Annotated in this window: 49 protein-coding genes (2 of these 49 running past the window's edge); 29 read left to right on the forward strand and 20 right to left on the reverse strand. The window is 72.8% G+C overall.

Annotation, left to right across the window (positions count from 1 at the left end):
* From atpD to DQ237_RS08170, 4 genes are all read left to right on the forward strand, one after another.
* Positions 1-1216 carry the 3' portion of a F0F1 ATP synthase subunit beta gene (gene atpD, locus DQ237_RS08155; protein WP_113798952.1) on the forward strand. The gene continues 230 nt to the left of window position 1, outside the view, so the window shows 1216 of its 1446 coding nt (coding positions 231-1446); the start codon falls outside the window, past its left edge; the stop codon is at positions 1214-1216.
* Between the two features lie 209 nt (positions 1217-1425).
* Positions 1426-1596, forward strand: coding sequence for a hypothetical protein (locus DQ237_RS19695; RefSeq protein WP_166509545.1), 171 nt, complete (start codon positions 1426-1428; stop codon positions 1594-1596).
* A 142-nt stretch (positions 1597-1738) separates the two neighbouring features.
* Entirely contained in the window at positions 1739-2128 is a 390-nt protein-coding gene (locus DQ237_RS08165; protein ID WP_113798956.1) for a F0F1 ATP synthase subunit epsilon, read from the forward strand.
* A 28-nt stretch (positions 2129-2156) separates the two neighbouring features.
* On the forward strand, positions 2157-2558 hold the full coding sequence (locus DQ237_RS08170; RefSeq protein WP_113798958.1) for a DUF2550 domain-containing protein: 402 nt from the start codon (positions 2157-2159) through the stop codon (positions 2556-2558).
* A 7-nt stretch (positions 2559-2565) separates the two neighbouring features.
* On the opposite strand, the gene DQ237_RS08175 is transcribed toward DQ237_RS08170, so the two are convergent.
* Complete coding sequence (locus tag DQ237_RS08175; RefSeq protein ID WP_113799410.1) at positions 2566-3195, reverse strand: cob(I)yrinic acid a,c-diamide adenosyltransferase; 630 nt, start codon at positions 3193-3195, stop codon at positions 2566-2568.
* An 89-nt stretch (positions 3196-3284) separates the two neighbouring features.
* Between DQ237_RS08175 and murA the strand changes: the two genes are divergently transcribed.
* Complete coding sequence (gene murA / locus DQ237_RS08180; protein WP_113798960.1) at positions 3285-4565, forward strand: UDP-N-acetylglucosamine 1-carboxyvinyltransferase; 1281 nt, start codon at positions 3285-3287, stop codon at positions 4563-4565.
* A gap of 1 nt (position 4566) precedes the next feature.
* Here murA and DQ237_RS08185 read toward each other — a convergent pair whose 3' ends face one another.
* On the reverse strand, positions 4567-4869 hold the full coding sequence (locus tag DQ237_RS08185) for a hypothetical protein (RefSeq protein ID WP_113798962.1): 303 nt from the start codon (positions 4867-4869) through the stop codon (positions 4567-4569).
* A gap of 97 nt (positions 4870-4966) precedes the next feature.
* Here DQ237_RS08185 and DQ237_RS08190 point away from each other — a divergent pair, with 97 nt between their 5' ends.
* On the forward strand, positions 4967-6985 hold the full coding sequence (locus DQ237_RS08190) for a protein meaA (RefSeq protein WP_113798964.1): 2019 nt from the start codon (positions 4967-4969) through the stop codon (positions 6983-6985).
* A 48-nt stretch (positions 6986-7033) separates the two neighbouring features.
* Here the strand turns inward: DQ237_RS08190 and DQ237_RS08195 are convergent, their stop codons facing one another.
* Entirely contained in the window at positions 7034-8074 is a 1041-nt protein-coding gene (locus tag DQ237_RS08195) for an SGNH/GDSL hydrolase family protein (protein WP_113798966.1), read from the reverse strand.
* Between the two features lie 271 nt (positions 8075-8345).
* On the opposite strand from DQ237_RS08195, the gene DQ237_RS08200 reads away from it, so the two are divergent.
* A complete protein-coding gene (locus DQ237_RS08200; RefSeq protein ID WP_113798968.1) occupies positions 8346-9704 on the forward strand; it encodes a dicarboxylate/amino acid:cation symporter in 1359 nt (452 codons plus the stop codon).
* A 53-nt stretch (positions 9705-9757) separates the two neighbouring features.
* Here DQ237_RS08200 and DQ237_RS08205 read toward each other — a convergent pair whose 3' ends face one another.
* Together DQ237_RS08205 and DQ237_RS08215 are read right to left on the reverse strand one after the other, a co-directional pair.
* Entirely contained in the window at positions 9758-10615 is an 858-nt protein-coding gene (locus tag DQ237_RS08205; RefSeq protein ID WP_147251764.1) for a hypothetical protein, read from the reverse strand.
* An 8-nt stretch (positions 10616-10623) separates the two neighbouring features.
* Positions 10624-11805 carry an EAL domain-containing protein gene (locus DQ237_RS08215; protein WP_166509546.1) on the reverse strand — a complete coding sequence of 394 codons (1182 nt, stop codon included), beginning with the start codon at positions 11803-11805 and terminating at the stop codon, positions 10624-10626.
* Between the two features lie 109 nt (positions 11806-11914).
* Between DQ237_RS08215 and nucS the strand changes: the two genes are divergently transcribed.
* Positions 11915-12586, forward strand: coding sequence for an endonuclease NucS (gene nucS / locus DQ237_RS08220; protein ID WP_113798976.1), 672 nt, complete (start codon positions 11915-11917; stop codon positions 12584-12586).
* A gap of 7 nt (positions 12587-12593) precedes the next feature.
* Here the strand turns inward: nucS and DQ237_RS08225 are convergent, their stop codons facing one another.
* On the reverse strand, positions 12594-13034 hold the full coding sequence (locus DQ237_RS08225) for a hypothetical protein (protein ID WP_113798978.1): 441 nt from the start codon (positions 13032-13034) through the stop codon (positions 12594-12596).
* 182 nt (positions 13035-13216) lie between these two features.
* Between DQ237_RS08225 and DQ237_RS08230 the strand changes: the two genes are divergently transcribed.
* Both DQ237_RS08230 and DQ237_RS08235 read left to right on the forward strand, forming a co-directional pair.
* Positions 13217-14998: a 3-hydroxyacyl-CoA dehydrogenase family protein gene (locus DQ237_RS08230; protein ID WP_113798980.1), complete on the forward strand. Its 1782-nt coding sequence runs from the start codon at positions 13217-13219 to the stop codon at positions 14996-14998.
* Between the two features lie 116 nt (positions 14999-15114).
* Positions 15115-15321: a hypothetical protein gene (locus tag DQ237_RS08235; protein ID WP_113798982.1), complete on the forward strand. Its 207-nt coding sequence runs from the start codon at positions 15115-15117 to the stop codon at positions 15319-15321.
* An 8-nt stretch (positions 15322-15329) separates the two neighbouring features.
* Here the strand turns inward: DQ237_RS08235 and DQ237_RS08240 are convergent, their stop codons facing one another.
* From DQ237_RS08240 to mce, 4 genes are all read right to left on the reverse strand, one after another.
* On the reverse strand, positions 15330-16562 hold the full coding sequence (locus tag DQ237_RS08240; protein ID WP_113798984.1) for a class F sortase: 1233 nt from the start codon (positions 16560-16562) through the stop codon (positions 15330-15332).
* 77 nt (positions 16563-16639) lie between these two features.
* A complete protein-coding gene (locus DQ237_RS08245; RefSeq protein WP_240619492.1) occupies positions 16640-17854 on the reverse strand; it encodes a hypothetical protein in 1215 nt (404 codons plus the stop codon).
* Positions 17855-17992: 138 nt separating this feature from the next.
* Positions 17993-19324: a crotonyl-CoA carboxylase/reductase gene (gene ccrA / locus DQ237_RS08250; protein WP_113798986.1), complete on the reverse strand. Its 1332-nt coding sequence runs from the start codon at positions 19322-19324 to the stop codon at positions 17993-17995.
* Positions 19325-19429: 105 nt separating this feature from the next.
* Positions 19430-19906, reverse strand: a complete 477-nt coding sequence (gene mce, locus DQ237_RS08255; protein ID WP_113798988.1) for a methylmalonyl-CoA epimerase — start codon at positions 19904-19906, stop codon at positions 19430-19432.
* A 217-nt stretch (positions 19907-20123) separates the two neighbouring features.
* Between mce and DQ237_RS08260 the strand changes: the two genes are divergently transcribed.
* Positions 20124-21314: an acetyl-CoA C-acetyltransferase gene (locus DQ237_RS08260; RefSeq protein ID WP_113798990.1), complete on the forward strand. Its 1191-nt coding sequence runs from the start codon at positions 20124-20126 to the stop codon at positions 21312-21314.
* Positions 21315-21324: 10 nt separating this feature from the next.
* The gene (meaB, locus tag DQ237_RS08265; protein ID WP_240619493.1) at positions 21325-22347 is read left to right on the forward strand and encodes a methylmalonyl Co-A mutase-associated GTPase MeaB; all 1023 of its coding nucleotides are present in this window, start codon (positions 21325-21327) and stop codon (positions 22345-22347) included.
* Here the strand turns inward: meaB and DQ237_RS08270 are convergent.
* Both DQ237_RS08270 and DQ237_RS08275 read right to left on the reverse strand, forming a co-directional pair.
* Positions 22311-23201 carry an MFS transporter permease gene (locus DQ237_RS08270; protein ID WP_240619494.1) on the reverse strand — a complete coding sequence of 297 codons (891 nt, stop codon included), beginning with the start codon at positions 23199-23201 and terminating at the stop codon, positions 22311-22313. The genes meaB and DQ237_RS08270 overlap by 37 nt on opposite strands.
* Positions 23198-23689, reverse strand: a complete 492-nt coding sequence (locus tag DQ237_RS08275) for a hypothetical protein (protein WP_113798992.1) — start codon at positions 23687-23689, stop codon at positions 23198-23200. Before DQ237_RS08275 ends, DQ237_RS08270 begins: the two co-directional genes overlap by 4 nt.
* Positions 23690-23805: 116 nt before the next feature.
* Here DQ237_RS08275 and DQ237_RS08280 point away from each other — a divergent pair, with 116 nt between their 5' ends.
* On the forward strand, positions 23806-25290 hold the full coding sequence (locus DQ237_RS08280; RefSeq protein WP_113799048.1) for an NAD(P)/FAD-dependent oxidoreductase: 1485 nt from the start codon (positions 23806-23808) through the stop codon (positions 25288-25290).
* A gap of 17 nt (positions 25291-25307) precedes the next feature.
* On the opposite strand, the gene DQ237_RS08285 is transcribed toward DQ237_RS08280, so the two are convergent.
* Positions 25308-25799, reverse strand: coding sequence for a C40 family peptidase (locus DQ237_RS08285; protein ID WP_240619495.1), 492 nt, complete (start codon positions 25797-25799; stop codon positions 25308-25310).
* Positions 25800-26298: 499 nt separating this feature from the next.
* Between DQ237_RS08285 and DQ237_RS08290 the strand changes: the two genes are divergently transcribed.
* Genes DQ237_RS08290 through DQ237_RS08305 form a run of 4 tightly spaced genes read left to right on the forward strand, consistent with a single transcriptional unit; the run spans position 26299 to position 31006 of the window.
* On the forward strand, positions 26299-26826 hold the full coding sequence (locus DQ237_RS08290) for a MarR family winged helix-turn-helix transcriptional regulator (RefSeq protein WP_113799059.1): 528 nt from the start codon (positions 26299-26301) through the stop codon (positions 26824-26826).
* A gap of 39 nt (positions 26827-26865) precedes the next feature.
* Complete coding sequence (locus tag DQ237_RS08295; RefSeq protein WP_240619496.1) at positions 26866-27219, forward strand: methylmalonyl-CoA mutase family protein; 354 nt, start codon at positions 26866-26868, stop codon at positions 27217-27219.
* 56 nt (positions 27220-27275) lie between these two features.
* Positions 27276-30014 carry a penicillin acylase family protein gene (locus DQ237_RS08300; protein ID WP_113799061.1) on the forward strand — a complete coding sequence of 913 codons (2739 nt, stop codon included), beginning with the start codon at positions 27276-27278 and terminating at the stop codon, positions 30012-30014.
* Between the two features lie 32 nt (positions 30015-30046).
* Positions 30047-31006 (forward strand): tetratricopeptide repeat protein, encoded by a 960-nt coding sequence (locus DQ237_RS08305; protein WP_205730117.1) that lies wholly within the window; start codon positions 30047-30049, stop codon positions 31004-31006.
* Between the two features lie 10 nt (positions 31007-31016).
* Here the strand turns inward: DQ237_RS08305 and DQ237_RS08310 are convergent, their stop codons facing one another.
* The 6 genes from DQ237_RS08310 to DQ237_RS08335 form a co-directional block, all read right to left on the reverse strand.
* Positions 31017-32390: a neutral zinc metallopeptidase gene (locus tag DQ237_RS08310; RefSeq protein ID WP_113799063.1), complete on the reverse strand. Its 1374-nt coding sequence runs from the start codon at positions 32388-32390 to the stop codon at positions 31017-31019.
* A 38-nt stretch (positions 32391-32428) separates the two neighbouring features.
* A complete protein-coding gene (locus DQ237_RS08315) occupies positions 32429-33814 on the reverse strand; it encodes a neutral zinc metallopeptidase (protein ID WP_240619497.1) in 1386 nt (461 codons plus the stop codon).
* Positions 33815-33885: 71 nt separating this feature from the next.
* Positions 33886-36726 carry a 1,4-alpha-glucan branching protein GlgB gene (gene glgB / locus DQ237_RS08320; protein ID WP_205730118.1) on the reverse strand — a complete coding sequence of 947 codons (2841 nt, stop codon included), beginning with the start codon at positions 36724-36726 and terminating at the stop codon, positions 33886-33888.
* A 55-nt stretch (positions 36727-36781) separates the two neighbouring features.
* Positions 36782-38149, reverse strand: coding sequence for a hypothetical protein (locus tag DQ237_RS08325; protein ID WP_113799065.1), 1368 nt, complete (start codon positions 38147-38149; stop codon positions 36782-36784).
* On the reverse strand, positions 38146-39966 hold the full coding sequence (treS, locus tag DQ237_RS08330) for a maltose alpha-D-glucosyltransferase (RefSeq protein ID WP_113799067.1): 1821 nt from the start codon (positions 39964-39966) through the stop codon (positions 38146-38148). The genes DQ237_RS08325 and treS overlap by 4 nt, the downstream gene beginning before the upstream one ends.
* A gap of 51 nt (positions 39967-40017) precedes the next feature.
* The gene (locus DQ237_RS08335) at positions 40018-42045 is read right to left on the reverse strand and encodes an alpha-1,4-glucan--maltose-1-phosphate maltosyltransferase (protein WP_113799420.1); all 2028 of its coding nucleotides are present in this window, start codon (positions 42043-42045) and stop codon (positions 40018-40020) included.
* Positions 42046-42205: 160 nt separating this feature from the next.
* Between DQ237_RS08335 and glgP the strand changes: the two genes are divergently transcribed.
* Both glgP and DQ237_RS08345 read left to right on the forward strand, forming a co-directional pair.
* A complete protein-coding gene (gene glgP / locus DQ237_RS08340) occupies positions 42206-44755 on the forward strand; it encodes an alpha-glucan family phosphorylase (RefSeq protein ID WP_113799069.1) in 2550 nt (849 codons plus the stop codon).
* A gap of 122 nt (positions 44756-44877) precedes the next feature.
* Positions 44878-45843, forward strand: a complete 966-nt coding sequence (locus tag DQ237_RS08345) for an FHA domain-containing protein (protein ID WP_113799071.1) — start codon at positions 44878-44880, stop codon at positions 45841-45843.
* A 175-nt stretch (positions 45844-46018) separates the two neighbouring features.
* Here DQ237_RS08345 and glgX read toward each other — a convergent pair whose 3' ends face one another.
* Positions 46019-48148 carry a glycogen debranching protein GlgX gene (gene glgX / locus DQ237_RS08350; RefSeq protein ID WP_113799073.1) on the reverse strand — a complete coding sequence of 710 codons (2130 nt, stop codon included), beginning with the start codon at positions 48146-48148 and terminating at the stop codon, positions 46019-46021.
* A 134-nt stretch (positions 48149-48282) separates the two neighbouring features.
* Here glgX and DQ237_RS08355 point away from each other — a divergent pair, with 134 nt between their 5' ends.
* From DQ237_RS08355 to DQ237_RS08400, 10 genes are all read left to right on the forward strand, one after another.
* Positions 48283-49053 (forward strand): ABC transporter ATP-binding protein, encoded by a 771-nt coding sequence (locus DQ237_RS08355; protein ID WP_113799422.1) that lies wholly within the window; start codon positions 48283-48285, stop codon positions 49051-49053.
* 9 nt (positions 49054-49062) lie between these two features.
* Positions 49063-49848, forward strand: coding sequence for an enoyl-CoA hydratase/isomerase family protein (locus DQ237_RS08360; RefSeq protein WP_113799074.1), 786 nt, complete (start codon positions 49063-49065; stop codon positions 49846-49848).
* A gap of 145 nt (positions 49849-49993) precedes the next feature.
* The gene (locus DQ237_RS08365) at positions 49994-51133 is read left to right on the forward strand and encodes an ABC transporter substrate-binding protein (RefSeq protein ID WP_113799076.1); all 1140 of its coding nucleotides are present in this window, start codon (positions 49994-49996) and stop codon (positions 51131-51133) included.
* Between the two features lie 77 nt (positions 51134-51210).
* On the forward strand, positions 51211-52035 hold the full coding sequence (locus tag DQ237_RS08370) for an ABC transporter permease subunit (protein ID WP_240619498.1): 825 nt from the start codon (positions 51211-51213) through the stop codon (positions 52033-52035).
* On the forward strand, positions 52032-52916 hold the full coding sequence (locus DQ237_RS08375) for an ABC transporter permease (RefSeq protein ID WP_240619499.1): 885 nt from the start codon (positions 52032-52034) through the stop codon (positions 52914-52916). The genes DQ237_RS08370 and DQ237_RS08375 overlap by 4 nt, the downstream gene beginning before the upstream one ends.
* Positions 52913-54007 (forward strand): ABC transporter ATP-binding protein, encoded by a 1095-nt coding sequence (locus DQ237_RS08380; protein ID WP_113799080.1) that lies wholly within the window; start codon positions 52913-52915, stop codon positions 54005-54007. The genes DQ237_RS08375 and DQ237_RS08380 overlap by 4 nt, the downstream gene beginning before the upstream one ends.
* A complete protein-coding gene (locus tag DQ237_RS08385) occupies positions 54004-55116 on the forward strand; it encodes a PLP-dependent cysteine synthase family protein (RefSeq protein ID WP_113799083.1) in 1113 nt (370 codons plus the stop codon). Before DQ237_RS08380 ends, DQ237_RS08385 begins: the two co-directional genes overlap by 4 nt.
* A gap of 133 nt (positions 55117-55249) precedes the next feature.
* Positions 55250-56029 carry an electron transfer flavoprotein subunit beta/FixA family protein gene (locus DQ237_RS08390; RefSeq protein ID WP_113799085.1) on the forward strand — a complete coding sequence of 260 codons (780 nt, stop codon included), beginning with the start codon at positions 55250-55252 and terminating at the stop codon, positions 56027-56029.
* Positions 56030-56056: 27 nt separating this feature from the next.
* Positions 56057-57019 carry an electron transfer flavoprotein subunit alpha/FixB family protein gene (locus tag DQ237_RS08395; protein WP_113799087.1) on the forward strand — a complete coding sequence of 321 codons (963 nt, stop codon included), beginning with the start codon at positions 56057-56059 and terminating at the stop codon, positions 57017-57019.
* 168 nt (positions 57020-57187) lie between these two features.
* Positions 57188-57671 carry the 5' end (the start) of an MFS transporter gene (locus DQ237_RS08400; RefSeq protein WP_240619500.1) on the forward strand. Its footprint extends 914 nt past the window's final position, so the window shows 484 of its 1398 coding nt (coding positions 1-484); it begins with the start codon at positions 57188-57190; its stop codon lies off the right edge, out of view.

Here is a 57671-nt window from a genome sequence, read left to right on the forward strand (position 1 = left end):
CGACGGCCTCGTCCGCGGCGCCGAGGTCTCCGACACCGGCGCGCCCATCAGCGTCCCGGTCGGCGACGTCACCAAGGGCCACGTGTTCAACGCCCTCGGGGACTGCCTCGACACCCCCGGGTACGCCGAGGACGCCCCGCACTGGTCGATCCACCGGCAGGCGCCGCGGTTCGACCAGCTCGAGGGCCGCACCGAGATGCTGGAGACCGGCATCAAGGTCATCGACCTGCTGACCCCCTACGTGGCCGGCGGGAAGATCGGCCTCTTCGGCGGTGCCGGCGTCGGCAAGACGGTCCTCATCCAGGAGATGATCCGTCGCGTCGCCCAGGAGTTCGGTGGTGTGTCGGTGTTCGCCGGTGTCGGCGAGCGCACCCGTGAGGGCAACGACCTCATCACGGAGATGACCGAGTCCGGCGTCATCGAGTCCACCGCGCTGGTCTTCGGCCAGATGGACGAGCCCCCGGGCACCCGTCTGCGCGTGGCCCTCTCGGCCCTGACGATGGCGGAGTACTTCCGCGACGAGCAGAACCAGGACGTGCTGCTCTTCATCGACAACATCTTCCGGTTCACCCAGGCCGGTTCCGAGGTGTCGACGCTGCTGGGCCGCATGCCCTCGGCCGTGGGTTACCAGCCGACGCTGGCCGACGAGATGGGTCTGCTGCAGGAGCGCATCACCTCGACCCGGGGTCGCTCGATCACCTCGCTGCAGGCGATCTACGTGCCCGCCGACGACATCACCGACCCGGCGCCGCACACCACCTTCGCCCACCTCGACGCGACGACGGTTCTCTCCCGTCCGATCTCGGAGAAGGGCATCTACCCGGCCGTCGACCCGCTGGACTCCACCAGCCGGATCCTCGACCCGCAGTACGTCGGGCAGGAGCACTACTCCATCGCCCGCGAGGTGCAGCGGATCCTGCAGCGCTACCAGGAGCTCCAGGACATCATCGCCATCCTCGGCATCGACGAGCTCTCCGAGGAGGACAAGGTCACGGTCAACCGTGCCCGGCGCATCGAGCGCTTCCTCTCGCAGAACATGTTCGTCGCCGAGGCCTTCACCGGTCAGCCCGGTTCGTTCGTGCCCCTGTCGGAGACCCTCGAGGCCTTCAAGTCGCTCACCGAGGGCACGTACGACCACGTGCCGGAGCAGGCGTTCTTCATGTGCGGTGGTCTCGAGGACCTCGAGCGCAACGCGGACAAGCTCAAGAAGTCCTGACCTGCCAGCTCGTCACGCCGCCGGCCGGATCCCCGCGAGGGGGTCCGGCCGTCGTCGTTCCGGGTGAGGTGCGGCTCCTCCTCGTCCCCTGATCGGGTGATTCGCGCCTGGCCGCTCTGCGGAGAGCGGTCCCGCGTGCCGACCATCTGCGCGAGCGCGCCCGAGCACCGGGCGCCGGACCGAGGGGCGACGTGGAGCGGGACAGCAGGGTGCTGCGATTCCCCGACGGGGACAGCCGCGACTGGACCTGGCCTCCGTACGCCCCCGTCACCGTCGAGGAGCCCGGCTTCGACACCGAGGGATGGGCGCCCTCGACCGTCGTCCGTCACCCCTGGGTCCGCGTCGGCCGCTGGACCCTGTTGTACCGCCGCGCCTCCTAGCACCGTCGTTCCGCCCACGACCCGGCACCGGCTCGTGCGGCGACACGCCGCTAGACTGCCCACATCCGCCGTCGGCTCCCGGGCCGTCGGACCGAACGCACCGCACCCTCCGCTGACGGAGCGGTGGAACCCGAGGAGTGTCGTGGCGACCCTGCAGGTCGAGTTGGTGGCCGTCGAGCGCAAGATCTGGTCCGGCGAGGCCACGACCGTGATCGCCCGTACCACCGAGGGCGAGCTGGGCATCCTGGCCGGCCACGCTCCCGTGCTGGCCCAGCTGGCCGACGGCGGCGTCGTCACCATCCGCACCGTCGAGGGCGAGGACCTGATCGTCGCCGCCCACGGCGGGTTCCTGTCGATCACCGGCGAGGGCGTCTCGATCCTCGCCGAGAACGCGGAGATCTCGAACGAGATCGACGTCGAGCGGGCCCGTGAGGCGCTCCGTCGCGCCGAGGGCGAGCGCGACGACCCCGAGGCCCAGGCTGCGGTGCGCCGCGCCCAGTCCCGGCTCCGGGCGGCCGGCGAGAACGTCTGACCTTTGGCGAGTTCCCCGGGCAGCGCGGATGACCACGGCCCTGCTGGTCCTGATCGGCGTCCTGCTGCTGCTCGTCGTCGTGGTCTTCCTGCTGCGCCGCCGCTTCCTCCTCTCCGGCCTCGGCGCGGTCACCATGTGGTTCCGCCCCGAGGGGTCACCACGCTGGTCGGTCGGCGTCGCCTGGTACGGCGGGGACGCGCTGCTCTGGTACCGGGCGCTGTCCCTCTCGGTGCGCCCCCAGCAGCGGCTGTGCCGTGCGGAGTTCCGCGTGCAGTCGCAGCGGTCGGCCGGCCGCGACGACCTGGCGCTGCCGGGCGACGTCGTCGTCCTGGAGTGCAGCACGGCGGCCGGGCGCCGCGAGCTGGCGATGGAGCCCTCCACCCTGACCGGCTTCCTGTCGTGGGTGGAGTCGGCGCCCCCGCCGGCGTGACCCGCGGTCAGCCGGCGGGCTGCTCCGGCGTCATCTCCGCCGCCGCCTTCCGCTGCACGTGGGCGCCGCTGTGCGCTCCCGGCTCCCACAGGATGTCGCCGCCGGGGTTGGCGATGCGGGACAGGATGAAGACCAGGTCCGACAGCCGGTTGAGGTAGCGCGCCGTCTCGGCGTTGGTCCGCTCCGGCTCGGCCTCCAGCAGCGCCCACACGCTCCGCTCGGCGCGCCGCACGACCACGCGCGCCTGGTGCAGCAGCGCGGCCGCGGGAGTGCCGCCGGGGAGGATGAAGCTGGAGAGCTTCGGCAGCGTCTCGTTGTAGGTGTCGCAGGCCGCCTCGAGCCGCTCGGTGTACTCGGAGGTGATCCGCAGCGGCGGGTAGGCCGGGTTCTCGACGATCGGCGTGCACAGGTCGGCGCCGATGTCGAACAGGTCGTTCTGGATGCTGCGCAGCAGCTCGACGATGCCCGGCTCCACCGAGCCGAGTGCCAGGGCCACGCCGATGACGCTGTTGGCCTCGTCGACGTCGGCGTAGGCCACCAGGCGCGGATCGGTCTTCGCGACCCGGCTCATGTCGCCGAGGTGCGTCTGACCGGCGTCACCGGTCTTCGTGTAGATGCGCGTCAGCCGGACCGTCATGGCTGGAGCGTAGAGGAAGGGCACCGCCGCCCCCGCCGCTCGCAGGCTCGCGGCGGGACCCTGCGCCGGGGCCACCGTAGGGTGGTCCGGTGGACTGCTTCGAGGTGACCGGTGGCACGAGGCTCGAGGGCCGGGTCCGGGTGACCGGGGCCAAGAACAGCGCCCTCAAGCTCATGGCCGCGGCGCTGCTGGCGACCGGCCGGTCGACCATCGACGAGGTGCCCGACATCCTCGACGTGACGATCATGAGCGAGGTCCTGCGCCGGCTGGGGTGCGAGGTCTCCTACGACCGGGTCCCCGGCAGCGGTGGCGGCGGACGGCTCAGCATCGACGTGCCGGAGAAGCCGTCGACGGAGACCGACTACGACCTGGTCCGCAAGATGCGTGCGTCGATCAACGTGCTCGGGCCGCTGGTCGCCCGGTGCGGGTCGGCCCGCGTGGCGCTCCCCGGCGGCGATGCCATCGGCTCGCGGGGCCTGGACATGCACATCTCCGGCCTGGAGCGGCTCGGCGCCACCATCGTCAGCGAGCACGGCTTCCTCATCGCCACCGCCCCGCGGCTCACCGGCGCCTCCATCTGGCTGGACTTCCCGTCGGTCGGCGCCACGGAGAACCTCGTGATGGCCGCCGTGCTGGCGCAGGGGACGACGGTGGTGGACAACGCGGCCCGCGAACCGGAGATCGTCGACCTCTGCCGGATGCTGACCGCCATGGGCGCGCGCATCGACGGCGCGGGCACCTCGACGATCACCGTGGAGGGCGTCGACACGCTCTCCCCGGTCGAGTACACGACCGTGCCCGACCGGATCGTCGCCGGCACCTGGGCGATCGGCGCGGTCATGACACGGGGCGACGTCGTGATCGAGCGCGCGGTCGGCGACCACCTCAGCGTGGCACTGGACAAGCTCACCGACGCCGGCGCACGCATCGAGGTGCTGCCCGTCGGCGTGCGCGTGGCGATGGACGACCGGCCGCGCTGCGTCGACGTCGTCACCCTGCCCTTCCCCGGGTTCCCCACCGACCTGCAGCCGATGGCGGTGGCGCTGGCCGCCGTGTCGACCGGGACCGCGCTCATCACCGAGAACGTGTTCGAGGGCCGGTTCATGTTCGTCAACGAACTGGTGCGGCTGGGCGCCGACATCCGCATCGACGGCCACCACGCCGTCGTCCGCGGCCGGGAGCGGTTCTCCAGCGCCCCGGTGCTCGCCAGCGACATCCGTGCCGGAGCGGGACTCGTGCTGGCCGGCCTGTGCTCCGACGGAGTCACCGAGGTGCAGGACGCCTACCACGTCGACCGCGGCTACCCGGACTTCGTGGAACAGCTGCGCGGCCTGGGCGCCACCATCGAGCGCACCCAGCGCCCCGACTGACTCAGGTCCCGGGGAACGAGGCGGCCAGCGCTCTGGCCCGGTCGGCGTCCTCGGCGAACACCAGCACGTCGGCGCGGTCCGCGGCGGGGAAGCGGACGGTCGACCGGATGCCCGCGTCCGACAGCAACGCGCGCAGCTGGAGCGCCGACTCGCGCCGGCCGAGGGTCGCCACCCGCGTGAGCAGCCCGTCGTCGGCGGGGTCCGGGGCGGACGGGGCCCGTGTGCTGAAGGCCCACCGGGTGAACAGCACCAGCAGTCCCAGGACGACGACCGCCACGAGCGGCCCCACGGCGTCGACCGGCATCGCACCTCCCTCGTCGCCCCCCCGAACGAGTGTGCCACCGCACACCTGTCGCGGGCGGGGCTGCTACCGACGGGTAACCGCCCTACACTTCCGCGACATGCCGTTCCCTTCATCGCCGAAGGAGCGCGACCGCCCCTGGGTCATGCGCACCTACGCCGGCCACTCCTCGCCGGCCGAGTCCAACGCCCTGTACCGGCGCAACCTGGCGAAGGGGCAGACCGGTCTCTCGGTCGCCTTCGACCTGCCGACGCAGACCGGGTACGACCCCGACGACGAGCTCGCCCGCGGTGAGGTCGGGAAGGTCGGCGTGCCGGTCACGCACATCGGTGACATGCGCGCCCTCTTCGACGGCATCCCGCTCGACGAGATGAACACGTCGATGACCATCAACGCCACGGCCATGTGGCTGCTCGCGCTCTACCAGGCGGTCGCCGAGGAGCACGGGCACGACGTCGCCAAGCTCGCCGGGACGACGCAGAACGACATCATCAAGGAGTACCTGTCGCGGGGGACCTACGTCTTCCCGCCGGCTCCGTCGATGCGGCTGATCACCGACATGGTCGCCTACACGGTGACGGCCATGCCGAAGTGGAACCCGACCAACATCTGCAGCTACCACCTGCAGGAGGCCGGGGCGACGCCGGAGCAGGAGATCGCCTACGCGCTCTCCACCGCCATCGCCGTGCTCGACTCGGTGCGCGACTCCGGCCAGGTGCCGCAGGAGAAGTTCGGCGAGGTCGTCGCGCGCATCTCCTTCTTCGTCAACGCGGGCGTCCGCTTCGTCGAGGAGATGTGCAAGATGCGGGCCTTCACCCAGCTCTGGGACGAGCTGACGAAGGAGCGCTACGGCGTCGAGGACCCCAAGCACCGCCGCTTCCGCTACGGCGTGCAGGTCAACTCCCTGGGTCTGACCGAGGCGCAGCCGGAGAACAACGTGCAGCGCATCGTGCTCGAGATGCTCGCGGTCACCCTGTCCAAGGACGCCCGCGCCCGCGCCGTGCAGCTGCCGGCCTGGAACGAGGCCCTGGGCCTCCCGCGGCCGTGGGACCAGCAGTGGTCGCTGCGGCTGCAGCAGGTGCTGGCCTACGAGACCGACCTGCTCGAGTACGACGACCTGTTCACCGGCTCCGTCGTCGTCGAGAAGAAGGTCGCCGACATCATCGAGGGCGCGCGCGCCGAGATGGCCCGCGTGGAGGAGATGGGTGGCGCGGTCGCCGCGGTCGAGTCCGGCTACATGAAGGGCCAGCTCGTCGCCTCCCTGGCCGAGCGCCGCCGGCGGATGGAGAGCGGTGAGGACGTCGTCGTCGGCGTCAACAAGTTCGACAGCACCGAGCCCAACCCGCTGACCGCGGACCTGGACACCGCGATCATGGTCGTGGACCCGGCCGTGGAGTCCGCCGCGCAGGAGGCCGTGCAGAAGTGGCGTGCCGAGCGGGACCCGGAGCCGGTGGAGCGGGCACTCGAGCGGCTGCGCCAGGTCGCCGGCACCAGCGAGAACCTCATGGCGGCCACCCTCGACTGCGCCCGGGCGGGCGTGACCACCGGGGAGTGGGCCGGGGTGCTGCGCGAGGTGTTCGGCGAGTACCGCGCCCCCACCGGCGTCGCTGCGGCCACCGGCGGTGGCGAGGCCGACGAGACCCTGGTGGAGGTGCGCGAGCGCGTCCGGGCGACCGGAGAGGAGATCGGCGGCCGGCTGCGGTTCCTGGTCGGCAAGCCGGGACTCGACGGTCACTCCAACGGTGCGGAGCAGATCGCCGTCCGCGCGCGTGACGCCGGCTTCGAGGTGATCTACCAGGGCATCCGCCTGACGCCCTCGCAGATCGTCTCCGCCGCGGTGGAGGAGGACGTGCACGTCGTCGGGCTCTCGGTGCTCTCGGGCTCGCACCTGCAGGTCGTGCCGGCGGTGCTCCAGGGCCTGAAGGACGCCGGCCTGGACGACGTCCCCGTGGTGGTCGGCGGCATCATCCCCGACAGCGACGCCCGGCGGCTGCGCGAGCAGGGCGTCGCCCGGGTCTTCACGCCGAAGGACTTCGGGCTCAACGACATCATGGGTCAGGTCGTCGACGTGATCCGCGAGGCCCACGGCCTGGCGGGCAAGGTGCCGGCGGGGGTCTGACGTGGTCGGCGTCCGGGCCGGGGGAGTCCCCGGCCCGGACGCCACCGGTCACCCGGCGTGCGCCTGCTCGGCCGCGTAACGCGCGTCGGCCGCGTCGATGCTCGCCCGGTCGGACAGGTCCACACCGGCGCGCGCCGCCGCGGCCTTCGTGGCCGGGCTCGTCAGGTCCGGTGCCCGGAACTCCGCGGGACGGACCGCCCGGTCGCGGGCGGCGTGCCCACGCTGCTGCGCGGTCAGCTCGGTCGCGCTCGCCTCGGCGGTCGCCAGCACGCTCGCGGTCGCCGTCACCGTCGTCCCGGTGAGCCGGCCACCGACCAGCGGGGTGTAACCGGAGGACTGCCCCGACCGGTTGGGGTGGTAGGACTCGCTGACCGGGCTGGACAGTCCGTTGACCCATTCGACGTCGTCGCACACGGCGTGCCCGGTGAAGGCCGTCGTCGGGTTCACGAACCGGAAGCCGGCCGCCGACGCCGCGGTGGCGATGCGCGCGTTGAGCAGGTCCGCCATCGCGTTGAGCCGGGTCTCCTCGTCGGGCGAGAACCAGGTGAGGGCGTTGCAGTCCTCGCCGTTGAAGATCCGCGGATAGCCGGCGACGACGACGGTCGCCTGGGGCGCCTTGCTCCGGATGGCGGCGTACAGGGTGCTGAGCCGGCCCGGCAGCGGGCCGGTGATGATGCTCTGGGCGCCGGCGATGGCGCCGTTGCAGTCGCTGGCCCAGGCGGGCTGGGCGCAGGTGGTCATCACGTCGGCGAAGCCGGCGTCGTTCCCGCCGACGCTGATGGTGACGTAGGCGGTGCTGCTGGACAGGGCGCTCAGCTGCAGCGACGTCACGTCGGCCACCTTGGCCCCGGAGCAGGCCCGGAAGTTCAGGTCGTACCCCTTGCTGGCCGCGACCAGCGAGGGATAGGCGTACACCGACCGTTGGCACGAGGAGCCGTCGGCGAGGTAGGTGCGCGTCCCGGTGCCGGACGAGTAGGAGTCGCCGAGGGCGACGTAGCCGGGACCGGCGGCCTGGGCGGGGACGGCGGTCCCGAGCGCGCACAGGGTGACCGTGCCGAGTCCGGCAGCGAGGTGACGCCACGAGGGCATGGGCTCTCCTGACTGAGAGTGTCGTAGGTGTGACTGGCGCCACATCCTGGCAGGAGATCCGGCCGAAAGATCACGATCGGGCCACGGCTCGCCGTGAGAGCCCCCACGTCGGGAAGAAGCGCCGCTCGGGTCGGCTTGGTCCTCGCGTGCGCAACATCTGGGGCCTGACGCGGCGACGGACCGTCGACCACTGCCGCGTCACCGCGGGGCGTTGTCGGGCCTGACCGGCCTCCGACCCTCCCGCCCCCTCCCAGAAACGGACATCTCTCCCGTGCTCGCTCGTCTCCGCCGTGTGCCCTTCGCGGCGCAGGTGCTGCTCGCCCTCGTCGTCGGCGTCGCCCTCGGCCTCGTCGCCCGCGAGATCGGCCCCGTCGCCGACGGCTCGCCGAACTGGCTCACCAGCACCCTCCAGACCATCGGCAGCAGCTTCGTCGCGCTGCTCAAGACGCTGGTGCCGCCGCTGATCGTCACCGCCGTCATCGTCTCCATCGCCAACCTCAAGCAGGTGTCCAACGCCGCCCGGCTGGCCGGCCAGACACTGCTGTGGTTCGCCATCACCGCGCTGATCGCCGTCTCCATCGGCATCGGCCTCGGCCTGCTCACCGAGCCCGGCCGGAACAGCTCGGTCGACGCCGCGCTGCAGGCGCCGCCGCCGGCCACCGGTGGCTGGTGGGACTTCCTCAAGGGCCTGGTGCCCGGCAACATCCTGGGCCTGCAGGCCTCCGCGGGGCCCGACGGGTCCGTCGGCCTGTCGTTCAACGTGCTGCAGCTGATCGTTCTCTCGATCGCGATCGGCGTCGCCGTCCTCAAGGTCGGCCAGGCAGCTGAGCCGTTCCTCGGCTTCGTGCGCGCCGCTCTGGCGGTCGTGCAGAAGGTGCTCTGGTGGGTCATCCTGCTGGCCCCGCTGGGCACCGTCGGCCTGATCGGCAACGCCGTCGCCAGCTACGGCTGGGACTCCCTGGGCTCGCTCGGAGTGTTCGCCGGCGCCGTCTACGCCGGGCTCGCGCTGGTGCTGTTCGTCGTCTACCCGGTGCTGCTCAAGGCCCACGGCCTCTCGCCGCTGCGCTGGTTCGCCGGTGCCTGGCCCGCCATCCAGCTGGCCTTCGTCTCCCGCTCCTCCATCGGTACCCTGCCGGTGACCGAGCGGGTGACCGAGCAGAACCTGGGCGTCCCGCGGTCCTACGCCTCGTTCGCCGTGCCGCTGGGCGCGACGACGAAGATGGACGGTTGCGCCGCGATCTACCCGGCGCTCGCCGCGATCTTCGTGGCCCAGTTCTTCGGCGTGGACCTGTCGATCACCGACTACCTGCTCATCGCGCTCGTGTCGGTCATCGGCTCGGCGGCCACGGCCGGGGTCACCGGTGCTGTCGTCATGCTGACCCTGACGCTCTCCACGCTGGGCCTGCCGCTGGCCGGCGTCGGCCTGCTGCTGGCCATCGACCCGATCCTCGACATGGGCCGCACCGCGGTGAACGTCGCCGGCCAGGCGCTGGTGCCGACCATCGTGGCCAAGCGGGAGGGCATCCTCGACCTCGAGCGGTTCCGGACCGGTCGTCCGGCCGAGCCGCTGGCGACGGCCGGGGAGACCGACGGCGTGGACGCCGACCTGCGGCAGCCCGTCACCGCCTGATCGACCAGGCCGTCGGCCCGGTGCCCCTCTCGGGGTGCCGGGCCGTCGGCGTCTCAGCGGGTGGGCAGGTCCTCGCAGCCGTTCTCGTGGGGAAGCAGCACGCGCAGCACGACGGTCCAGCGCTGGCCGTCGGACGTCGTCCACGGGGTGCGGTCGGTGGCGTCGGCGGCCGCGTCGAGGACCGGGCCGAGGGCGTCGCCGGTGACCAGCACGCAGTCGAGCCCGGGCCCGTCGAGCGCCCCGGGGAGTGGCGGCCCGGGCCAGGGCCGAGCGGGCGGGACCGGATCCCAGGAGGGCTGGACGAAGGGCGTGAAGACGGCGGCGACGGCCTCCGGCTCGTACGGCTCGGGCCCGCGGACCCGGTCCGGTCCGAGAGCCGACGCGGGGTCCTCCAGCTGCGCCAGCAGCCCGGACAGCCGGTCGCGTCCGGCGAGCTGGTCCGGGGTCAGCCCGGAGGCCCCCGGGGCGGGGAGCACCGACCCGTAGCCGAGCCCGTACACGTCGCGCGTGGCGGAGACCGTGTCGGTGCGCAGCTCGAAGCGGGTGGTCGACAGGTCGGTGATCGACGGGTCGCCCAGGTCATCGGTGGCCGTCACCCCGGCGTCGACGGCGAGGTCGACGAGCCGCCGCCCCCCCGACTCGTCGACCTGGTGCACCTGCAGGGGGTGCAGGGCCGGGACCGGAGGGCTCGCCGGGAGCGGCTCGGGGGTGAGCACGCGGCCGTCGGAGTACACGGTGACCGACGGCAGACGCGTGGCGGTGTACACCGCCGGGACGAAACCGCCGACATCGGCGATCTGCAGGACGACGGTGGCCGGCGCAGGGCCGTCCGTCGTGCTGGGTGCGGGGCTCCCATCGGCCTGGGTGCAGCCGCTGAGCGCGACCACGAGGGCGAGGGGCCACGCCCGCACGCCGCCTCTCACACCAGCACCTCCTCCGCGGGGCGGGGCCGGCCGAACAGGTAGCCCTGACCGAAGCGGACCCCGCGGCCGAGCAGCGCGTCCCGCTCCGCCTCGTCCTCGACGCCCTCGGCGACCAGCCGGGCGCCGGTCTCCCCGGCGAAGGCCACCATGGCCGAGGTCATCGCCTGCCGGGCCAGGTCGGTGTGGACACCCATGACCAGGCCGATGTCGAGCTTGATGACGTCGGGGCGCAGCCGGAGGATGTGCCGCAGGCTCGCGTAGCCGGCCCCGGCGTCGTCCACGCTGACCCCGATGCCGCGCTCGCGCAGCCGGGTCGTCGCCACCAGCACGGCGTCGTAGTCGTCGATCCGGCTGTGCTCGGTGATCTCGACCGCCAGCGGGTGGTCCCGGGGCTCCAGCAGCAGGTGGAGGACCGGGTCGGCGAGCAGTGCCTCGGGGGAGAGGTTGACGGCCACGGGCAGCGGGGCGGAGAGCCCGTCGGCGACGTCCAGTGCGGCCCGCAGGGCGAGCAGCTCCAGCTCGACGCCGAGCCCCACCGCGGCGGCCTCGCTGAACAGGCCGGCCACCCCGGGGCCGGTCCACCCGGGGAAGCGGCTCAGCGCCTCGTGCCCGACGACGACGCCGCTGGTCATGTCCACCACGGGCTGGAGATGGGTCACGACCGCGCCGGAGGCGAGGAACTCGCGGACCCGCGCTCGTCGGGCGGCGAGGTCCCGTGCTGCGCCGGGGGGACCGTTGCGCAGGTGGTCGCTGATCAGGTCGGCGAGCAGCTCGACGGTGCGCGCCGAGTCCCCGTCGAGGTGGCTGCCGGCCTCCCGGCTGAGGCAGCAGAGCATGCCCACCGGGCGGTGGTCGGCGTCGCGGACGGGGGCGCCGACGTAGGAGCCGATCCCCAGCTCGGCGGTGATCCCGAGGTCGCGGGTGCGCGGGTCGCGCGCGGCTCCGGTGACGACCGGTGGGAGCTGCCCGCTCAGGACCCGGACGCAGTAGGAGCCCTCCAGCGGAGCGCTCATGCCCTCGCGCACGTTCATCCCGGCGAGGTCGCCGACCGCGGAGGTGATGAGCTGGCGCCCCTCGGTGAACACCGAGACCCAGGCGATGTCCATGCCGAGGCGCGCCCGTGCGGCGTCGAGGAGCCAGTGGACCCACTCCCCGTCCAACCCGTCCTCGTCTTCCACGCATGTCATTGTCGGCCGCTGTGGCGCCGGTCACCACGATTCGGTCCCGCGAGTTTCCGCAGAGCACGGGTCGGCGTGGCGATGCCGGGGACCGGTACCGTCGGCGCCCGTGCGCCTGGTCATCGCCCGCTGCTCCGTCGACTACATCGGTCGGCTCACCGCCCATCTGCCGATGGCACCCCGTCTGCTGCTGGTCAAGGCCGACGGCTCGGTGTCCGTGCACGCCGACGACCGCGCCTACAAGCCGCTGAACTGGATGAGCCCCCCGTGCTCCCTCAAGGAGGAGCTGGCCGACGGGTCGGGCACCTGGACGGTGACCAACAAGGCCGGGGAGCAGCTGATCATCACGATCGACGAGGTGCTGCACGACCACGCGCACGAGCTCGGCGTCGACCCGGGGCTGCAGAAGGACGGCGTGGAGGCCGAGCTCCAGCGGCTGCTCGCCCTGCACGTGGAGACCTTCGGGCAGGGCTGGACGCTGGTGCGGCGCGAGTACCCCACGGCGATCGGCCCGGTGGACCTCCTGTGCCGGGACGCCGACGGGAAGGTCGTCGCCGTGGAGATCAAGCGGCGCGGTGAGATCGACGGAGTAGAGCAGCTGTCGAGATATCTGGAGCTGCTCAACCGCGATCCGCTCCTTGCCCCGGTCAAGGGTGTGTTCGCCGCGCAGGAGATCAAGCCGCAGGCGCGGGTGCTGGCCACCGACCGCGGCATCGACTGCGTGACCGTCGACTACGCCGTCCTCAAGGGCACCGACGACCCCACCGCGCGCCTGTTCTGACCGGCGCTCAGTCGCCGGAGGAGCCCCAGAAGGCGATGTGGGTGGGCCGTCCGCCGTCGTAGATCACCTGGTAGCGGCCGCTCCACCGCTCGCCCCACGGGAGCACGTCCAGCTCGGCGAGCTCGAACGTCTCCCGGGTCGGCGTCGTCGTGCCGAAGGCCAGCTCGGCGTCCTCCGGGTCCAGTTGCTGCACGGCCGCCTCCTGGTCCGGGCCCATCGGGACCACCCGGTCGACGTCGAGGACCGAGTGCGTGCCCACCTCCCAGAAGTCGTCGTCCCGCCGGATCTCGTCCAGCTCGGCCAGCGAGGCCGGACGTGGCGCCGGGTAGTCGTTCTCGTCGTCCCAGAGGTAGTCCCCGGAGGCCAGGACCTGTCGGCGCAGCGCCTGGAGCGACGACTCGGGGTCACCCAGGTACTCGGTGACGTGGTTCCACCCGGATGCGCCCACCGCGACCTCCTCCGCACGGCACCCCGGCGGCGCCTGCCGGGGCAGCCTGGCACGGCGGGCGGACGCGGGGGAGGGGGAGGGCGCGCGTCCGCCCGAACGGGGTTACCCGCGGGTAGCCCCCGCGCGGGCGGAAACCCCGGGTGAGAGACTGCCCGCGATCACCGGTGGATGGGAGTGAGCTCGTGGCCAGGGAACTGAACGAGGTCGGCGTCGTGGGGCTGGGCACCATGGGTGCCGGCATCGCGGAGGTGCTCGCGCGGGCGGGGGTCTCCGTCACCGCCGTCGAGATCACCGAGGACGCGCTGGCGCGTGGCCGCGGCCACGTGGAGCAGTCCACCGACCGGGCGGTCGCCCGCGGCAAGCTCGACGCCGCAGAGCGCGACGCGATCTTCGAGCGGATCCGCTTCAGCTCCTCGCTGGAGGACCTGGCGAACGCCGAGCTGGTCATCGAGGCCGTGCCCGAGCGCATGGAGCTCAAGGCCGAGGTCTTCGCCAAGCTCGACAAGATCTGCCCGCCGGACACGATCCTGGCGACCAACACCTCGAGCCTCTCGGTGACCGAGCTCTCCGTCGTCACCGGCCGGCCGAGCAAGGTCATCGGGATGCACTTCTTCAACCCGGCGCCGGTCATGAAGCTGGTCGAGGTCGTGCAGACCGTCGTCACCGAGCCCTCGGTCGTCGAGGACGTCGAGGCGCTGGCCGAGCGGCTGGGCAAGGTCGACGTGACCATCGGCGACCGCGCCGGCTTCATCGCCAACGCGCTGCTGTTCGGCTACCTCAACCACGCGGTCTCCATGTTCGAGAACCGCTACGCCTCGCGCGAGGACATCGACGCCGCCATGCGGCTGGGCTGCGGCCTCCCGATGGGCCCGCTCGCGCTGATGGACCTCATCGGCATCGACACCGCCTACGAGATCCTCGACACGATGTACAAGCAGTCGCGCAACCGGCTGCACGCCCCGAGCCCGATCATCAAGCAGATGATGACCGCGGGCCTGCTCGGCCGTAAGTCCGGCCGTGGCTTCTACACCTACGCCGAGGCCGGCTCCGCCGAGGTCGTCGACGACGCGCAGACCCCCACCCCGGGCGGCGCCGCCGAGGGCGCCCGCCCGGTGCAGACCGTGGGCGTCGTCGGCTCGGGAACGATGGCGACCGGCATCATCGAGGTCGTCGCCAAGGGCGGGTACGACGTCGTCTTCGTCGCCCGGGCGGCCGAGAAGGTCGAGGCCGTGCACAAGGCGCTGGCCAAGTCGCTGGAGAAGCAGGTGCAGCGCGGCCGGCTCGAGGAGTCCGCCCGCGACGAGATCCTGGGCCGGGTCACCGGCACCACCTCGCTGGACGACCTGGCCGACCGCGACCTGGTCATCGAGGCCGTCGTCGAGTCGCTGCCGGTCAAGGAGGCGCTGTTCGCCAACCTCGGCGAGATCGCCAAGCCCGGCGCGGTGCTGGCCACCACCACCTCGAGCCTCCCGGTCATCGAGTGCGCCAAGGCCAGCGGCCGCCCGGCCGACGTCGTCGGGATGCACTTCTTCAACCCGGCGCAGGTCATGAAGCTGGTCGAGGTCGTCTCCACGATCTCCACCGCGCCCGACGTGGCCGCCACGATCCACGCGGTCTCGGCGAAGCTGAAGAAGCACGCGGTGTCCTGCACCGACCGAGCCGGCTTCATCGTCAACGCGCTGCTCTTCCCGTACCTGAACGACGCGGTGAAGATGCTCGAGGCGCACTACGCGACCGCCGACGACATCGACGCCGCCATGAAGGTCGGCTGTGGTTACCCGATGGGCCCGTTCGAGCTGCTCGACGTCGTGGGCCTCGACGTGTCGCTCGCCATCGAGCGGGAGCTCTACACCGAGTTCCGCGAGCCGGGCTTCGCGCCGGCCCCGCTGCTCGAGCACCTGGTCACCGCCGGCTACCTCGGCCGCAAGACCGGCCGCGGGTTCCGGGACTACGCCAGCCGCTGACGGGGGTGCCCCGTCGCCGTCCCCGTCCGGGGGCAGGGCCCGGCTCACGACCAGGCGGTCGTGAGCCGGGCCGTCGCGTCGAGACGGTCGAGGAGGCCACCGACGGCGACTGGGTCGTGCGGGCCCTCACCGGCTCGGCCAGTGGCAAGACCTACCGCTGCCCGGGCTGCGACCAGGAGATCCGCCCGGGGACGCCGCACGTGGTCACCTGGCCGGCCTACGCCCGGGACTCCGACCTGGACCCCTGGGACGTCGACTCGGCGGCGGACTGGCGACGCCACTGGCACGCCACCTGCTGGCGGGCGCGCGACCGTCGCCGCTGACCGACCGCTCAGACCGCGGTGGCGGAGACGACGACGTTGTCGCGGTAGCTGCCCCGGCCCCGGTCGAACGGTCCGCCGCAGGTGATCAGCCGCAGCTCGGCGGCGCTCGCCGGCCCGTAGACCCGGCCGGTCGGGAACGCGTCCTTGGCGTACCGGTCGACGGCGGTGACGCGGAAGCGGAGCTGCGTGCCGTCGGCCCGCGCCACGTCGATCTCCGCGCCGAGCGGGATCGTGTGCAGCCGGTGGAGTGCGCCGGGCCGCCCCGCCCAGTCGACGTGCCCGGTCAGCACGGCCGGTCCGGTGTCGCCCGGCAGCGGACCGCCGGAGAACCAGCCGACGGCCGACGGGTCCGCCGGCGGCAGCAGGGTTCCTCCGGCGTCGAGCCCGACGACGGTGAGCGGTGCGTCGATGCCGACCGACGGCGCGGTCAGCCGCAGCGGGGCGGAACGCTGCGTGGCCGCGGTCGAGGAGGCGGCGCCGGTGAGCGAGGCGAGGAGGAGGCGGAGCGCCGTTCCGGGGAGCCGGGGGATGCCGCCGGCCGCCACCCCGCCGCGCGGGAGCTCGGCCGGGCCGGCGGCGTCCACCACCGCGCGCAGCGTCGTCCCGCCGCCCGGGGCGTCGAGCACCAGGAGGGTCAGCACCGCGCCCGCCCGGAGGTCCAGCGGCTGCGCGGTCGCCGAGCCGGTCACGGTGGCCCGGTGCCGGCCGCCGGGCACGGTGAGGGCGGCGCCCGCGTCGCCGAGGGCGAGGTCGCTCGCCAGCGTCGGACCTCCGTCCAGGGCGACCTCGACGCCCGGTCGGCCGGACGAGGCGTCCAGGACCCGGACGCGCGCCGAGCCGGACGGGGGAGCGGTGAGGTCGTCGTCGAGGACCTCCAGTCCCAGGTCGGCGAACGCGCCGGCGAGGACGACGGTGCGCGCCTGCCCGGGCTCCAGGTCCACGCGGATCGAGAGCACCGGCGCGGTCGCGGCGCCGGCTCCCCGGACGCTGACCGCGTACGCGCCGGACACCACCTGCCGGTACTCCCCGACAGCGCCGTAGGCCAGGTCCGCAGCGACCGTCGTCCCGGGGTCGGTCAGCACCTGCCCCGCCGCTGCGGCCCGGGCCATGGAGACGTCGACCGCCGGGGTGTCGGGGGAGAGGTGAGCGATCCGCAGCAGGGCCGGGCGAGGCTCGTCGGCACGGACCGGGGCGGTCAGAGCGCCGGACACGGCCATCACGAAGGTCAGGAAGCCGAACACGACAGCCGACAGCCCGCGGGCCGGGCGGACCGGGTGGTCCGAGGGCGCGCGGGCTGTCGTCGGGTGGAGCGGGGGGATCAGGAGCGCCCCTGACCCACCGGCTGGTCGATGGCCTGGGTGGTGTCGGCCTGCGTGGCGGCGGTCGAGCCGGTGGTGGCTCCCTGCCGGGACGGCATGGGCAGCTGACGGGTGCTCGGCTCGCCGGTGCGCGAGGGCGTGGCGGCCGGGAACGTGGCCGTCACCGGGTCGGTCCGGGTGGGCTGGCGGGCGGCGGCGGCCTCGCCCTCCCCACGGACGACGGCGGGCTGCTGGCCCGTCTGCGGGCCCGCGACCGGCGCCGGGGACTGTGCGGGCTGGGCCTCGGCCGCGGGCTTCGCCGCCTCGGGCGCGGAGGCCTGCTGCGGTGCCGGGCTCTGCTGCGGGGCAGGGGCCTGCTGCGCAGCCGGCTCGGTGGCACGGCGGGCGGGTGCGGCCTCCTCGCGCGACGGGGCGGGACGGTCGCTGAGGTCCGGCAGACCGTCGAGCAGGCGGCGGGCCTGGACCAGGCGGGAGGTGAGCTCGTCGCGGACGTCGCGGATGGCCTCGGCGCGGGCCTCGGCCTCGGCGACGAGCTGCGCGGCGTGCTGCTCGGCGGCCGAGATCCGCTGACGAGCAGCCTGCGTGGAGACGCGCTCGCGCTCCTCCTCGACCCGGGCGGCCTCGGCGCGGCGGGCGCGCTGCGCGATGTCGAAGTCCTCCTCGACCTTGGCGCGACGGGCCTGCGACTCGGCGTCGAGCCGGGCCACGCGCTCCTGCGCCTTGGCGACCAGCTCGTCGGCCCGGATCTGGGCCTTCTGGGCGATCTGCTCGGCGGTCTGGCGGGCCTCGGCGAGCATCCGCTCCACCTCCGCCTGGCCAGCGGCGTGCCGCTCCAGGAGAGCGCGCTCCTCGGCGGCGGTCTGCTCGCGGACGGCCATGGCCTCGGCCTCGGCGGCGCGGCGGATCTCCGCCGCCTCCTCCTCGGCGAGCTGCAGCATGTGCTGGATGCGCTCGCTGATGTTCTCGAACGTCGGCGCGGACTGGGTCGCGGCCTTGCGACGCAGCGCCTCGACCTCGCCGTGCAGTGCGGAGAGCTGGCCGGCCATGTCGGAGGTGCGGGCGACAGCGGCGTCCCGGTCGGCGAGCGCGATGCGGAAGTCCGCCTCGAGCCGCTCGATCGTCTCGGCCACCTGGCTGCGGTCGTACCCCCGCAGGACGACGTCGAACGAGTGCTGGGCCTCGTGCATCGGGAGATCACGGCGGGGGTCGGTCATGCAGCCATCCTCGCAGAAGGGGGAGGCCTCGTCACCGTCCCCCGGGTAGTGGAATCACAGCCGTCCCGGACGTCCCTGGTGACACGCGGAACGGGGGTGCCCGGTGGGGCCGGCGCGTCGCCGGCCCCACCGGGGAGGTCACACGCCGCGGAAGCGGTTGATGGCGTCGATGTGCTTCTCGCGCTTCTCGGTGTCCTTGACGCCGAGACCCTCCTCGGGGGAGAGCGTGAGCACGCCGACCTTGCCCTGGTGGGCGTTCTTGTGGACGTCGAGGGCGGCCTGGCCGACCTCCTCCATCGGGTACACCTTCGACAGGGTGGGGTGGATCAGGCCCTTGTCGATGAGCCGGTTGGCCTCCCACGCCTCCTTGTAGTTGGCGAAGTGGGAGCTCAGGATGTTCTTCAGGTTCATCCAGAGGTACCGGTTGTCGTACTGGTGCAGGTAGCCGGTGGTCGAGGCGCAGGTGACGATCGTGCCGCCCTTCTTGGCGACGTAGACGCTGGCGCCGAAGGTCTCGCGGCCCGGGTGCTCGAAGACGATGTCGACGTCCTCGCCACCGGTCAGCTCACGGATCTTCTTGCCCAGGCGCTGCCACTCCTTGGGGTCCTGGGTGTTCTCGTCCTTCCAGAACTTGTACTGCTCCGCGGAGCGGTCGATGATCAGCTCCGCGCCCATCTTGCGGACGATCTCGGCCTTCTCCGGGCTGCTGACGACGCAGACGGGGATCGCGCCGCCGTTGAGCGCCATCTGGGTGGCGTAGGAGCCCAGGCCGCCCGAGGCGCCCCAGATGAGCACGGTGTCGCCCTGCTTCATGTGGGCGCCGTTGCGGCTGACCAGCTGCCGGTAGGCGGTGGAGTTCACCAGGCCGGGGGCAGCGGCCTCCTCCCAGGAGAGGTGAGCGGGCTTGGGCATGAGCTGGTTGCTCTTGACCAGGGCCATCTCGGCGAGGCCGCCGAAGTTGGTCTCGAAGCCCCAGATGCGCTGCTGCGGGTCCATCATCGTGTCGTCGTGGCCGGCCGGGTCCTCGAGCTCCACCGAGAGGCAGTGCGCGACGACCTCGTCGCCCGGCTTCCACTTGTTCACGCCCGGGCCCACGCGGAGCACGACGCCGGCCAGGTCGGAGCCCACGATGTGGTACGGGAGGTCGTGGCGCTTGGTGAGCTCGGAGACGCGGCCGTAGCGCTCGAGGAAGCCGAAGGTCGACACCGGCTCGAAGATCGACGTCCACACGGTGTTGTAGTTCACCGAGGAGGCCATGACGGCGACGATCGCCTCACCCGGGCCGAGCTCCGGGGTGGCGACCTCCTGCACGTGCAGGGACTTGCGGGGGTCCTTGTCCTTGGTGGGGATCCCCTCGAACATGTTCTGCTCGTCCTTGCGCACCACGACGGCGCGGTAGGACTCCGGCACAGCCAGGCCGCCCAGCGCGTCCAGCTGGTCGGCGAGGATGGCGTCCCTGATCTCGTTCACGCGTACTCCCGGGTCGTCTGCGGCCGTGGTGGCCGGGCTCGGAGGGCGGTGCTGTCGTGCGGGTGGGCAGATGTTACCGGTGGGTAACCGCCCGGTTCACTGCGGTCAGTGCGCGGGCGACGCGGCCGGCTCGACGAGCTCGACCAGGACGCCGCCGGCGTCCTTGGGGTGGATGAAGTTCACCCGGCTGTCGGAGGTCCCGCGCTTGGGGACGTCGTAGAGCAGGCGCAGGCCGCGCTCGCGCAGCGTCGCGCTCACCGCCTCGACGTCCTCGACCCGGAAGGCGAGCTGCTGAAGGCCCGGGCCCGAGCGGCCGATGAACTTCGCGATCGTCGACTCCGGCGTGAGCGGCGCGAGCAGCTGGATGCGGGTGTCGCCGTTCCCGACCGCGAGCATCGCCTCGCGGACGCCCTGCTCCTCGTTGGTCTCCTCGTGCACGGAGTGCACGCCGAAGGCCTGGGCGTAGAAGGCGATGGCCTCGTCCAGGTCCGGGACGGCGATGCCCACGTGGTCGATGGTGGTGAACAGCCCCGCGGGCAGGCCCGCGGCGGCGCTGGCGTGATCGGCGTCGTTGGTGGTCACGCGGGCATAGTGCCGTGAAGACGTCTGAGACGACAGCCGGAAGTGGTGCGCTTCACCTCGTCCGCGTGAACTCGGCCTGCCGCGGGCCGTCCCACCGTCCTATCCTTCCCCGCAAGGCCCGGCGCCGTGCCTGGTCGTGACCTGCCCGGTCGCGGCCGATCGCGGTGCGTCCCGACAACGTGGTCGCCACCGGCGGCGGCCCGCCACTGGAGGCAGCATGTCCCGCTCCGTCATCGTCAGCGGCGCCCGTACCCCGATGGGCCGGCTGCTCGGCTCGCTCAAGGACTTCTCGGCGGCCGACCTGGGCGGCGTCGCCATCAAGGCCGCCCTCGAGCGCGCCGGCATCTCCGGCGACCAGGTCGAGTACGTGATCATGGGTCAGGTCATCCAGGCCGGTGCCGGCCAGAACCCGGCCCGCCCGGCGGCCGTCAAGGCCGGCATCCCGATGTCGGTGCCCTCGATCACCGTCAACAAGGTCTGCCTGTCGGGCCTGTCCGCGATCGCCATGGCCGACCAGCTCATCCGCGCCGGCGAGTTCGACATCGTCGTCGCCGGTGGCATGGAGTCGATGACCCAGGCCCCGCACCTGCTCGCCAACTCGCGCACCGGCACGAAGTACGGCGACACCAAGCTGATCGACTCGATGGCGCACGACGGCCTCTCCGACACCTTCGACCAGGTCGCCATGGGCGTCCTGACCGAGCAGGCGAACAGCCGCTACGACCTGACCCGCGAGGAGCAGGACGAGTTCGCCGCCGCCAGCCACCAGAAGGCCGCCCGCGCCCACAAGGACGGCGTGTTCGCCGAGTCGATCACCCCGGTGCTCATCCCGCAGCGGAAGGGCGACCCGATCGAGTTCACCGACGACGAGGGCATCCGCGCCGACACGACCGCGGCGAGCCTGTCCAAGCTCAAGCCGGCCTTCGCCAAGGACGGCACGATTACCGCGGGCACCGCCTCGCAGATCTCCGACGGCGCCTGCGCGGTCGTGGTCATGAGCGCGGCCAAGGCCGCCGAGCTGGGCATCGAGCCGATCGCCGAGATCGGTGCGCACGGCGTCGTGGCCGGGCCGGACGCCACGCTGCAGAGCCAGCCGTCGCGGGCGATCCAGAAGGCCTGTGCCCGTGAGGGCATCGACCCCAAGGACCTCGACGTCGTCGAGCTGAACGAGGCCTTCGCCGCGGTCGGCATCGTGTCGACCCGGGAGCTGGGCATCGACCCGGAGAAGGTGAACCCGAACGGTGGGGCCATCGCCCTGGGTCACCCGGTCGGCATGAGCGGCGCGCGCGTCGTCCTCGACGTGGCGCTGGAGCTGCGCCGCCGGGGTGCCAAGGTCGGCGCCGCAGCGCTGTGCGGCGGCGGTGGGCAGGGCGACGCCCTGATCCTGCACGCACCCAGCAAGAACTGATCGACTCGGCGTGACCGACGGCACCGCCGTCCAGACCGACGCCCCCGCTGCCCCGACCGGGCGGCGGGGGCGCCGGTCCGTGGACGTCCCGACGCTGGTCGAGAAGGCCCGCGAGGGCGATGCGCGCTCGGTGGCCCGGCTCATCTCGTTGGTCGAGGACGCCAGCCCGGCGCTGCGCGAGGTGGCGGCCGCGCTCGCCCCGCACACCGGGCACGCCCAGGTCATCGGGCTCACCGGCTCACCCGGTGTGGGCAAGTCGACGTCGACGACCGCGCTGGTCCGGGCGCTGCGCCAGGCCGGCAAGCGGGTCGGCGTGCTGGCGGTCGACCCCTCCTCCCCGTTCTCCGGCGGAGCGCTGCTCGGCGACCGCGTGCGCATGCAGGACCACGCCGGCGACAGCGGCGTCTTCATCCGCTCGATGGCCTCGCGCGGGCACCTGGGCGGCCTGTCCTGGGCCACGCCCCAGGCGCTGCGGGTGCTCGACGCCGCCGGGTGCGACGTCGTGCTGATCGAGACCGTGGGCGTCGGGCAGTCGGAGCTGGAGATCGCCTCGCTGGCCGACACCACGCTCGTGCTCGTCGCGCCGGGAATGGGCGACGGGATCCAGGCGGCCAAGGCCGGCATCCTCGAGGTCGCCGACGTCTTCGTCGTCAACAAGGCCGACCGGGACGGCGCCGACCAGACCGTGCGCGACCTGCGCTACATGCAGTCCCTCGGCGGCCGGCACTCCGAGGCCGGGAACTGGCGCCCGCCGATCTGCCGGACCGTCGCGGCCCGCGACACCGACAACGGCGTCGACGGCGTGCTGGAGAAGATCGAGGAGCACCGCCGGTGGCTGGAGTCCACCGGTGAGGGACGCCGACGGCGCTCGGAGCGGGCCGCCCGGGAGATCGAGGCGATCGCCCTGGCCACCCTGCGCGAACGCATCGGGGACATCCGCGGCTCGGCCGCGCTCGAGGCGCTGGCCGGCCAGGTGGTCGACGGTTCGACCGATCCCTACTGCGCGGCGGACGAACTGCTCGCCCAGCTCTGATCCGCCGGCGCGGGCGCCGGGCGCCACCGGGCGGCCAGTCGCTCCCACGGCAGGATCGACAGGATCGCCACGCAGTGCGGCAGGAAGATGATCGTCACGCCGGCGAAGACCATCAGGTGGAAGCCGAGCAGGAACAGCACGAGCCCGATCCGCGCCCGGTCGGTGCGGACGAGCAGCATCAGCGGCGCGAGGAACTCCAGGCCGAGCATCACCCATTGCGCCGCCGAGAGCAGCCACGGCAGGTCGAGCGTCCAGTCCGACAGCGGCGTGCCCCGGCGCAGGACCGCGCGGGTGAGGGTCGACCCGGTGGGCCAGTCCCAGCCCCCGAACCGGACCTTCGCCCAGGCAGCGAGGAAGTACGTGAGCATGACCGTGACCAGCACGGCGGCCATCGCCCAGCCCGCCGCCTCCGAGCGCCGGCTGTCCTGCACGCGCGCCCGGCCGATCGTGGGCAGGACGGCGAGGGCGACGAGGAAGGCGATCCGGTCGTGGTCGACCTTGCCGTAGCTCATCGCGATGACCATCCACTCCAGGTAGAGGAGGAAGACGGCGGTGCCGAGGAGCCTCGGCGCGCGACCGGTGGCGGCGGCCAGCGCCGTGATCACCAGCGCCCACTGCACCAGGAGGACGACGGTGTGCGTCGGCGTCGGCAGGTGCAGCAGCCGCCCGATCAGCAGGGGGTCGTACCACTCGGTCGGGACGTCGGCGTGCGCCCGGACCCAGGCGGTGGTGAGGAAGACGTCGACCGGGACGAACAGGTAGGCGATGACCCGGAAGACGGCGATGCGCGCCAGCGGGACCGGCCGGAAGAACCAGCGGCTCAGCGCGCCCGTGGGCGCGGGGATGGTGGTCATGCTCCGTCGTCCTCCAGCACGTACTCGACCAGCACCCGGTCGGTGAACCGGCCGGTCTGCCGGCCGTCGACCAGCTCGTACCGCCGCTGCACCACCTGGACGGCCACGAGGTCGGGCGCCTGCGGGTGCCGCTCGACGTAGGCGTCGGCCAGCAGGCCCAGCAGGGCGGGGTCCTCCTGGACCCGATCGAGCTGGCCTTCGAACTCGGCGCGGCGCAGACCGACCTCGCCGCCCGACAGCTTGAGCTCCTCGCCCTCGGCGGTGAGCGCGACCGTGCGGGTGGAGACCACCGGCGCGTTCGGGTCGGCGCGGGTCGAGTACATGCGGAACGGGCCGAAGGGGAACTCGTCGTCGTCACCCCAGAGGCTGCCCGCGAGCAGCAGGGCGAGGACGACGCCGGAGGCGAGCAGCCGCCACGCGCGACCGGCCGGGGTCAGCCGCAGCGTCTCGGCGTCCGTCCGCGGGTCCGCGACGGTGGGGAGGGGCACGCCGGCCAGGGTAGGACCGGGGCGTGCCGGATCGGGCGATCCGTCGTCGCCGGGAGCCCCGCGTGGCCCACGGTCCCCAGCCGACACAGCGCCGTCGTCCGTGTGAGGATCGGACGATGAGCAGCGCGACGTCGGGCCGGCCGGATGCCGTCGTGGTCGGTGCCGGCCCCAACGGGCTGGCGGCGGCCCTGCGGCTGGCGGCGGCCGGGCTGCGGGTGCAGGTCGTCGACGCGGCCGAGAAGCCCGGTGGCGGCATGCGCACCGAGGAGCTGATCCGGTCCGGGTTCCACCACGACGTGTGCTCGACCGTGCAGCCCATGGCCGCGGCGGCGCCGTTCTTCCGGGAGTTCGACCCGGAGAGCCGGGGCGTGCGCTTCGTGCACCCGGAGATCAACTTCGCCCACCCGCTGGACGGCGGCCACGCTGCGGTGTCGGTCCGGTCGCTGGAGGAGACGGCGGCCCGCCTGGGGTCGGACGCGGGCGCCTACCGTCGGCTGTTCGAGCCGCTGGTCGAGCACGGCACGGACGTCATCGACTTCTTCCTCTCCAGCCGGCTGCGCACGCTGCCGACGAAGAGTGTTCCGCAGGTCACGAAGTTCGCGCTCACCGGGCTGCCCAACGTCAGCTGGCTCGCGCACCGGTACTTCGACACCCCCGAGGCGCGCGCACTGCTCGGCGGTGCTGCGGCGCACGGGATGCTCGACCTCAGCCAGCCGCTGACCTCCGCGCTCGGGATGCTGCTGGCGATGCTGTCCCACCACGCGGGCTGGCCGCTCATCGAGGGCGGGTCGCAGAAGCTGGCCGACGCGATGGTCACCGCACTGGAGCAGCAGGGCGGCGAGGTGGTCACCGGCCACCGGGTCACCGACCTGCGGGAGTTCGAGGGCGTTCCGGCGGTCCTGCTCGACACCACCCCCGAGGACTTCGTGACCATGGCGGGGGAGCGCCTCAACGAGGGCTACCGCCGCTGGGTGCGTCGCTACAAGCACGGCGCCGGCGTGTTCAAGATCGACTGGATCCTCTCCGAGCCGGTGCCCTGGACCAACGCCGAGGCGCGCCGGGCCGGCACCCTGCACGTCGCCGGAACGCTGGAGGAGACGATCGCGGGGGAGCGGGCACCGAACCAGGGGCGGCTCACCGACAAGCCCTACGTGCTGGCCGTCCAGCCGACCGTTCCGGACCCCACGCGGGCGCCCGACGGCGGGCACATCTTCTGGGCCTACGTGCACGTGCCGCACGGTGCCGACGTCGACATGACCGGCCCGATCGAGGACCAGGTCGAACGCTTCGCGCCGGGGTTCAAGGACACGATCCTCGAGCGGCACACGAAGAACGCCGTCCAGATGGAGCAGTGGAACCCGAGCTACCTCGGGGGCGACATCTCCAACGGCCAGGCCACGCTGCGGCAGATGCTGGCCCGTCCGGTGCCGCGGTGGAACACCTACCGGACGCCGGTGGCGGGCGTGTACATGGCGTCCTCGGCCACCCCGCCGGGGCCGGCCGTGCACGGCATGTGCGGCGACCTCGCCGCGCGGACGGCGCTGCGTGACGTGTTCGGCCTGCGGCACGTGCCGCCGCTGCGGCCGGCGCCCGCCGCGTAGCGGGCGCCGGTCGCGCGTCAGGCGATGCGGCGGGCGGTGTTGTAGCCCTCCATGTCGACGGTCGTGTACTCCACGCCCGTCGACTCGGTGCCGGCGTGCACGATCTGGCCGTCGCCGACGTAGATCCCCACGTGGCTGATCGGCTCGTAGTAGAAGACCAGGTCACCGGGCTGCAGGTCGGCGCGGGCGACCGGGGTGCCGACCGTGGCCTGGTCCGCGCTCCGCCGCGGCAGCTCGATGCCGGCGGCGCGGTAGGCGTGCAGGGTGAGGCCCGAGCAGTCGTAGGAGTCCGGACCCTCGGCGCCGTACTCGTAGGCCTTGCCGACCTGTGCGCGGGCGTCGTCGACGGCGGCCTGGGCGGCGGGGGTCGGCGCCGGGGCCGAGGTCGCGGCCGGTGTGGGCTCCGCGGCCGACGCGGTCGCGGGCGACAGCGTGAGGGTCAGGGTGGCGGCGGCGCCGGTGAACAGGCCGGCGCCCAGGCGGCGCAGGGTCGGGCGAGTGGTCACCACGAGGTGGCTCTCCTTCCGTTCGCCCGCCGCGGTGCGGGCACGGCGCGGCACACCTCGGCGCGGGGACGGGTGCGTGCGGCTGCGCTCGCTCCACCGGGCGGGCCCTCGATCGGGGCGCACCGCACCGGGCTGCGGCGGTGCCGTCCCGGGGTCACCCTCCTCGGGCGACGACCACCCGGCCGGCTCCTCCACCGTAGGAAGGGGGCGACCAGGTCTCAACCCGGCGGTCGCCATGTCGGGGTGTCGAGGAGTCGACATGTCGCGCGGAGCCTGGGAATACGCGCCTCGCCATGCGGTGCGTCACACCTGTTCCGGCCCCGTTGCGCCAGAGCGCACGAAGGACGGCGCCGGTAGCGACGCTCGTGCGTCACCGGGCAGTGCGAGCGCGGTGGCGATGCGGGCGACCAGTGCGACCCGGTCGTGCAGGTCCGCCGCGCGCCTGTGCGCACGAGCGCGATCCGAGAAGGTCGGGATGGTGCCGACCGGTAGCGTCCGCGGAATGGTCCGACCGCTGGGGCTGCCGTTCGACCCGATCGAGCGCGCCGGGGAGACGTGGGAGAAGCACTTCGGGCCGTCGTCGGCCATGCGGGCGGCGACCTCGGTCTTCCGGGTGCAGCAGATCCTGCTCGCGCGCTTCGACGAGGTGCTGCGCCCGCTGGAACTCACCTTCGCCCGTTACGAGGTGCTGGTCCTGCTGACCTTCAGCCGCCTCGGCGAGCTCCCGCTCAAGGTCATCGGCAGCCGCCTGATGGTCCACCCGACCAGCGTCACCAACGCCATCGACCGGCTGGTGGCCGCCGGCTACGTGGATCGCCGTCCCAACCCCGCCGACGGCCGCGGTGTCCTCGCGGCGATCACCGAGCGGGGTCGCGCAGTCGTGGAGGAGGGGACCCGCGCCCTCACCGCGATCGACTTCGGCCTCGCCGACCTCGGGAAGGGTGACCACGAGGCGCTGTTCGACACCCTGCGGCGCGTCCGACTCGGAGCGGGCGACGTCGCTCCCGCGGGGCAGGACACACCGGGGTGACCGTCGACACACGATAGTTGGACGTCCTACTATCTCGGCATGGCCCAGGACGCGCGGCAGCGGTGGCAGCAGCGGTACGACGCGGCGCTGGCCGCCGGGCGGGTGCGCGACGCCGACTTCACGACCCTCTCCGGCACCGAGGTCGCGCCGGTCTACGGGCCGGCCGACGAGAGCGCGGTCGAGAACTTCGAGCGGATCGGCTATCCGGGGGAGTTCCCCTTCACCCGGGGGCTGCACGCCACCGGTTACCGCGGGCGGGCGTGGACCATCCGCCAGTTCGCCGGCTTCGGCAACGCGAAGCAGACCAACGAGCGCTACAAGATGATCCTGGCCGAGGGTGGTGGCGGCCTGAGCGGCCCGCGCGCTTCTGACCGATCCCGCGCGGGGCCGTAACCGGGTAGGTGTGTCGTCGTTCACACAGCAACATCCCCGGACCCGGGAGGTCGGCTGTGCGACGGATCGCGACGGTGCTGGCGGCAGGAGCGGTCGTGGTCGCGGGAGCGGTGCCCGCGACCGCCACTCCGACCGAGCCCCCGGTGGACCAGCCGGGGGTGCGCAACGTCCTGCCGCCCGGCCAGTCGGGGGGCATGACCCTGCCGGCTGCCGCGGGCGCGATCCTCGGGGACCCGGCCGGACGGGCAGCGGTCGACGGCCGGAACGCCCCGGAGAACTTCGCCGACCAGCTCGAGATGTACGACGCGCTGAACCACGCCGACCTCGGCGCGCTGACCGAGGGGTCGCTCGGCGACTTCTACAAGGACGCGCGGCTCACCCTCACCGACGACGAGGCGGTGAGCGTCGACCGCCCCAGGGACGGCGTGGTCATCCGTCGCGACGAGTTCGGCGTCCCCTACATCGAGGCGGACACCCGCGAGGACGCCGCATGGGCCTCGGGGTACGCCGGCACGGTCGACCGGATGTTCCTCATGGACGTGCTGCGGCACGTCGGTGCGGCTCGGGCCGCGGAGTTCCTCGGCCCGAGCCCGGAGAACATCGCGATGGACCAGGAGCAGCTGCGCACCGCCTTCTACACCGAGGAGGAGGCGGCGGCGCAGGTCGAGGAGGTCGCCGCCCGCCACGGCGAGGAGGGGCAGCGGCTGCTCGCCGCGGCCGACGCCTTCATCGCCGGCATCAACGCCGCGCAGCAGGAGCTCTGCCCCGGACTGGTGCTCGGCCCCGCGTGCCCGGTGGAGTACGCCGCGCTGCAGCGGACGCCCGAGCCCTGGGACCGCGCCGACGTCGTCTACATCGCCTCGCTGGTCGGCGGCATCTTCGGCAAGGGCGGAGGCGCCGAGTACGCCAACGCCCGGTGGCTCCAGCAGCTGCAGGAGCAGTTCGGCCCGGAGGAGGGGCGCCGGATCTTCGACGACCTGCGCTCGGCGGACGACGCGGACGCGCCCACGACGTCGTCGGAGCCGGCCCCCTACGGCGGTGGCCCGGTGGCCCCCGAGAAGCCCGGCGTCGCGCTGCCCGATCCGGGCGGCCCGACCGCGCCGGGGACCGGAGCCGACGCCGGCGGGGCTGGCATCGCGCTGCCGTCGCTCGGCTCCCTGTCCGGTCGCCTGTCGCCCGCGCCGATGCGCATCACCGGCCCCTTCGGAACGCTCGACCTGGCCGAGGTGGGCAACGGCATGAGCAACGCCGCCCTGATCTCCGCCGACCGCAGCGCCGACGGGCACCCCCTGGCCGTCTTCGGTCCGCAGACGGGGTACTTCGCCCCCCAGTTGCTGACCGAGCAGGCGGTCGTCGCGCCGGGGATCCGGGCACGGGGTGTCTCCTTCGCGGGCACGAACCTCGTCGTCCAGCTGGGCCGCGGGGTCGACTACGCGTGGTCGGCCACCAGCGCCAACAGCGACAACGTCGACACCGTCGTCGTCCCCCTGTGCGACCCGTCCGGAGGACCGGCGACGGTCGAGTCCGAGGGGTATCTCGCCGACGACGGCCGCTGCGTCGCGATGGACAGCCGGGTCCACGAGGAGGTGGCGCTGCCGACGCTCGGTGGGGCCGGTGCCCCGCGGGTCCTGCGCTTCTCCGTGCTGCGCACCGAGGACGGCATCGTGCAGCTGCGCACCACCGCCGGTGGCCGACCGGTGGCGGTCGCGACCCAGCGCAGCACCTACCAGCGGGAGCTGGACTCGGTGATCGGCTTCGAGCGGTTCGGCAACCCGGAGTACGTGCGCGACGCCGGCAGCTTCCAGGAGGCGGCCGCGGCCATCGACTACACCTTCAACTGGTTCTACGCCGACGACCAGGACATCGCCTACTTCTCCTCGGGGCGGCTGCCCGTGCGCGCCGAGGGCACCGACCCGCACCTGCCTCGCTGGGCCGGCGCGCAGTGGGACTGGCAGGGCTGGCTGCAGCCCGGCGAGCACCCGCAGCAGGTGAACCCGCCGGCGGGCTTCCTCGTCTCCTGGAACAACAAGCCGGCACCGGGCTGGGCGGCGGCCGACGACGGCTGGGGCTGGGGCCCGGTGCACCGCAGCCTGGCGCTCTCGGACCGGATGACGGCGCTCACCCGGGACGGCGGCGTGACGACGCCGGACCTGGTGGCCGCGGTGCAGGACGCCGCAACCGTGGACTCGCGGGCGTTCTACACGTTGCCGGCCCTGCTCGACGCGATCGGCGCGGACCCGCAGCTGGCGGAGGCGACGGCGCTGCTGCGGGACTGGCAGCGGCGCGGCGCCCACCGGATCGACCAGGACCGGGACGGCGCGTACGAGGACCAGGCCGCCGTCGCCCTGTTCGACGCCTGGTGGGAGTCGACGGCCGACGACGGCACCGTCAGCTCCGCGGCGCACGACCTGCTCCGCGGAACCCTCGGCGACCTGGTCACCGAGCTCCCGCAGCGGCTCGACGACCACCCGCGTCAGGGGCTGGGCTCCTCCTGGAACAACGTGGCCTGGTACGGCTACGTGGTGGACGAGCTCCGGCACGAGGGCGACTGGTCCCGCTCCTACTGCGGTGGTGGGGACGCCGCGACCTGCCAGGAGGACCTGCGCGCCTCGCTGCGGGCGGCGGTGCAGCGGGTGCTCGCCGAGCAGGAGGTGTCCTCGGTGGCGGAGCTGACCTATGACAAGCACCTGGACGACATCCGGGCGACGGCGACAGGCGTCGTCGGCGTCCGGGACATCGACTGGCAGAACCGGCCGACGTTCCAGCAGGTGGTGCACTTCACCGGCGGCAGGTGAGGCGCGCGGGGCGGGGTGGGATGATCGAGGTCATGCAGCCCACCCGTCCCGGACGTCCCGACCCGCGTGCGCAGGCCCAGCAGGCGCAGATGGCCGCCGCGATGGCCGGCGCCGTCGACCTGGCCGCCGTGAAGGCCCGGTCGGAGGCCGCCGCCCGTGCCCAGGCCGCGCCGCCGCCGAGCGCGTCGGCCCCCGCCGGTGCTCCCGGGGGCGCGGTCGTCGACGTCACCGAGGCGACCTTCCAGGCCGAGGTGCTCGACCGGTCCTTCCAGGTCCCGGTGGTCCTGGACCTCTGGGCCGAGTGGTGCGGGCCCTGCAAGCAGCTCTCCCCGGTGCTGGAGCGGCTCGCCGTCGAGGGCGGCGGCTCGTGGGTGCTGGCCAAGGTCGACGTCGAGGCCAACCCCGCGCTGGCCCAGGGCCTCCGGGTCCAGGGCATCCCCGCGGTCAAGGCGGTGTGGCAGGGCCAGCTGGTCGCCGAGTTCACCGGCGCGATCCCGGAGGAGCAGGCCCGCCAGTTCGTGACCGAGCTGGTGCAGGCCACCACCGGTGGCGCGGTTCCCGGGAGCGAGCCGCAGGAGATCGAGGACCCGCGCCTGGACGCCGCCGAGGCCGCGCTCGAGCGCGGTGACCTCGCCGCCGCCGAGGCCGCCTACCAGGCCATCCTGGCCGAGGAGCCCGACCACCCCGACGCCGGCATCGCGCTGCGCCAGGTCCAGTTGTTCCGCCGCGCCGAGGAGGCGGGACCGGATGCCCTGGCCGCCGCCGACGCCGCGCCCGGCGACGTCGAGGCGCAGACCCGCGCCGCGGACTTCCTGCTGGGCACCGGCAACATCGAGGCGGCGTTCGACCGGCTGCTCGACGTCGTGCGGAGCACCGCCGGTGAGGACCGCGACCGCGCCCGGCAGCACCTCGTGGAGCTGTTCGGGATCGTCGGTGACCAGGACCCGCGGGTCGGCGACGCCCGCCGTCGGCTGATGGCCGCCCTGTTCTGAGCCCAGCGGGTCAGACGCCGACCTCGCACGCCCCGGCGCCCTCGACGAACCCGCTCCGGAAGATGTCGACCAGCTGGAAGCCGGACAGCTCCGCGGCGCCCAGCACGTCCTCCTCGACGCCGTAGGTGAGCAGGAAGAGCACGCTCTCGTCGAGGTCGCCCGGGGAGACGCGGACGTCGGGTACCTGCCGGTTGAACACCTGGGCGCTGAACCAGCCGGTGAGGCAGACCGCGGATCGGATCGCGTCGGGGTCGGCGGGATCGAGGCCCAGCTGGTCCCGGGCGCCCAGCGCGTAGGGGACGGCGATGGCGGTGGCCACCGCGTAGTCGCCCAGCTCGTACGCGTCGTCGGTGAGGTCCTCGTCGTAGGCGACGACGTTGCCGTCGGCGCAGTAGACCAGCGCGCGGTCCGAGGGTGCGCAGTCGGGCGCGGAGCCGGTGAACGGCTCGATCGGCGGGGCCGCGAACTCCGCGTCGAAGACGTCCCGGAACGCGCGGTCCCAGAACGCCGGCAGCGCCCGGTCCACCAGCGACACCAGCTGCTCGTAGGGCGCGTTGCCCTGGGTGAGCAGGTCGGCGTCGCTGAAGGTGCCCTGCGTGAAGACCCGGGTCGGCCCGAACCGGTCGCGGCACGCCTCCGGGCCGTCGTCGAAGCCCTCCTGGAAGGCCGACACCCGGTCGAAGTAGGACCCGTGGGCCGACTGCTCGCGGGGGCTGGTGCCGACCGGGTCGCGCAGCAGGAAGTAGCCGCGCAGCACGGCGTCGAGCTCGCTCTCCCGCAGCTGCGAGTGCTCGGCGCGCCCGTCGGCGACCCAGGCCCCCCACGCACCGGCGTAGCAGTCGGCCTGCGTCTCGGTCCCGATCGAGGAACCGGGGGAGCCGGCCCGGGCCTGGACGGCGTGCCCGTACTCGTGCGCCATGACCAGCGCGGGGAGGAAACGGCCGTACTCGTCGGCCAGCTCGGCGAGGAACGCGCGGTCGTAGGTGATGGAGTCCGAGTGCGAGGTGTTCGGCGCCTGGCAGTAGAAGGCGTTGTTCTCCGCCTCGCGCGGGTCCGTGCCGCAGCCCACCCCGTCCGGGAATTCCCCGCGCCGCAGGTCCCCGGGGTCCACGCTGAAGTAGCCGCCGGTCAGCGGCTGGAAGTCGGGGCCGAAGACGTCCGGGAACTGCTCGCTCCAGAACGTCTGCAGGTCGGCGAGCGCGTCCTGCGCGAGCACGTCGACGGGGTCGCCGGTCGCTCCGGTCACGCTGATGTCGCCGGGGGGCGCGCCGGCCGGCGCACGGCCGGCCGGGGTCGGGGCGCCGACCACCACCACGCCACAGCCGCTGAGCAGGCAGCCGAGCGCCAGGCTCGCGACGACGGACAGCAGGCCGGGCCGGGTCATGGGTGCTCCATCGCCGTCCTGGGAGCGGCGCAAACCCGTCAGCCGGCCAGGTCGCATCCCTGCGCACCGTCGAGGAACCCGCTGCGGAACGCGCCCACCAGTTCGAAGCCGGAGGCGTCCAGGTCGGGGAACACGCGGTCGTCGACGCCATAGCGCAGCAGGAACTGGACCGCCTCGTCGATGTCTCCCGGACTGATCTCCGCACCCACCAGGCCGGTGAACGCATCGGCGAACCACTGCGCCTCGTACCAGCCGGTCATGCACACGGCCGATCGGGTGGCCGCGGCGTCGTCGACCGACAGCCCGGCCTGATCGCGCACGGCCAGGGCGTAGGGGAGGGACAGGGCAGTGGTCAGGGCGAAGTCGCCGATCTCCTCGTAGGCCGGGACGGCGAGGGCGTCCTCGTCCACGAAGACCGTGTCGTCCTCCCGGCAGAAGCCGAGATCGCGGTGGTCGAGACCCGCGCAGCCGGAGGAGCTGCCGGACCCGGCGAGCTCGGGCGGGACGAACTGGCCGCCGAAGACGTCCGGGAAGACGCCGTCGTAGAAGGCGGGCAGCGTCGTCGAGGCCCACTCCACGATGCTGTCGTAGTCGGCGTTGCCCTGGCCGGCCACCTCCCGCGGATCGAACCGGGCAGCGGTGAACAGCCGGTCGTCGCCGAAGGCGTCGCGGCAGGTGTCCAGACCGGACTCGTAGCCCTCGTAGAACGCCGACACCCGGTCGAAGAAGGAGCCGTGGGCGGCGGGGTCGCCCGGGTCGGTGCCGACGTCGTCGCGCAGCAGCAGGAAGCCGCCGACCACGTCGTCGAGCTCGGGCTCCCGCAGGGACAGGTGGGTGGCCTCGCCGTCGGCCACCCAGCGGGTCCAGGCGCCGGCGAAGCAGTCGGCCTGCGTCTCGTCGATGATGTTGCGGCTGGCGAACCCGAACCGGTTCTGCATCGCGTGCCCGAACTCGTGCGCCATCACCACCGGCACCAGGAACCGCCCGTAGTCGTCGGAGAGCTCCTGGAGCAGCGTGCGGTCGTAGGCGATGGAGTCGCAGACCGGGTCGTAGAACGCGTTCCCCGCGACGTCCTCGGGGTCGGTCGGGGAGCCGTCGCACCCGATGCCGGTGTCGGGGTAGAGATCGTCGTCGATCTCCTCGGAGTCCACCGAGAAGTAGCCGCCCTCGAGCGGGCTGTACGGCTCGCCCCAGTGCTCGGGGTAGGCCTCCTGCCAGAACGCGCCGAGGTCGGCCAGGGCGTTGCGGGCGGTCTGGTCGATCGGCGTCTCGCTGGCCCCGACCACCGGGAACTCGTCCACGGTGACGTCGACCGGTCCGGATCCCGCGGGGGAGGCCCGCCCGCGCACCGTCTCGGTGGCGCACCCGGCCACGAGGGCCGCGACCAGGACGAGGGGAGCGGCCCGGCGCAGCAGCGGGGTCATGCCGTCAGCATGCCCGGTGTCCGGACCTGCGACCAGCCTCCGGCCCCGCGCGGGGCCGGAGGCGGTGCGGATCAGCCTTCGTGCTGGAACCAGACGGTGCCCAGCGGCGGCGCCGAGATGGTCGCGGAGTACGGCTGGCCGTGCCAGGGCTCCGCCACCGCTTCGACCCCGCCGAAGTTGCCGACGCCGGAGCCGCCGTAGCCCTCTGCGTCGCTGTTGAGCACCTCGCGCCACTGGCCGGGCCGGGGGAGCCCGATCCGGTACTCGTGGTGCGGGGAGCCGGAGAAGTTGACGACGCAGGCGAGCGCGGAGCCCGCCGGTGCGGTGGCCGCCTCGTCCTCGTCGGCCGTCGTGGCCGGCAGGGCGGGGGTCGGCGCCTTCCCGTACCGCAGGAAGGACAGCACGTTCCCGGAGGCGTCGTTGGCGTCGATCCACTGGAACCCGGCGGGATCGACGTCGAGCGACCAGAGCGCGTCGAGCTCCCGGTAGCGGGCGTTGAGATCGGTGACCAGCTGCAGGATCCCCCGGTGCGCCGGGTCGTCCAGGTGCCACCAGTCCAGCGAGCGGCTCTCGGCCCACTCCGAGTCCTGGGCGAACTCCGAGCCCATGAACAGCAGCTGCTTGCCCGGGTGGGCCCACATGTAGGCGAGGTAGGCACGCACGTTGGCCAGCTGCTGCCACCGGTCGCCGGGCATCTTGCGCAGCAGCGAGCCCTTGCCGTACACGACCTCGTCGTGGCTGATCGGCAGCACGTAGTTCTCGGAGTAGGCGTAGTGCATCGAGAACGTCAGCTGGCCGTGGTGGTAGCTGCGGTAGACCGGCTCGCGCTCGACGTAGGCCAGCGAGTCGTGCATCCAGCCCATGTTCCACTTGAAGCCGAAGCCCAGGCCACCGAGGTGCGTCGGCCGGGTGACGCCCGGCCAGGCCGTCGACTCCTCGGCGATGGTGACGACGCCCGGGTTCTCGCGGTACACGGTCGCGTTGAACTCCTGGAGGAACGCCACGGCCTCCAGGTTCTCCCGGCCGCCGTACTTGTTGGGCAGCCACTCCGAGCGCGAGTAGTCCAGGTAGAGCATCGAGGCGACCGCATCCACGCGGATGCCGTCGACGTGGAACTCCTTGCACCAGAACAGGGCGTTGGCGACGAGGAAGTTGCGCACCTCGGAGCGGCCGAAGTCGAAGACGTACGTGCCCCAGTCCAACTGCTCGCCGCGGCGCGGGTCGCCGTGCTCGTACAGCGGGGTGCCGTCGAAGCGGGCCAGCGCCCACTCGTCCTTGGGGAAGTGGGCCGGCACCCAGTCGACGATGACGCCGATGCCCGCGCGGTGCGCCCGGTCGATCAGGTAGCGCAGGTCGTCGGGGGTGCCGAACCGCGAGGTGGGGGCGTAGTAGGACGTGACCTGGTAGCCCCAGGAGCCGCCGAAGGGGTGCTCGGCGAGCGGCATGAACTCGATGTGGGTGAAGCCGGCCGCGACGACGTAGTCGACCAGCTCGTCGGCGAGCTCGCGGTAGGACAGGCCCTGCCGCCACGAGCCGGCGTGCACCTCGTAGACGCTCATCGGGCGCTCGTGCCAGCCGCCGGCGGCGCGGTCGGACAGCCACTCGTCGTCGCCCCACTCGTAGGTGGACTCGGTGACGATCGAGGCGTTCAGCGGCGGGACCTCGGTGGCGAAGGCGAGCGGGTCGGACTTCTCCCGCCACACGCCGTCGGCGCCGAGCACGTGGTAGCGGTAGCGGGTACCGGCCTGGGCACCGGGGATGAAGATCTCCCAGACGCCGGAGGACCCGAGGTGCCGCATCGGGTAGGCGCGCGCCTCCCAGTAGTCGAAGTCGCCGGTGACCTTCACGCCCTGCGCGCTGGGCGCCCAGACGGCGAAGGAGACGCCCTCGACGGTGCCGCGCGGGGTCTCGTAGCGCCGCACGTGCGCACCGAGCACCTCCCACAGCCGCTCGTGCCGGCCCTCGCGGATCAGGTGCTCGTCCAGCGGGCCCAGGGTGGGCAGCCAGCGGAACGGGTCGTCGACGGTGTGCGTGGTGGTGCCGCCCTCGCCGTCGCCGTAGACGACCTCGATGCGGTAGTCACCGGGCTGGGAGGGGAGCGCCGCCTCGTAGATCGCCCCGGCGAGCAGCTCGCGCATCTCGTGGCGACTGCCGTCCTCGTCGAGGACGGCCACGGAGACGGCGTCGGGGCGCAGCGTGCGCACCGCCCAGCCATCGGCGGTGCGGTGGGCGCCCAGGATGCGGTGCGGGTCGCGGGACCAGCCGTCCATGATGGCCCGCAGGTCCTCCTCGGAGAACTCCTCGATCGCCTCGTCCGGTGAGGCATCCGCGGTCGTGCCCCCAGTCGGAGCCGTGGCCCCGGTCGGAGCCGTGCCGGTCGGCGGGACCGGTGCCGCAGGCTCCGCGGACCCGTCGGAACCGGCGGGGGCCGACGCGTCCTCGGGAGCGCGGGGGGCCGACGGCTCGGCGGGGTCGGGGTCGGGTGCCACCGGCTGGCCGGCGGGCGCACCGGTGCCGTCGCCGGGCTCGGCGATCGGGGCGGGTGCCACGACCGGGTTGGCGGTGGTCTCGGTGTCGTCGCCGCCCGGCTGCGGCGTGGCCTCGGTGGCCGTCGGCGCGGCCGCGGCCTTCTTCGCGGTGGCGCGCCGGGCGGAGGTCGCCTTGGCCGCCGTCGCCTTCTTGGCCGGGGCCGCCTTCTTCGCGGCCGGAGCCTTCTTCGCCGGCGCCTTCTTCGCGGGGGCGCCGTCCTCGGCGGTGGCCTTCTTGGCGACCCGCTTGCGCGTGGCGGGGGAGGCGTTCACCGGGGGCTCGCTGCCGGCGGCCGCCTCGGCCTGCGCGACCTTCTCCTCCACGGCGCGCTGCAGATCGTCCTTGCTCTGCACAGTGTTCTCGCCTCGGTCGTCGGTCGTCATCGTCTCGCCGTCCTCGTCGCTTCTCGTCTGCCCTGGTCCGTCGCGCGCCGATGTCTCAGTCGCGGTCGGCGATCCTGGACAGCGACTGGAGCGGGATCATGAGCCAGTGCGGACGGTTCCTCGCCTCGTAGACGCACTCGTAAACCGCCTTGTCCGCCTCGAACGCCCGAAGGAGTGGTGATTCCCCGCACGGGTCGAGGCCGCTGGCCTCGGAGTAGCCGGTGCAGAAGGCGAGGCGGTTCCGGGCCGCCCACTCCTGGGCGCGGTAGGCGCGCTGCGGGTCCTCGGGCTGCTCGACCAGCATGTGCCGGGCGGCGTAGTCGAAGCTGCGGAGCATGCCGGCCACGTCGCGCAGCGGGCTGTCCAGCTCCCGCCGCTCGGCCAGCGGGCGGGCGGGCTCGCCCTCGAAGTCGAGGATGATCCAGCCGGTCGCGGTACGCAGCACCTGTCCGAGGTGGAGGTCGCCGTGCACCCGCTGCCGGACGACCGGCTCCTGGCTGTCGGCGACGGCGGCGTAGAGCGCCCGCAGGCCCTCGGCGTACTCCTCGAGCTGCGGCACGACCTCGATCGCCGCGTCCAGCCGCTCGGTCATCTGCCGGGCCACCGTGGCGTACCACTCCGGGGCCGCCGGCTCCGTCGGCAGGGCCCGGGCCATGTCGGCGTGCACGGAGGCGGTCGCCGCGCCGAGCCGCTCGCTGTCGGCGGCGAAGTCGCCGCCGACCTCGTCGGCGTGCAGGTCACCCTCGGCGTAGAGGTCGCGCACGCTGGCCGTGGCCAGTCGCCAGCCGTCGCTGGCGTTGGGCACGAAGGTCTGCAGCATCGCGACCGTGGCCGGGTCGCCGCCGTCGGCGTCGTCGACCTCGATGTACCCGAGCAGCGGGGCGATGTGCTCGTTGTCCGTCTGCCGCAGGGCGTCGTGGATCTCGACGTCGGGGTTGAGCCCCGGCTCCAGCCGGCGGAAGAGCTTGAGGATCGCCTCCTGGCCGTAGACCAGCGAGGTGTTGCTCTGCTCGGTGGACACGATGTCGCCCGGCAGCCCCTCGGGGATGTGGCCCTCGGAGGCGGGCGAGAAGCGCATCGGCCCGATCGACGAGCCCTGGGCGAGGTGGATCAGCCAGGGCAGCGTCGAGTCCCGGTCGCGCATGGCGTCGTAGGCGTAGGACTCCCGCCCCTCGTTGGCGACCGCGCCGACGAAGGCGCTCTCCAGCTCCTCGGCCTTGTGGTCGCGCCAGGACAGCGGCACCAGGTACGTCTCCTGCGCGCCGTCCCGGTAGGAGATGCGGACGCGGTGCACCGACAGCACCGGGTTGCCCCGGTCGAGGAAGAAGCCGTCCTCGGTGACGTCGGCCCACTCCCGCCCCTTGCCGCCGAACCACCGCTGCTGCGGGATCCACTCCTGGAAGAGATCGGTGAGTGCCTTCATCGGGTGCCTCCGGACTCGTCGCTCGGGGTCTCCTCGGCGGCGCTGACCACGCCCGCGGCCAGCAGGCTGTCGGCCACGGAGCTGGAGGTGGCGCTCGCCCAGTCCTCGGTCTCCTCGGTCACCGGCTCCGTGGGCTTGGACAGCTCGAACCAGTAGAAGCCGTGGCCGGCGAGGGTGAGCATGTAGGGGAGGACGCCGATCTGCGGGAACTCCACCCGACCGGTCAGCTCGACGGGCGTGTAGCCCTCGAAGCGCCGGAGGTCCAGCTCGACCGGCTGCGGGAACCGCGACAGGTTGTTGACGCACAGCACCACGTCGTCGCCGAACTCGCGGACGAAGGAGAGCACCGTCGGGTTCCGCGAGCCGATCTCGGCGTAGCTGCCCAGCCCGAAGGTGGGGTGCTGCCCGCGGACCTGGATCATCCGGCGCACCCACTGCAGCAGCGAGTTGGTGTTGCGCAGCTGCGACTCGACGTTGGTGACCTGGTAGCCGTAGACCGGGTCGGCGTTCAGCGGCAGGTACATCCGCTGGGGGTCGGCGCTGGAGAAGCCGCCGTTGCGGTCCGGGGTCCACTGCATCGGGGTCCGGACGCCGTCGCGGTCACCGAGCCAGATGTTGTCGCCCATGCCGATCTCGTCCCCGTAGTAGAGGACCGGCGACCCCGGCAGCGACAGCAGCAGCGCGTTGAACAGCTCGAGGGTGTTGATGTCGTTGTCCAGCAGCGGTGCCAGCCGTCGGCGGATGCCGATGTTGGCCTTCATGCGGGGGTCCTTGGCGTACTCGGCCCACATGTAGTCGCGTTCCTCGTCGGTGACCATCTCGAGCGTGAGCTCGTCGTGGTTGCGGAGGAAGACGCCCCACTGGCAGTTGTCCGGGATGTCCGGCGTCTGCGCCATGATCTCCGAGATCGGGAAGCGCTGCTCCCGGCGCACGGCCATGAACAGACGCGGCATGACCGGGAAGTGGAAGGCCATCTGGCACTCGTCGCCGTTCTCGCCGAAGTACTCGACGACGTCGGCCGGCCACTGGTTGGCCTCGCAGAGCAGCACCTTGTCGGCGTAGTTCTCGTCCACGACCTTGCGGACGTGCTTCAGGAACTCGTGGGTGCGCGGGAGGTTCTCGCCGTTGGTCCCCTCCTCCTCGAAGAGGTAGGGCACGGCGTCGAGCCGGAAGCCGTCGACGCCGAGGTCCAGCCAGAACCGCAGGGCCTCGATGATCGCCTCCTGCACCTTCGGGTTCTCGAAGTTGAGATCCGGCTGGTGGGAGAAGAATCGGTGCCAGAAGTACTGCTTGCGCACCGGGTCGAAGGTCCAGTTCGAGCTCTCGGTGTCGACGAAGATGATGCGGGCGTCGGCGTAGCCGGTGTCGTCGTCGGCCCACACGTAGAAGTCGCCGTAGGGGCCCTCGGGGTCGCTGCGGCTGGCCTGGAACCAGGGGTGCTGGTCCGAGGTGTGGTTCATGACGAAGTCGATGATCACGCGCATGCCGCGGGCGTGGGCGGCGTCCAGGAAGTCCTGGAAGTCCTGGATGTCACCGAACTCCGGCAGCACCGCGGTGTAGTCGCTGACGTCGTACCCGCCGTCGCGCAGCGGCGAGGCGAAGAACGGCGGCAGCCACAGGCAGTCGACGCCGAGCCACTGCAGGTAGTCCAGCTTGTCGATCATCCCGCGCAGGTCGCCGACGCCGTCGGCGTTGCTGTCGGCGAAGCCCCGGACGAGGACCTCGTAGAAGACCGCGCGCTTGTACCACTCGGGGTCCGTACCGGGCGGGGGGAGGGCGGAGCGGGTGGCAGGGGAGTCGGGGACGGGGACGGTCATCGACGCGTATGCCTCGTTCGGGGTCGCAGGTGCGGTCGGGGGAGGACCGGTCTATTCGACCGGCGGGGGGAACTGCACGGGCCGCGGGAAGCTGATCCCGAAGACGTGCGCCGGCTCCCGGTAGGGATCGAGCTCGACGTAGTTGAACTGGCCCCAGTCGTACCGGGCGCCGCTGAGCTCGTCGGTGACCGCGAATCGCTCGTGCCAGTCCAGACCGAGCGTCGGCAGGTCCAGCGCCGTCGTCCCGATCTGGGTGTTGTGGCTCGACAGGTTGACGACGACGAGGACGGCGTCGTTCGAGCCCGGGTCGGTCTTGGTGAAGCAGAGGAGGTTCGGGTTGTCCACCGAGTGGAACCGCAGCGTGCGCAGCTGCTGCAGCGCCGGGTGGGCACGCCGGATCTCGTTGAGCCGCTTCAGGTACGGGGCGAGGCTGCGACCGCTGGCCTCGGCACCCGCCCAGTCGCGGGGGCGCAGCCGGTACTTCTCGCTGTCGAGGTACTCCTCGCTGCCCGGCTTGACGGCGACGTGCTCGAACAGCTCGAACCCGGAGTAGACGCCCCAGGTCGGGCTCAGCATCGAGGCCAGCACCGCGCGGATCTTGAACATCGGCGGGCCACCGAACTGCAGCGACTCGTGGAGGATGTCCGGCGTGTTCACGAAGAAGTTCGGCCGCATGTAGTGCGAGTTCGTCGCCAGCTCGCGGCCGTACTCCTCGATCTCCTCGCGCTCGGTGCGCCAGGTGAAGTACGTGTAGGACTGCGTGAACCCGATCCGGGCCAGCTGGTGCATCATCGCCGGGCGGGTGAACGCCTCGGCCAGGAAGAGCACGTCGGGGTCGGTCTTCTTGACCTCCCAGATCAGCCAGTGCCAGAAGTTCAGCGGCTTCGTGTGCGGGTTGTCCACGCGGAAGATCCGGACGCCGGCGTCCATCCAGTGCCGGACCACCCGCAGCACCTCGGCGTAGATGCCCTCGGGGTCGTTGTCGAAGTTGACCGGGTAGATGTCCTGGTACTTCTTCGGCGGGTTCTCCGCGTAGGCGATCGTGCCGTCGGGCTTGGTGGTGAACCACTCCGGGTGGGCCTGCACCCAGGGGTGGTCGGGCGCGGCCTGGAGGGCGAGGTCGAGGGCGATCTCCATGCCGAGCTCGCGGGTGCGGGCCACGAAGGCCCGGAAGTCCTCGAGCGTGCCCAGCTGCGGGTGCACGGCGTCGTGCCCGCCCTCGGCGCTGCCGATGGCCCAGGGGGAGCCGACGTCGTCCGGGCCGATCTCGTGCGGGTTGCCGCCGGGGAACTGGGCGGTGTTCGGGCCCTTGCGGTTGACCGTGCCGATCGGGTGGATCGGTGGCAGGTAGACCACGTCGAAGCCCATGTCGGCGATCGCCGGCAGGCGGTCGGCCGCGGTGGTGAACGTGCCGTGGGTGGGCACCCCGCCGACGACCGGCCCCTCCGAGCGCGGGAAGAACTCGTACCAGGAACCGTAGAGCGCCTCGCGACGGTCGACCCACACCTCGTAGCGGGGCGACTGCGTGACCAGCTCGCGGACCGGGTGCTCGTGCAGGTAGCGCTGCAACCCGGCGGCGAGCGCCGGGGCGATGCGCACGGTCAGCTCCTGCGAGGTGTCCCGCAGCGAGGCGGCGGCGGACGTGACCCGCTCGCGCCACTCCGCATCGGCCTCGGCGGCGACGCGCTCGAGCAGCCGGGCCCCCTCCTCGAGGTCGTTGGCGAGCTCGTCGGCGCCCTGGCCGGCCTCGACCTTGACCTCGACGGCGTGCTTCCAGGTGGCCAGCGGGTCGCTCCACGCCTCGACGCGGAACGTCCACAGGCCCTCGCGGTCGGGCACGACGGTGGTGAGCCAGCGGTCGGGCTCGGGTGGCAGCTTCGCCATCCGGAGGAACGGCTCGTCGGTGCCGTCGGGTCCGGTCCACACGACGTTCGCGGCGACGGCGTCGTGGCCCTCGCGGAACACGGTGGCGGTGATCGGCAGGTGCTCGCCGACGACCGCACGGGCCGAGAACGTCCCGCAGGACACGACAGGGGCGACATCGGTGATGCCGAGGCGGAGATCAGCGCGGCCAGTCATCACGCGCCACGCTACTGAGCTGCCGCCTCACCAGCATCTCGGCCGATGATCTGCCCCTCCCGCCTCACCCGATGGGGCTGCGGAACGCGGCGTTGCGGGCGGATGAAGAGTTCTCGACGACGCCCTGACGAACGGCCCGGGTCTCGTTAGTCTCGGCCGGGTGCGAGCTCTCCGACGTTTCACCGTCCGCGCGGCTCTGCCGGAGCCGCTCCTGCCGCTGAGCCAGCTGGTGATGAACCTGCGCTGGTCCTGGCACCCCGAGACCCGGGACCTCTTCGAGTCCCTGGACCCGGCGCTGTGGCAGCGCTGCGGCGGTGACCCGGTGCGCGCGCTGGGGGAGGTGTCGGCCGAGCGACTGGCCCAGCTGGCCGCCGACCGCCGGTTCGTGCGGCGGCTGACCGACGCCGTGGACGACCTGGAGGAGTACCTCGCCACGCCGCGCTGGTACCAGTCGCTGGGCGCGGAGGCGCCGCAGACCATCGCGTACTTCTCCGCGGAGTTCGGCATCACCGAGGTGCTGCCGCAGTACTCCGGCGGCCTGGGGATCCTGGCCGGTGACCACCTGAAGGCCGCCTCGGACCTCGGCGTCCCGCTGATCGGCGTCGGGCTGCTCTACCGGGCCGGCTACTTCGCCCAGGGTCTGTCCGCCGACGGCTGGCAGCTCGAGCACTACCCGTCCCTGGACCCGCACGGGCTGCCGCTGAAGCTGCTGCGGCAGTCCGACGGCACCGCCGTCGTCATCTCCGTGCCGCTGCCCGAGGGGCGGACGCTGTACGCGCACGTGTGGCGGGCCCAGGTGGGCCGGGTGTCGCTGCTGCTCCTGGACAGCGACATCGAGGAGAACGCCCCCGCGGAGCGGCTGGTCACCGACCGGCTCTACGGCGGCGACGAGGACCACCGGCTCCGCCAGGAGATGCTGCTGGGCGTCGGGGGCGTGCGGGCGCTGCGGGCGTACTGCTCGCTGACCGGGACCCCGATGCCGGAGGTCTTCCACGCCAACGAGGGCCACGCCGGCTTCCAGGGCGTGGAGCGGATCCGCGAGCTGACCGAGGCGCACGGGCTCTCCTTCGCCGAGGCGCTGCAGGCCGTGCGGGCGGGCACCGTCTTCACCACCCACACGCCCGTGCCGGCGGGTATCGACCGGTTCCCGAAGGCGCTCATCGAGCGCTACTTCGCCGGCTTCGGCGTGCCGCTGGAGCACCTGCTGCCGCTGGGGGCGGAGGAGGACCCGTCGAAGTTCAACATGGCGCACATGGGCCTGCGGCTGGGGCAGCGGGCCAACGGGGTCAGCCAGCTGCACGGGCACGTCAGCCGCGGCATGTTCAACGGCCTGTGGCCGGGCTTCGACGAGGGCGACGTGCCGATCGGCTCGATCACCAACGGCGTGCACGCGCCCACCTGGACCGCCCGGGAGCTCCTGGACATGGGCACCCAGACGACCAGCCAGGGTGACCCGGTGCAGGTCGACGGTCCGGTGCACTTCGACGGCGTCGACCGCATCCCCGCCGGGGACCTCTGGGCGGTCCGGCGGACGCTGCGCGGGCGGCTGGTCGAGGAGGTGCGGCGGCGGATCCGCGAGACCGCGCTCTCGCGTGGGGCCAGCGAGGCCGAGATCGGCTGGACCGAGACCGCCTTCGACCCCGACGTCCTCACCATCGGTTTCGCCCGCCGGGTGCCGTCCTACAAGCGGCTGACCCTCATGCTGCGCGACCCGGAGCGGCTCAGGGCGCTGCTGCTGGACCCCGAGCGCCCCGTGCAGCTGGTCATCGCCGGCAAGAGCCACCCCGCCGATGACGGCGGCAAGAAGCTGATCCAGCAGATGGTGGCCTTCGCCGACGACCCGGAGATCCGGCACCGGATCGCCTTCCTCCCCGGCTACGACATCGGCATGGCGCGCTACCTGTACTGGGGCTGCGACGTCTGGCTGAACAACCCGCTGCGCCCGCTCGAGGCGTGCGGCACCTCCGGCATGAAGGCGGCCCTCAACGGTGGGCTGAACCTCTCCATCCGCGACGGGTGGTGGGACGAGTGGTTCGACGGCCAGAACGGCTGGGCGATCCCGACGGCCGACGGCGTGCAGGACCCCGACCGCCGCGACGAGGTGGAGGCGCGGGCGATCTACGACCTGCTGTCGACCCAGGTGCTGCCGCGCTTCTACGAGCGCGACCGCGACGGCGTCCCCGGCCGCTGGGTGGAGATGGTGCGGCACACGCTGCGCGAGACCGGCCCCAAGGTGCAGGCCACCCGCATGGTCCGCGACTACGTCCGCGACCTGTACGTGCCGGCGGCCGGGTCGGCCCGCACGATGGCGGCCGACGGCTACGCCCCGGCGCGGAGCGAGGCGTCGTGGCGGTCGCACCTGCTGCACCACTGGCACGACGTGCGGGTCGCCCACGTCGAGGCGACCGGCGCCAAGGACACCCCGGAGATCGGTTCGACCCTGGCGCTGCGGGCCGAGGTCGAGCTGCCGGGGCTGCAGCCCTCCGACGTGGAGGTGCAGGCCGCCTACGGGCGGGTCGACGACGCCGACGGTCTGCACGAGGTCACGACCGTGCCGATGCAGCACGAGCACACCGACGGTTCGCGGCACTGGTTCACCGCGACGGTTCCACTCGAACGCACCGGCGCGTTCGGCTACACGGTGCGCGTGCTCCCGTACTCTCAGTACCTCGCCGATCCGGCCGAGCTCGGTGTGGTGAGCACGGCGTGAGCGCGACTCATCCCGCACTCCGGTCACGCCTGTCCCAGTGACCGACTGTGACCTCGTGCGGCCCCGGCGTGGCGGTGCAGCCGGGGCGCCGAGACGGCCCGCGCATCACTAGGCTGGACGCCATGCCCGACCGCTGTGAAGTCCTCCCCGGAGATGCCGTCGTCGCCCGCCGTGGCGGCGGCCTGCTGTGGGTCGACGCTCCCGGCTCGCCCGCCCTCGTGTCCGCCCTGCACGCCTGCCTCGGTGTGTCCGGGCCGGGCGCCGACCGCGTGCTGGCCGCCGTGGCCGGCCAGGTGAGCTCGCTCGCCTCGGGTGGCGCGTCCTTCGCTCTCGTCCTGGGCGACGACACCGGTTCCGGTGTCGCGCTCTGGGCGGGCAAGGGCCAGCCGGCCGTCGACGGTGTCCCCGTGTCCGGCTCGTCGGTCGAGGGCGGCACGCTCGCCTCCGGCTTCTCGCTGGGCCAGTCCCTGTACGTGGGGCCCGGCCAGTCGGCGCCCCGCACCCCGCCGGGGGTGAGCTACGACCTCGTCGAGGGGACCGTCCCCGGCGGCGGCGCCACGCTGCACCTGGCCGCGGCCGCCCCGTCGTCGGCGGCTCCGGCAACCTCGGCGGCGCCGGCCTCGTCGTTCTCGGCGCCGTCGGACTCCGCCTTCGGCTCCTCGCGTGGGTCCTCCCGCGGCTCGTCGGCGGCCCGCCCCGAGTCCGGCGAGCAGACCGCCTTCTGGCGGCCCGACAGCGACAACGCCGCGCCGATCCTGCGGTTCGACGACGGCCTCGTGGTCACCGTCGACGAGGACCTCGTGCTCGGCCGCCGTCCCGACAACCACGAGATGGTCACCAGCGGCTCGGCCCGCCCGGTGCCGATCGCCGACACCCAGAACGTGCTGTCGTCGGCGCACGCCGCGCTGACCCGCAACGGCCGCGAGGTCTCGCTGGTCGACCTGGGCTCGCTCAACGGCACTCACGTCGCCGGCCCCGAGGCCACGGAGTGGACCCAGCTCGAGCCGGGTGTGGCCCACCCGCTCTCCGACGGCGACCGCCTGCTCCTGGGCTGGACGGTCATCACCTTCGAGCAGCCGCAGGACTGAGCACCACCGCCTGACAGCCCGAGAGCCCCGGTCCGCTGCGGACCGGGGCTCTCGGGTCGTCAGAGCCGGCTCCCTCGGCCGGGTGCGTGGGCTCCACGCCGCGTGTCGAGTTGTCGTCGTATCGACCGGACCCGAACCGACGGCGACCCCACACGGGTGGAACGCGGGTGGGGTGTCACGGGCGCCGTTCGATGCGCAGCAGCCAGACGCAGCGGCCGGGAACCTCTATCGGCCCGGGCGCCAGGAACGTCGGTGCCGGGGGAGCGCCTGTCGGGTACTCGGTCGAGAGCACCAGCTCGTAGCCGTCGGCCCACGGCGGGCCGGGCAGCTCCACGGTCACCGGGTCCGGCCCGGCGTGCAGCTGGACCAGGTACGAGTCGTCGACCACCGGGTGGCCGTGCTCGTCGCGGTGGCGGATGCCGCGCCCGTCGAGGTACATGCCGATCGTCTGCAGGCCGGTGTCGAACCAGTCGCTGGTGGTCAGCTGCCCCCCGCTCGGCGCGAACCAGGCCAGGTCGCGGGTGCCGTCGGTGCCGGGCACCTCCGACCCCTCGAAGAACGCCTCCTGCCGCAGCACCGGGGCGCCGCGGCGCAGTCGCACCAGGCGGGTGACGAAGGCGAGCAGGTCGGCGTCGACCTTCTCCCAGTCGATCCAGGAGATCTCGTTGTCCTGGCAGTAGGCGTTGTTGTTGCCCCTCTGGGTGCGGCCCAGTTCGTCGCCCGCGGTCAGCATCGGCACCCCGGTCGAGAGCAGCAGCGTCGTCAGCAGGTTGCGGACCTGCCGGCCGCGCAGCTCCAGCACCGCCGGGTCGTCGGTGGGGCCCTCGACGCCGCAGTTCCAGTTGCGGTTGTGGCTCTCGCCGTCGCGGTTCTCCTCGCCGTTGGCCTCGTTGAGCTTGTGCTCGTAGCTGACCAGGTCGGCCATCGGAAAGCCGTCGTGCGCCGTCACGAAGTTGATCGACGCAAAGGGACGACGGCCGTCGGAGCGGTAGAGGTCCGAGGAGCCGGTCAGCCGGTAGGCCAGGTCGCGCACCCCCACGTGCGAACCGGCCCACACGTCGCGCACGGTGTCGCGGTACTTGCCGTTCCACTCCGTCCACGGCGGCGGGAAGTTGCCCACCTGGTAGCCGCCGGGACCCACGTCCCACGGCTCGGCGATCAGCTTCACCTGGCTGACCACCGGGTCCTGGTGGACGACGTCGAAGAACGCCGACAGCCGGTCGACGTCGTGCATCGAGCGGGCCAGCGCGGAGGCGAGGTCGAACCGGAAGCCGTCGACGTGCATCTCGGTGACCCAGTACCGCAGCGAGTCCATGAGCAGGCCGAGGACGGCAGGCCGGCGGACGTCGAGGGTGTTCCCGCAGCCGGTGTAGTCGGTGTAGCGGGCACGGTTGCCGCCGTTGAGCCGGTAGTAGCCGGCGTTGTCGATGCCCCGGAAGGACAGGGTCGGCCCGGTGTGGTCGCCCTCGGCGGTGTGGTTGTAGACGACGTCGAGGATCACCTCGATGCCCGCCGCGTGCAGCTCGCGGACCATCGTCTTGAACTCCGTGACCTGGCCGCCGCCGCTGCCCACGGAGCTGTAGCCCGCGTGCGGGGCGAAGTAGCCGAGGGTGTTGTAGCCCCAGTAGTTGGTCAGCCCGCGGCGGAGCAGGTGCGGCTCGCTGACGAAGTGGTGCACCGGCAGCAGCTCGACGGCGGTGACCCCCAGGGAGAGCAGGTGCTCCACGAACGCCGGGTGCGCCAGGCCCGCGTAGGTGCCGCGCAGCTGCGGCGGGACGTCGGGGTGCCGGGCGGTCGCGCCCTTCACGTGCACCTCGTAGATGACGGTGTCGGACCACGAGCGACGCAGCGGCCGGTCGCCGTCCCACGGGAAGGGGTCGTGGACGACGACGCCGCGCGGCACGTACGGCGCGGAGTCCTGCTCGTCGGGGTGTGTGGCCTCCGGGTGGTCGTAGGGGTGGCCGAACAGCGCGGTGTCCAGCCGGAGCTCGCCGTCCACCGCCCGCGCGTAGGGGTCCAGCAGCAGCTTGGCCGGGTTGAAGCGGAGGCCGGAGAAGGGGTCGTAGCCGCCGTGCACGCGGTAGCCGTACCGCTGACCGGGTCCCACGCCCGGGAGCCGGCCGTGCCACACCTGGTGGGTGGTCTCCTCGAGGCGGTGGCGGTGCTCGGTGCCGTCGGCGTCGAACAGGCACAGGTCCACCGCGGCGGCCCCGCCGGACCACAGTGCGAAGTTGGTGCCGCGCCCGTCCCACGTCGCACCGAGCGGCGCCGGGGTGCCCGGGAGCGGGCCGGAGTGATCGGTCACTTCCCGATCGTGCCCTCTCCGGCGCCGGACGGGGCGCAACGTCGGCCGGACGGAGTTGATTGGATGGGGGTGTGTCGAGCATCGGTGGGGTGGGTGGGGGCCACACGGCCGCCTCCGCGGGGGCCGTCGTACGGATGACCGGGGTCGACGTCGTCCGGGGGCAGAACGACCTGCTCAAGGGCGTCGACTGGCGGGTGGAACCGGACCAGCGGTGGGTGGTGCTGGGTCCCAACGGAGCCGGGAAGACGACACTGATGCAGCTCGCCGCCGCGCTGATGCACCCGACGCGCGGCGAGGTGCGGCTGCTGGGGGAGACCCTGGGCGCGGTCGACGTCTTCGAGCTGCGCCCGCGCATCGGCATCACGAGCGCCTCCTTGGCCCAGCGCATCGGCCCCGAGGAGAAGACCGGCGACGTCGTCGTCTCCGCCGGGTACGCGGTGGTCGGGCGGTGGCGGGAGCGCTACGACGTGCACGACCTGACCCGGGCCGGGATCCTCATGCAGCAGTGGGGGGTCGCCCAGTACGCGCACCGCGCGTTCGGCACCCTCAGCGAGGGCGAGCGCAAGCGGGCGCAGATCGCCCGTGCGCTCATGCCCGACCCCGAGCTGCTGATCCTCGACGAGCCGGGCGCCGGGCTGGACCTCGGCGGTCGCGAGGACCTCGTCGCCCGCCTCTCGGACCTCGCTCGCTACCACTACGCGCCGGCGCAGGTCCTGGTCACCCACCACGTGGAGGAGATCCCGCCGGGCTACACCCACGCGCTGCTGCTGCGCGACGGCGAGGTCGTGGCCTCGGGCGCGGCCGACGACGTGCTCACCGCGGCGATGCTCTCGGACACCTTCGGTCTCGCTCTCTCGCTGACCCGCACGAACGGCCGCTTCACCGCCCGTCGGGCGAGTCAGTAGCGTGCGGGCATGGCTGAGCCCGAGTTCGTGACCCTGCAGGTGACCGACGGGGTGGGCACGATCCGCCTCGACCGCCCGAAGATGAACGCGATCGACGAGCAGCTGCACCTGGAGGTGCGGGCCGCGGCGCTCGAGGCGGGGAGCCGCTCCGACGTCCGCGCCGTCGTCATCTACGGGGGCGAGCGGGTGTTCGCCGCCGGCGCCGACATCAAGGCGATGTCCCAGCTCGACGGCCGGGGCATGGTCGCCTGGGGCCGGGAGCTGCAGGACTCGTTCCGCACCGTGGCCCGGCTGCCCAAGCCGGTCATCGCCGCGGTCACCGGCTACGCGCTGGGCGGCGGTTACGAGCTGGCCCTCTGCGCCGACTTCCGGGTCATGGGTGCCGGCGCGAAGATCGGCCAGCCGGAGATCCTGCTCGGCGTGATCCCCGGTGCCGGTGGCACGCAGCGGCTGGCCCGGCTGGTCGGACCCGCCAAGGCCAAGGACCTGGTCTTCACCGGTCGGCACGTCGCGGCCGAGGAGGCGCTCGAGCTCGGCCTGGCGGATGCCGTCGTCCCGGACGACGAGGTGTACACGACCGCCGTCGCCATGGCGAAGAAGTTCGCCGCCGGGCCGCCGCTGGCGCTGGCCGCCGCCAAGCAGGCCATCGACGAGGGCCTCGACGGCTCCCTGGACCACGGCCTGGACCTGGAGAGCCGGCTGTTCGCCGGCCTCTTCGACACCGAGGACCAGAAGACCGGCATGCGCTCCTTCCTGGAGAGCGGCCCGGGCAAGGCGCAGTTCTCCGGACGCTGAACGCACGAGTCCGTCGCCGGAAGATCATCGGATCGTCACGCCGCAGCAAGGGGCGCGGGGGTGTCGGGTCGGCCACAATGCGCGAGGCCGCCCGCACCGGGCCATTCGGACACCGGACGACGGCGGCACCGAACCAGGAGGACCTGTGCGACGAAGCACCCTGCTGACCGCGGTGGCGGTCGTGACGGCCGGAGTGACCCTGACCGCCTGCGGCTCCAGCGACGGCGGCTCCGGCGGGAGCGGCTCGGACTGGGCGGGCGCCACCTCGGCCGAGGACGGCGGTGGCATGGAGGAGCTCGTGAAGGCCGCCAAGGCCGAGGGCACGCTCAACGTCATCGCCCTCCCGCGGGACTGGGCGAACTACGGCGAGATGCTCGACACCTTCAGCGAGAAGTACGGCATCGAGATCAACGAGGCCACGCCGGACGCGTCCAGCCAGGACGAGGTCAACGCCGTCACCAGCCAGAAGGGTCAGGACCGGGCCCCCGACGTGCTCGACGTCGGTACCAGCTTCGCCCAGCAGGCCGCGGCCCAGGACCTGCTGGCGCCCTACCAGGTCGAGACCTGGGGCGACATCCCGGATAACCAGAAGGACCGGGAGGGCCGCTGGTTCAACGACTACGGCGGCTTCATCTCCATCGGCTGCAACGCCTCGGTCATCGCCGAGTGCCCGACGACGATGGCCGACCTGCTCGACCCGCAGTACGCGGGCAAGGTCGCGCTCAACGGCAACCCGACCCAGGCCGCCGCGGCGTTCAGCGGTGTCTGGGCCGCCTCGCTGGCCAACGGTGGGAGCCTCGACGACATCGGTCCCGGCATCGACTTCTTCAAGGGTGTCAAGGACGCCGGCAACTTCAACCCCGTCGAGGTCACCCCGGCGACGGTGCAGAGCGGTGAGACCCCCCTGGCCATCGACTGGGACTACGTCAACGCCGGTCTGACCGGGACGCTCAGCGAGGCCGGGGTCGAGTGGCAGGTCGCCGTCCCGACCGACGGTGTCTTCGGCAGCTACTACAGCCAGGCGATCAACAAGTTCGCCCCGCACCCGGCGGCGGCCCGCCTGTGGCAGGAGTTCCTCTACAGCGACGAGGGGCAGAACATCTGGCTGAAGGGCGGCTCGCGTCCGGTGCGCCTCCCTGCCATGGAGAAGGCCGGAACGGCTGACGAGGACGCGCTGGCCGGGCTCCCCGAGGTCGACGGGGACGTGGAGTTCCCGAGCCAGGAGCAGCAGACCGCGGCGCAGAAGGTGGTCGCCGACCGCTGGAACGCGGAGATCTCGGGCTGAGTACCGCCACGACGACGGCGTCCGCGCCGGCTCCTTCCCGGGGCCGGCGCGGGCGTCTGCTCGCACTGCTCGGGGCGGTGCCGTTCTTCCTCTACGTGGGCGTCGTCCTGCTGCTGCCCATCGGGGTGCTCGCCGTGGAGGCATTCCGCAGCACGGACCCCACGACCTTCGAGGAGAGCTGGTCGACCGACTCGATCGCAGCGATACCCGACGGGCCCTACGGGCGGGCGTACCTGGGGAGCCTGCAGCTGTCGGCGATCGCCGCCGTGCTGGGGGCGGCCCTCGGCCTCGCGCTCGCCGTCGCCGTGCTGGGGGCCAGGCGTGGACGGCTGCTGCGGCGCCTGGTGCTCACCGCCTCGGGCGTGCTCGCCAACTTCGGCGGCGTCCCGCTCGCGTTCACCTTCATCGCGACCATCGGCTCGAACGGGGTGGTGACCGTCCTGCTCACCGATCTCGGTCTCGGGCTCGGGGGCTTCTCGCTGTACTCGATGACGGGCCTGGCCCTGGTCTACCTCTACTTCCTGATCCCGCTGATGGTCCTGACGATCACCCCCGCGCTGGAGGCCCTCCGGCCGCAGTGGCGCGAGGCGTCGGACAACCTCGGCGCCTCCGGGTGGCAGTACTGGCGGCACGTCGGCGGGCCCATCCTGCTGCCGCCGGTGCTCGGCGCGACGATGCTGCTGTTCGCCTCGTCCTTCGCCGCCTACGCGACCGCCAAGGCGCTGGTCGGCAGCAGCCTGCCGCTGGTCACCCTGCAGATCGCCGACGCGCTCTCGAGCAACGTCGTCGTCGGCTCGGAGAGCATCGGCAAGGCGCTGGCGCTCGGCATGATCGTCGTGGTGGGACTGGTCATGGCCTTCTACGCGTGGGTGCAGCGCCGGACCCAGCGGTGGCTGGCGTGACGGCCCTGGCCGAGGGCGTGGCCGGTGCCGGCGGCGTCGCGCCGCCCACCCCGGTCCGCGCCCGCCGGCGCCGGGGCGGCGCGTGGCGGCTCGCCGTCCTCGTCGTCATCGGCCTGTACTTCCTCGTCCCGTTCGCCGCGCCCGTCTGGTTCACCGTGCGCGACCGCGGCGCCGGCACCTTCACCGGCCGCTACTACGCCGAGATCCCCGGCGCCCCCGGCTTCGCCGAGGCGTTCGGCCGCTCGCTGCTGCTGGGCGTGCTGACCGTCGTCCTGGTGCTCGCACTCATGGTCCCCACGGTCGTGCTGGTCGAGCTGCGGCTGCCACGTCTGCGGACGGCGGTCGAGCTGCTGACCCTGGCGCCGCTCGTCGTCCCACCGATCGCGCTGGTCGTGGGCGTGCGCAGCGTGCTGGCGTGGGCCCCCGACCACTTCTACGGCACCCCGGTGGGCGACGCGATGTTCGCCCTCCAGGAGCCGGCCCTGCCCTGGATCCTGGTCCTCGTCTACGTCGTCCTGGCCCTCCCGTTCGTCTACCGGGCGCTGGACGCCGGGGTGCGCAACGCGGGCCTGGCCACGCTCACCGAGGCGGCCCGCAACCTGGGCGCGTCCTGGCCCCGGGTCCTGCTCACCGTCGTGCTGCCGGTGCTGCGGACGTCGGTGCTGAACGCCTCCTTCCTGACCCTGGCCCTCGTGCTGGGGGAGTACACCGTCGCGGCGATCCTGGGCTTCCAGACGTTCCCCACCTGGATCGTGCAGGTGGGCGGCTCGAAGCCCCAGCTGTCGGTCGCGGTGTCGGTGCTCTCGCTGCTCGTGACCTGGGCGCTGCTGCTGCTGATCTCCGCGCTGGACCGCCGGCGCCGGACCGAGGAGAGCTCATGACCACCGCCTCCGCGACCGGGCGTCCGCACGTGTCGACCGCGCAACCGGGCGTCGCCGTCCGGCTGGAGAACCTGACCCGTCGGTTCGGTGACGTCGTCGCCCTCGACGGGCTGGACCTGGACATCGCGGGCGGCGAGCTGCTCGCGCTGCTGGGCCCCTCGGGCTGCGGGAAGACGACGGCGCTGCGCGCGATCGCCGGCTTCGAGCGCCCCGACGCCGGTCGCGTGCTCGTCGGCGACCGCGATGTGACCGACGTGCCGGTGAGCAAGCGCGACATGGGCATGGTCTTCCAGGCCTACAGCCTGTTCCCGAACCTCACCGTCGCCGACAACGTGGCCTACGGGCTGCGTGTCCGCGGCCGGGGCAGAGCCGAGCGGATCGCGCGCGCCGCGGAACTGCTCGAGCTGGTCGGGCTGGCCGACCGGGCGAAGCGCTACCCCCACCAGCTCTCCGGGGGTCAGCAGCAGCGGGTGGCACTGGCCCGTGCGCTGGCCGTGGCCCCGAAGGTGCTGCTGCTGGACGAGCCGCTGTCGGCGCTGGACGCGCAGGTGCGGGTGCAGCTGCGCGAGGAGATCCGCCGCCTGCAGCTGGAGCTCGGCATCACCACCGTCTTCGTCACCCACGACCAGGCCGAGGCGCTGTCGGTGGCCGACCGGGTCGGTGTCATGCGCGCCGGCCGGCTGGAGCAGGTGGCCTCGCCCGACGAGCTCTACGAGCGGCCGGCGACGGCGTTCGTCGCGGAGTTCGTCGGCACGATGAACCGCGTCCCGGCAACGCTCGACGGCGGTGCCGTGCAGCTGCTCGGAGCGCGCCGGCCGGTCGCCGGCGCGGCACCGGCCACGGGCCCGGTCGTGGCGCTCGTGCGCCCCGAGTCGCTGCTGGTGACGGCGGACCCGGCCGGACCGGGCCGGGTCGTCACGCGGACCTTCTCGGGGGCGACCACCCGGGTGCTGGTGGCCCTGCCCGACGGCGTCGAGGTACGGGTCGACGTCGCCAGCACTGGCAGCGCCGACCTCGTCCCGGGTGCGACGGTGCGCGTCACGCCGGCCGAGCGCCCGGTGCTCGTCGCGCCGGTGGAACCGCAGCCGTGAGCGGGCACGTCGTCGACAGGTCCGACGCTGCGGGCCGGGCCTGGGTGGACCGCGCGGTCGCCATCGTCGAGGCCGACGCCCGGCGCAGCGCCGACACGCACCTGCTGGTCTACCCGCTGCCGCCGGAGTGGGGGATCGACCTCTACCTCAAGGACGAGTCCACCCACCCGACCGGCAGCCTCAAGCACCGGCTGGCCCGGTCGCTGTTCCTCTACGGCCTCTGCTCCGGACAGATCACCGAGGGCAGCACGGTCGTGGAGGCATCCAGCGGGTCGACGGCGGTGAGCGAGGCCTACTTCGCCCGGATGCTCGGACTGCCGTTCGTCGCGGTGATGCCCCGCTCGACCAGCCCGGAGAAGGTGGCGCTCATCGAGTTCCACGGCGGCCGGTGCCACTTCGTCGACCGGGCTCCGGACATGTACGAGGAGGCCCGGCGCCTGGCTGCCGAGTGCGGCGGCCACTACCTGGACCAGTTCACCTACGCCGAGCGGGCCACCGACTGGCGGGGCAACAACAACATCGCCGAGTCGATCTTCGAGCAGCTCGCCGCCGAGCCGCACCCGGTGCCGGAGTGGGTCGTCGTCGGTGCCGGCACGGGGGGCACCAGCGCCACGATCGGCCGGTACCTGCGCTACCGACGCCACCCGACGCGGCTGGCCGTCGTCGACCCGGAGAACTCGGCCTTCCTGCCGGGGTACGAGGCGGGCGAGCCCGGGTGGACCACCGGGCTGCCCTCGCGCATCGAGGGCATCGGCCGCCCCCGGGTGGAGCCCTCGTTCGTGCCGACGATCGTCGACCGCATGATCGGCGTGCCCGACGCCGCGTCCATCGCCGCGATGCGGCACCTGGAGCAGGTGACCGGCCGGCGGGCCGGAGGGTCGACCGGCACCAACCTCTGGGGCTCCTTCGGGCTCGTCGCGGAGATGCTCGCGGCCGGACGACGGGGCAGCGTCGTGACCCTGCTGTGCGACGGCGGGGAGCGGTACGCCCACACCTACTACTCCGACGAGTGGGTCGCCGCGCAGGGCATGGACCTGGCGCCGGCGACGGAGACGCTGGTCAGGTTCGCGGCGACGGGGGAGTGGTCCCACCCCGCCGGGGGTGCGTGACCGGCGTCACCGGCCCCTCGGTCCGCCACCGCGTTACTGCGCAGTAACCTCCATGATCGGTGCAGATCTCGTACGAGTGCATGCGGGCGCCCGTGCCCGCACCCCCGACCCCATCGCGGAGGTAGGTCTGGCGATGAACATCGTCGTTCTGGTCAAGCAGGTCCCCGACTCCGGCAGCGAGCGCAAGCTGGACCCGGCGGACAACACCGTCGCCCGCGCGTCCGCGGACAACGTCATCAACGAGATGGACGAGTACGCCATCGAGGAGGCGCTCACCATCGCGGAGGCGCAGGGCGGTGAGGTGACCGTCCTGACCGTCGGTCCCGACGGCGCCACCGACGCCATCCGCAAGGCGCTGTCGATGGGCGCCGCCAAGGCCGTCCACGTCAGCGACGAGGCCATCCACGGCTCCGACGCCTCGCAGATCAGCGCCGTCCTGGCCGCCGCTCTGCAGCAGATGGAGTACGACCTCATCGTCTGCGGCGCCGAGGCGACCGACAGCCAGATGAGCGTCATGCCGGCCCTGCTCTCCGAGCGCCTCGGCATCCCGCAGCTCTCCGGTGCCCGCAAGGTCACCATCGAGGGCGGCACCGCCAAGGTCGAGCGGCAGACCGACGGTGGCTACTGGGCCCTCGAGGCCCCGCTGCCGGCGATCGTCTCCACCTGGGACACGATCAACGAGCCGCGCTACCCCTCGTTCAAGGGGATCATGGCCGCCAAGAAGAAGCCGGTCGAGACCAAGTCGCTGGCCGACCTGGGCGTCGACGCCTCCGCCGTCGGCCTGGCCAACGCCAGCACGCAGGTGCTCGACTTCGCCGGCCGCCCGCCCAAGGGCGAGGGCGTCAAGGTCACCGACGAGGGCGACGGCGCGCAGAAGTTCGTCGACTTCCTCGCCAGCCAGAAGATCGTCTGAGCGGGATCGAAGGAAGAGGAGAAACCCATGGCAGAGGTCCTTGTCCTGGCCGAGCTGAACCCGGCCGGCGGCGGCGTCCGCAAGACCACCCTGGAGGCCCTCACCGCGGCCCGCGCGCTCGGTGAGCCCTCCGCCGTCGTCCTCGGTGCCCCCGGCACCGCGGCCGGCGTCCGCGACCAGCTCGCGGAGTACGGCGCGGCGACGGTCTACGTGGCCGAGTCCGCCGACATCGACGACTACCTCGTGGCCCCCAAGGCCGAGGTGCTCGCCCAGCTGGTCGGCGAGAAGTCGCCGGCCGCCGTCGTCATCCCCTCCTCCCCGGAGGGCAAGGAGATCGCCGCCCGCCTGGCCGTCAAGACCGGCAGCGGCTTCTTGACCGACGTCACCGAGATCGCCGCCGACGGCACCGCGACCCAGGTCGCGTTCGCCGGGCAGACGATCGTGCACTCGAAGGTCACCTCCGGCACGCCGATCTTCACCCTGCGCGGCAACTCGGTCACCCCCGAGGCGGCCCCGGCCGCCGGCGCCGAGCAGTCGGTGTCGGTGTCGGTCAGCGACGCCGCCAAGCAGGTGCGGGTCGTCGAGCGCGTCGTCGAGCAGAAGAGCAACCGCCCCGAGCTCACCGAGGCCTCGATCGTGGTCTCCGGTGGTCGCGGTGTGGCCAGCGCCGAGAACTTCTCGATCATCGAGGGCCTGGCCGACTCGCTCGGTGCCGCCGTCGGTGCCTCGCGCGCCGCGGTCGACTCCGGCTTCTACCCCCACAGCTTCCAGGTGGGCCAGACCGGCAAGACCGTCTCGCCGCAGCTCTACGTCGCCGTCGGCATCTCCGGTGCCATCCAGCACCGCGCCGGCATGCAGACCTCGAAGACCATCGTGGCCATCAACAAGGACCCCGAGGCCCCGATCTTCGAGCTCGCCGACTTCGGTGTCATCGGCGACCTGAACACGGTCGTCCCCGCTGCCACCGAGCAGATCAACGCCCGCAAATAGCGGAAGGACCTCGCTGCCCCCCTCGCCACGCTCCGCGCGGCGCGGGTCCCTGCAGCGAGGCCGTTCCAGCAGGTAGCCGTTCTGAGCGCCGGTCCCCGGGAGGGGGCCGGCGCTCAGCGCGTTTCCGGGGCCGGGAAGCACCCGGGGATGCGAGGAGTTGGCCACGGCGTGGAGACCGACCAGCAGCCCGCGCTGTTCGACCGGGCGCACCGGCTGACCACCGCCGGGCTGCTGATGCTGGTCACCTTCGTGGCCTTCGAGTCGATGGCCGTGGCCACCGCGATGCCCACCGCCGTGGCCGAGCTCGACGGCCTGGCGTGGTACGCGTGGCCGTTCAGCGCCTTCCTGGTCGCGTCCGTGTCCGGCATGGTGCTGGGGGGCGACCTCGGTGACCGGCACGGTTCCCGGACGGCGCTGCTGACCGGCGTCGGGGTCTTCGCCGTCGGCCTCCTGGCCGCCGGTCTCTCCACGCACATGGCCGTGTTCGTCGCCGCCCGGGCGCTGCAGGGCATCGGTGGCGGCATCATCTCGGTGGCGCTCTACGTCGTCGCCGGGCAGGCGTTCGACGCCCGGCTCCGGCCGCGGCTGTTCGGTGCCTTCTCCGCCGCCTGGGTGCTGCCGGCGCTGGTCGGGCCCACCGTGGCCGGGCTGC

The organism is Blastococcus sp. TF02-8 (genome assembly GCF_003319175.1).
GTDB lineage: Bacteria > Actinomycetota > Actinomycetes > Mycobacteriales > Geodermatophilaceae > Blastococcus.

Coding starts and splice junctions, on each gene's coding strand:
- DQ237_RS08360 (WP_113799074.1), top strand. CDS start 49,063: ATGGCTGAGCCCGAGTTCGTGACCCTGCAGGTGACCGACGGGGTGGGC.
- DQ237_RS08390 (WP_113799085.1), top strand. CDS start 55,250: ATGAACATCGTCGTTCTGGTCAAGCAGGTCCCCGACTCCGGCAGCGAG.
- DQ237_RS08345 (WP_113799071.1), top strand. CDS start 44,878: ATGCCCGACCGCTGTGAAGTCCTCCCCGGAGATGCCGTCGTCGCCCGC.
- DQ237_RS08315 (WP_240619497.1), bottom strand. CDS start 33,814: ATGACCCCGCTGCTGCGCCGGGCCGCTCCCCTCGTCCTGGTCGCGGCC.
- DQ237_RS08260 (WP_113798990.1), top strand. CDS start 20,124: ATGTCCCGCTCCGTCATCGTCAGCGGCGCCCGTACCCCGATGGGCCGG.
- DQ237_RS08185 (WP_113798962.1), bottom strand. CDS start 4,869: ATGCCGGTCGACGCCGTGGGGCCGCTCGTGGCGGTCGTCGTCCTGGGA.
- DQ237_RS08190 (WP_113798964.1), top strand. CDS start 4,967: ATGCCGTTCCCTTCATCGCCGAAGGAGCGCGACCGCCCCTGGGTCATG.
- treS (WP_113799067.1), bottom strand. CDS start 39,966: ATGACCGTCCCCGTCCCCGACTCCCCTGCCACCCGCTCCGCCCTCCCC.
- DQ237_RS08295 (WP_240619496.1), top strand. CDS start 26,866: ATGGCCCAGGACGCGCGGCAGCGGTGGCAGCAGCGGTACGACGCGGCG.
- DQ237_RS08325 (WP_113799065.1), bottom strand. CDS start 38,149: ATGAAGGCACTCACCGATCTCTTCCAGGAGTGGATCCCGCAGCAGCGG.
- glgB (WP_205730118.1), bottom strand. CDS start 36,726: ATGACGACCGACGACCGAGGCGAGAACACTGTGCAGAGCAAGGACGAT.
- DQ237_RS08355 (WP_113799422.1), top strand. CDS start 48,283: ATGACCGGGGTCGACGTCGTCCGGGGGCAGAACGACCTGCTCAAGGGC.
- DQ237_RS08305 (WP_205730117.1), top strand. CDS start 30,047: ATGCAGCCCACCCGTCCCGGACGTCCCGACCCGCGTGCGCAGGCCCAG.
- DQ237_RS08270 (WP_240619494.1), bottom strand. CDS start 23,201: ATGACCACCATCCCCGCGCCCACGGGCGCGCTGAGCCGCTGGTTCTTC.
- DQ237_RS08335 (WP_113799420.1), bottom strand. CDS start 42,045: ATGACTGGCCGCGCTGATCTCCGCCTCGGCATCACCGATGTCGCCCCT.
- DQ237_RS08245 (WP_240619492.1), bottom strand. CDS start 17,854: ATGACCGACCCCCGCCGTGATCTCCCGATGCACGAGGCCCAGCACTCG.
- DQ237_RS08170 (WP_113798958.1), top strand. CDS start 2,157: ATGACCACGGCCCTGCTGGTCCTGATCGGCGTCCTGCTGCTGCTCGTC.
- DQ237_RS08280 (WP_113799048.1), top strand. CDS start 23,806: ATGAGCAGCGCGACGTCGGGCCGGCCGGATGCCGTCGTGGTCGGTGCC.
- DQ237_RS08395 (WP_113799087.1), top strand. CDS start 56,057: ATGGCAGAGGTCCTTGTCCTGGCCGAGCTGAACCCGGCCGGCGGCGGC.
- DQ237_RS08175 (WP_113799410.1), bottom strand. CDS start 3,195: ATGACGGTCCGGCTGACGCGCATCTACACGAAGACCGGTGACGCCGGT.
- DQ237_RS08310 (WP_113799063.1), bottom strand. CDS start 32,390: ATGACCCGGCCCGGCCTGCTGTCCGTCGTCGCGAGCCTGGCGCTCGGC.
- DQ237_RS08380 (WP_113799080.1), top strand. CDS start 52,913: ATGACCACCGCCTCCGCGACCGGGCGTCCGCACGTGTCGACCGCGCAA.
- DQ237_RS08195 (WP_113798966.1), bottom strand. CDS start 8,074: ATGCCCTCGTGGCGTCACCTCGCTGCCGGACTCGGCACGGTCACCCTG.
- DQ237_RS08290 (WP_113799059.1), top strand. CDS start 26,299: ATGGTCCGACCGCTGGGGCTGCCGTTCGACCCGATCGAGCGCGCCGGG.